This is a genomic window from Acinetobacter portensis (assembly GCF_009372215.1).
Lineage (GTDB): Bacteria > Pseudomonadota > Gammaproteobacteria > Pseudomonadales > Moraxellaceae > Acinetobacter > Acinetobacter portensis.
Map to the genome: position 1 here is coordinate 1 of NZ_LWRV01000047.1, position 57,671 is coordinate 57,671.

Below are 57,671 nucleotides of genomic sequence, written 5' to 3' on the forward strand. Positions count from 1 at the left end.
GGTTTGTGCAACAAAGCCCTGCAGATGTATTAGCTGTTGCTAAAGTCGCGGCAATCGCAAGCCCCCAATACGCTAAACTTATTTTTTTCATAACAATTATCCAGATTCACTTAACTATGCCTATAATTTAGGCAAAAATATATTGACATTATTAACACACTTTTCCATTAAGTTTATTCTTATTGCATTTTATTAAATATTTGCAAACTATTTATCATTTCTATAAAAAACAGATCAAGAACAAGCTAAATCATTATTTAAATTAACTAACATATGTATATTAAATGAGCTTTCAATATAAAAAAAGTCTAAATAATTTATACAAAATTACTCTTTTAGTAAAAAATTATTTAATCACCCACGGTGTAATTACTATATTTTTCACATATAAATTCCTCATATACAGATGGAAATCCTTTATCAAATTTTATGATCATGCATAAAAAAACCACCTATTAAAGGTGGCTTTTAAATCTGTCATTTGATTATTTTTTGAATGGAAATGCATATTTCACAATACGTTTAATTACACTACCGTACTGCTTTACTAAACTTGCATTATTATAATTTAAACCATACTTTTCACAGACTGCTTGAACTTTAGGTGCCATTTTACGGTAACGACGCGCAGGAATATCAGGGTATAAATGATGTTCGATTTGATGGCTTAAATGACCTGTCAAAATATGGAACGCTTCTGAACCTGTTAAGTTGGAAGAACCACGAATTTGACGCATATACCAATGACCACGACTTTCATTTTGTAAAACTTCTTTTGAAAACACTTCAACATCTTTAGTGAAGTGACCGCAGAAAATAATACTGAATGTCCAAATGTTACGAATACCATTAGCAACACAGTTACCAGCCAATACAGGTAAAGCAGCTGGACCTGCAATTACAGGGAAAAACACATAGTCTTTCACCAATTGTTTGGTGATTTTCTTTTTCATTGGTGCAAATCGTGATTTAAACTCTTCTTTGGTCATACGCCCTTTTAGGTATTTACCAATTTCAAGGTTTTGAATTGCGACGCCCCATTGGAAAAGTAAGCAGAATGGAATGCTATACAAAGGTTGCAATAAGTAACCTTTTTTCCAACGTTGTTCTGGGAATAAACGTAATACGCCATAACCGATATCATCATCCATACCTTTAATATTGGTATAGGTATGATGTTTATAATTATGTGTTTGACGCCAATCGTCTGCTGTACCCACAATATCCCATTCGTATTTTGTACCATTGAGTTTAGGATCATTCATCCAATCATATTGACCATGAATGACATTATGACCTAACTCCATGTTTTCCATGATTTTAGAAAAACCAAGTAAGCCTGTTCCTAATATCCAAGCTGGTGGAAACCATCCTGCAAATAACAATGCACGACCAATAATTTCTGAATACTTAACAGTGGAATACACACGATTAATATATTTTGCATCTTTTTCACCTAAGTCATCTAAAACTTCTTGGCGAATTGCGTCTAATTCACGTGCTAACTCATCTTGCTCAATTTGAGTGAGTTCACGATTTTTTGGGTTTTTAAAATATTCAAGTTTTACTGGCATATTCATATTAATAAACCTCTTATAAATCTATGACTAAATCGGTTTGTGCTGAGTTAACACAAATTTTAAGTAAGTTACCAGGTTCATTGTTTTGTGAACCATTCACTAAATTTTTAGTTGAACCTTCAGCTTTGTTGCATGCACACTTATTGCAAATACCCATACGGCAACCGTGCTTTGGTTTAATATTTTGTTGCTCTAAACCCAATAAAATCGGCTGACCTTTCGGAATCGCAACCACTTTATTTGACTGAGTTAAAGTCACATTCACAAAACCAATTTCATCATGTAAAACAGGGCTCATACTAAATGCTTCTGTTTTAATGCAATGAGCAGCAGCAAATAAAGCTTCAACATTTGCTGTAAACCCTGATGGGCCACATGCATATACTGTACTTTGCTCAATATTTTGAAGTGCTTTTACATGAAATTCATTTAAACGTGAAGCGGGATGTTCTGCATCTTGCGTATAGAAAAATTCAACTTTGAAATTTTCATATTGTGTAGCTAATTGTTCAAACTCTGCTTTAAATGCTGCATCTGCTTGAGTTTTCACCCAATACATAAGCGTTACAGGCATTTCATTAATTTTGTTTGATACAACCAAAGCTTGAATTAAGCTATGCATTGGCGTAATACCACTACCCGCAGCAAGTAGAATTAAAGGTTGCGTATTTTCTGGAAGTTGCATATCGCCATAAGGACGACCAAATTCTAAAATATCACCTACTTTCGATTGCTCTAACAACCAAGAACTTGCAACACCATTTTCAACTTTTTTAGCAACAAGCAACACTTTTTTAGCATTTACTTGAGTCAAACTATACGTACGTTCGTAACGAATTCCATTTACAACGACAAATACTGGATGATGCTGTCCTGCTTCACCCACACTGAATTTACGATTGAATTCAATCGTCAATGCAACAGTATCATTCGCAATAATTTCTTTTTTAACAATAGAACCCAAAGCCTGATTTACAGACCAAAGTGGGTTCAATTTTTGAAGCCAGAAATTTGCTGAATATGGATCAATCACCACATCCACCAATGCAGATAAAGGAGATTTCGTTTTTTCGATTGTATGCATAGTTTATACACCACGCCTTTGAACTTTTAATTATTATACACATGTATATATATTTGTATATACAGTTGTATTGTATCCAATCATTTCAAAGTGTAGACGTAATGGTTATAATGATTTAAAGCTAATTTACAACTGTACCTATGACTGAACCATCAATGAAAATAAGCAATATCACTACTTTACAGGAAGCTAAAAACATACAGGAAACTGTTCCTGCGCGTACGGTTGGTCGTAAAGCAACAATTACAAAAGAAGAACTTTTTCAAGCAGCACTCAATTTAATTGGTCCACAAAAAAGCATTGCATCATTAAGTTTGCGTGAAGTTGCACGTGAAGCAGGTATCGCTCCAAATAGTTTTTATCGCCATTTTAAAGATATTGATGAATTAGCTATTGAACTGATTGAGCGCTCTGGTGGTGTGTTACGTAAAATTTTACATCAAGCCCGTTTAAAAGCTTCAAAGCAAAGCAGTATTATTCGTACTTCTGTTGAAGTCTTTATTGAACAGCTCAATGCAGATGAAGGCAATTTAAGCCTTTTATTACGTGAAGGCTATACAGGCTCACATTCTTATAAGTTAGCTGTTGAACATCAACTTAATTACTTTCAGCAAGAACTACAAGAAGACCTAATTCGCTTAGAACAAACCAATGGCAGTAAACTCGCACACCCCGACATTGTGTCTAAAGCCATCACACAATTAGTATTTAATATGGGTGCAAAAGTCATTGAAATTCCAGTGGAACAGCGCAAAGAAACAGCCGAACAAACAATGATTATGATTCGCATGATACTAGAAGGTGCTCGCCACCTAGATGCGAACAAAATTCCTTAACACTCATTCAGACTTCTTTCATAAAATATTTTTTGAGTAATTAATAAACTCACAACGAATACTCCCTCTCTTATAAAAAATGAGAAGTTCGCTCCGCAAGGGAGAAATTTTTACGAAAGAAGTCTATATGCGATTTTAAATTATTAGCTCAACTTAGGAGTGAAGTACTGAAATACCCAATATATAAAGCAATGATTCTAAGAATCTCTGAAATAAGATTTGAAAATTAAAACCAAGTTATAACGATTAAATATAAGCTTTGTACATATTGATACTTTAGAACTATAGATAGTTGATTATTCACACTCTAAAATAGATATCTAATTGATCGTAAAGCCTCTCCCATGCGTTACCAAATTATTGATGTCTATCAAACTGAAGACTTAAAAAGATATATTGCCAAATGTTTGAAAAAACACTCTCCTCAATTTATTGTCATTGAAAGCCAAAGAACCTTCTGCTTAAACATTGATATCATTAATGTAAATTGCCAACACACATCTGCGACATCAGCAACAGGTGAAGAAATTTCACTTAAAATATTAAATAAATTCGATACATTTGATAAGACCTATATGTCTAGACTGTAACGCTCACATTAACTGATTGACCTTGAGCTTCTTATTTTCCTATTCTAATAAACAAGTTTCTTTTGGAACTTAGAATAAAAAACCAAGGAAATAGAAATGAATATTAAGGAAATGTCAGGTTTACAAATTATGCAGGCGATGTGTGATGGTGTTATTCCGCCACCATCAATGAGTTTAACTATTCCAATGACAGCAGGACAGGTCACAAAAGGTCATGTAATATTTACAGCTAAAGCAGATGAACGACATATCAATCCATTGGGTGGCGTTCATGGCGGTTTTGCCGCAACTGTTCTAGATTCTGTTACAGGTTGTGCCGTATTTTCAATGCTTGAAGCAGGTATTGGTTATGGCACCATCGACTTAAATGTAAAAATGTGTCGCCCGATTCCAATCAACCAAGAACTGACTGCTTATGGTGACATCATTAATATCAGCAGAAGTTTGGGTATTGCTGAAGGAAAAATTGTAGATAAAGATGGTAAACTTTATGCGCATGCAACCGCAACTTGCATGATTATTCGCCCATAATATTCAATAACCAAATCATTTTAGAGCGCGAAATGCATTCAATTTGCGCTCTTTATTCATTTATATTAAATAGCAGATTTTAATTGAGTTGTTTGCTGTAAATTTTGAATAGGTCGTGAAAGACCTTTGAAAACACAATAAAATTGAAAGATTGTGCCGACTGAAATATCAACCGATTTATTTTCACGAAGTGACCATGCTTTAGAAGTATCTTGCTCTGTAACTGAACTCCCATTGAGCTCATATACAAATAAATCTTGCTCCGATTGATTCAGCGTTTTATCTCTTAAAATTGTGTTGATTAGTTCGCTTTTATTCACATCTACAGTCCATTTATCTGCAAACCAAAGTTGCAATAAATCGCCTAAAAAAAGTTGATGCGAAGCCAAAGGCCAAACTTGTACTTCAGCACCTTCCACAGGCACATAGTATTGGTCAGCATTTTTGATAATTGAAAGGTAATTTTCTTTGTAAAAAGAAAAGTTTGCAAAAATTTGAGGGATAGTGAGCGTATTCATTCGCTGTCTCCTATTTAGCCATTTTAGTGCTGGCAAGTTGGGTTTAAATCCACACTGTCTAAGCTTTCGCTCAAACGCTCTGTTGTTAATATCAGACTACCAACTGATTTTTTTCTTTGCAAGCACTTCATGAGATATTTCTTCATTTTTTTCAATTTTGTTCAAATAAAAAGCATACAGATGAAAAATGTAAGAAAGATGACAGTTTTTCCTTGACCCTCTTTCAAATGTCCTTATAATCGCATGCAGATTCTCCAATAGCTCAGTCGGTAGAGCGACGGACTGTTAATCCGCAGGTCCCTGGTTCGAGCCCAGGTTGGAGAGCCAAATACTAAAAAGCCCACTCATTATGAAGTGGGCTTTTTTTATACTTATAATATTTAAAATATATAAGCTTTAAAACTCAATTTAATTCATGAATTTTTCACCCAAACTAGAAATATTGATCAATGAAATACAATCTAACGACGAATTAGATGAATCGTATATATCTGACTGTATTGATTTCCATGTCAAAACATTAAACTAATATAACTAAATTACCATCAAGCTTAGAATTCCCCCTTATTACTTCAAATGAGGAAACATCCTCTATTAACAATCAATATTTACAACAAGTAGTTCAAGAAATTAAAACCAGTTATAGACTTAAATAAGAAATCCCTCATATAGAGGGATTCTTACAATGATTAAAACGAATTAAGCCGCTTTAACAGGTACACCACTATGGAAACGGAAAAGCTCATCTGGTGTTGAAATTAATTCCGCTTCAACTTTACGTATATGCTCAATACGCTGTTGAATATCCTCTTCAGGATTTTTCAATTTCGCAGTTGTTGCAACATCTAAAGCAAGCGCCAAATAATCTTCATAATGGCGAGATTCAGACTTTAATAAGTAACGGTAATAACGCCCTAATTCTTCATCTACAAGCGGTGCAAGCGAATAAAAACGCTCACACGAGCGTGCTTCTACAAATGCACCAATCACCAATACATCAATTAATGCTTCAGGTTCATAAGTACGAATTTCCTTACGCAAACCACCTGCATAACGCCCTGCACTTAAACTTTGCCAAGCTTGTCCACGCTTATTCATTAGTGAAAGAACTTGCTCATAATGCAACATTTCTTCACGTACAAGCTGTGCCAATTTCACTTGTAAATCGACATAAAAGTTATAGCGAAACATCAAGTTCATTGCCGTACTTGCCGCTTTTTTTTCACAATTAGCATGATCTTGCATTAAAATTTCTAGATTATTTAATGCTTCATCAAGCCAAGACTGAGGAGTTTTACAACCCAAGAAACCAATAACAGGTTGCATGAGTTCATCATAATTAATTGTAGACATAATTTATAAACGCGCTGCCTTAATGACTGCTTTCATTTCTTTCACAGCATCTGCTAATCCAATAAAAACAGCATCAGCAATAAGTGAATGACCAATATTTAATTCGTAAATTTGTGGAATTTTAGCAATAGGTGTCACGTTTTCAAGATTTAAACCATGACCCGCATTAACCACCAAACCTTTTGATGCTGCATATTCAGCACCTTTTATAATACGTTCAAGCTCGTTTTGTTGCTTTTCAGGTGTTTCAGCATCAGCATAAGCACCTGTATGCAATTCAATTGTAGGTGCACCACATGCAACCGCTGCATCAATTTGTGCAAAATCAGCATCAATGAATAATGAAACATCACAACCAATTGCTGTTAATTCTTGCGTTGCTTTCTTAACATCTTCAAAATGACCAACAACATCTAAACCACCTTCCGTTGTTACTTCTTGGCGTTTTTCTGGCACAAAACAAATATGATGTGGTTTTACTTTTTTCGCAATTTCAACCATTTCATCGGTTACTGCCATTTCCAAATTCATACGTGTTTTCAAGGCTGGACGCATACGATATACATCGGCATCTTGAATATGACGACGATCTTCACGCAAATGCAAGGTAATACCTTCCGCACCCGCTTGTTCACAAATTAATGCAGCATTAACAGGATCTGGATAAGAGGTACCACGTGCTTGTCGCAAAGTTGCAACATGGTCAATATTTACACCTAATAATGCAGCCATAATACTTTCCTACTTACGATGAGTTTGAGCGTTTTGAACCCACAATTGCCTACTTTTTAAAGGGCGATCCCCTAAAAGTGAAGTAATCACTTGTCGATATAGCTTAGTGAGCAATTGTAACTGTTGTAGATTGAATTCCCCACCTTTTTCATACTGCATCATTGTTTGTATTAAAGCGCCCGATATTGCAGATCGAGAAGCTTGAGCAGTAGCAAGAAATCCATCATTTAATTGAAATTGGTAATTCATTTCATTCGATATTAATTGCTGATTTGAATCGACTGAAAAATCGATTGCATAGCCTAAATCATCCAATAATTCATGTTCAAACTGACGCAAAATTTGGCGTAAAAATAGGTTTTGATCTTCTTGTTGAGATAATTTTTGTAATTGTTCTAAAGTTTTTGAATACTGAATGAAAGTCTGTGGCATTTCTACTTCAGGTGGACAAAGTCTTAATAGAACTTCATTTAAATAAAAGCCTGAAAAAAATGCATCACCATGAAAAAAAATAGGCTGATTCACAATTTCCAATTTACTAAAATTTTTAAGCTCAGATTTTCCTGAAGCTTGTAAACATATCGGCTGATATTGCGGTGGTGGCGTTTGCCTTAAAATACCATCAACACGACCATGCTCTTGCGTAAATAAATGCACAATATGGCTACGGTCACGATATTTTCTGTGATGAATTAAATAACCATGCAAAATTTCATTGCGCATGAGGTCAGTTTTTAATCCTTAATTTATTTTTTTTGATTATCTTCATCATCTTCATTTGAATCGGCATCATCATGCCCACCTGGAATGACTGCGCCAACAACAGATGCTGTTCCTTTAACAACACCCTTTGTCGCTTTATATGCAACTTTTACGGGAACTGTAACAATTTTAGTAATACAGCCTTGAAGGAATAAAACACATATTCCTATCGCTAGAACTTTCATCATCACAATTCCCCTAAAGATCGCTTATAAACTTGAGTTAGATATCGCTATAACCCAAACTTTTTAATGCACGTTCATCATCAGACCATCCGCCTTTCACTTTAACCCAAAGCGTAAGCATGATTTTCTGCTCGAACATGCGCTCCATATCAACACGCGCATCCATACCAATTTTTTTCAATTTCGCACCACGCTCACCAATCACAATGGCTTTTTGGCTTGGGCGATCTACGAAAATTGTGGCATCAATATATGTGCAAGCTGCTTTCGGACAACCTGTTTTTTCATTTACCGTTGCTTCTTCTGTTTTAAAAGATTCAATTTGAACGGTTAAATCGTACGGAAGCTCTTCACCCAATTGACGCATGATTTTTTCACGAATTGTTTCAGATGCTAAGAAACGCTCTGAACGGTCTGTGATTTGATCCATTGAATAAAGCGGTGGCTGGAATGGTAAATACTTTTCAATTGTATCGCGCAAATGATCTAAATTTGCACCACGTAATGCAGAAACAGGAACAATTTCAGCAAAGTTCATCAACTTTGCACGTTCTTGAATTAAAGGTAATGCTTCATTCTTATTTTCAAAAGTATCAAGTTTATTAATAACAAGAATGACTGGCATTTCTGCATTTTGAAGCTTTTCCAAAACTAAATCATCGTTTGGAGTCCACTTTTGCGCATCAACCACAAATAGAACAAGGTTCACATCACGTAATGCAGAATGTGCCGCACGGTTCATCATTTTATTGATGGCACGTACTTCTTTTTTGTGCATCCCTGGTGTATCTACAAATACAGCCTGAGATTTCTCACGTGTATCAATCCCCACAATTTTGTGGCGTGTGGTTTGTGGTTTACGTGAAGTAATCGATAACTTTTGACCCAATAAATGGTTCATAAGTGTAGATTTACCTACGTTTGGGCGACCTACAATCGCAACAAAACCACTTTTATAATCCGCAGGAATGTCTGTTCCTTGCGCACTAAAAAATTGACTAATAAGGTCGTTACTGTCGCTTTCTTGCGACTCGTGATCAGCATCGATGTGATCGGAATGAGTAGTCATTAAGACTTGATCTCCAATAATTTTAAAATATCCGCTGCTACTGTTTGTTCAGCAAAGCGACGGCTAGATCCTTCTCCATACTTCACAGGCAAGCCCTCAACAATACACTCCACTTTAAAGTGTTGATTTGGGGCATCGCCTTGAATATCCACAACCTCGTAAACCGGGAGAGGTTTTTTACGTGCTTGTAAATACTCTTGTAAGCGTGACTTAGGATCTTTCAGTTGATCTGTGGGTTCAATATGATCTAGATAAGGCACATACCATTTTAAAACAATAGGTTCCAATATGGTCAGATCATTACAATCGACATAAATTGCACCAATAATTGCTTCAACAGTATCTGCCAAAATAGATTCACGGTGATGCCCGCCAGACTTTAATTCACCTGTACTTAAAATTAAATGTTGGCTTAATTTTAAGTCATTGGCAATTTTCCCTAGCGCTTCTTGACGCACTAAGGTTGCACGCATACGCGTTAAACGGCCTTCATTTTCATGCGGATAAGCATGAAAGAGATAATTAGCAATAATCATCCCTAACAGTGAATCGCCTAGATACTCTAGACGCTCATAGTTTAATTTATGGCTCACCGATCGGTGGGTCAATGCCAGTTGTAACAATTCAGGTTGTTTAAACTGATATCCGATACGACTCACTAAACGACTTTCATTTAGCTTTGACTGAGCTTTGATCAAAATTTTTCTCGAACTTTAACACTAAATCTATATTGAGTAAGAAAGGCTTTCTTACCTCATAATCCTTTTTCACAATAAGTTCACCATTTTTCGAAACTTTTGCAATATCTTCAAATTTAACATTGATAATATTGTTCATCGAAAGACGCTGACTCATTTGATTATTGAATTTTTCAGGAGAAATATCTTCAGGGCTATTTTTCAACAAAGCTGAAATTTCTCCATTAATCATTCTATCATCAAAATAAGGTCCCCAAACAGCTATTGCAAATTTTGCAATTAAAGCAAAGCAAATCACTGCCAATAAGATTGAACTATACGAAGCCCCTAACTGAGATTTACGCATACTTACTTCCCCATTATTTTTTAATCAATTGCCCCGTTACGACCAAATGATGGAATTTTAAATCCAGGCTCTTTATGCATCCATTTATAGATTGCTCGACCCGTTAAGTTTTCTTCTGGCACAAAGCCCCAGAAACGACTATCAGCACTTTGATCGCGATTATCCCCCATCGCAAAGTAATGACCTTCTGGTACTTTCACTTCCCAATATAAACCATTTGTATTTGAATATTTACCGTTTTCTAAATAGTTTATGAATGGTGCTTGGCGTGCAACATTTACACCTTCTAGCTCACGCATTGTAAATGTATGACTACCTAAAGTTTCTTTGTGATAAATAGATGTAGGTGTATCTTGTACATCTTTTTCGCGGCTAAATTGCACAGGCACTTTAGCAACTTCTTTACCATTAATAATCAATTGCCCATGATCATAAACAATATGATCACCTGGTAAACCAACAACACGTTTAATATAACTAATGGTTGGTTGCGGTGGGTAGCGGAATACGATGACATCACCACGTTCAGGCTCACCAACGTCTATTATTTTCTTATTAATGACCGGTAAACGAATGCCATAATCAAACTTATTCACCAAAATAAAATCACCTGTTTCTAAAGTTGGCACCATAGAATCTGAGGGAATATTAAATGGTTCATATAAGAATGAACGCAAAATTAAAACGACTGCTAAAACTGGCCAAAAATCATAAGCCCATGTGATAATGAAATGTTCATTTCCACGCCCTTTAGTTTGTCTTTGTTTAATGACAAACTTATCTAATAGCCACACAAAAAAGAATATAAGTGTTGCCGGTACGAGGATTAAATTAAAATCAAAATCCATGAGCTAAATGACCTCTGTTGTTTTATCTTTCTACTTTTAATACAGCAAGGAACGCTTCTTGTGGGATTTCAACACTACCCACTTGCTTCATGCGTTTCTTACCTTCTTTCTGTTTAGATAGAAGTTTCTTCTTACGTGAAACGTCACCACCATAACATTTAGCCAATACGTTTTTACGCATTGCCTTAACAGTTGAACGCGCAATAATTTGTGCGCCAATTGCGGCTTGAATGGCAACATCAAACATTTGACGTGGAATCAAATCTTTCATTTTTTCCACAAGTGCAATACCACGATGACGAGCATCTTGGCGGTGACAAATCATGGCTAAAGCATCCACTTTATCGCCATTAATTAGCACGTCAACTTTAACCAAAGATGAACTTTCAAATCGTACAAAATTGTAATCGAGTGATGCAAAACCACGCGAACAAGATTTCAATTTATCAAAGAAATCCATGACAACTTCAGCCATAGGAATTTCAAAAGTAATCGCAACTTGATTACTAACAAACTTCATATCTTTTTGGATACCACGACGCTCAACACACAATGTCATTACATTACCCAAGTATTCTTGAGGAACGAGAATATTACATTCTGCAATGGGTTCACGTAAATCTTCAACTGTTGAACCATCAGGCATTTTTGAAGGGCTATCGATATAAATGGTTTCGCCATTTTTCATCACTGCTTCATAAATTACAGTCGGAGCAGATGAAATAAGATCTAAATCGTATTCGCGCTCTAAACGTTCTTGTACGATTTCCATGTGTAGCATACCTAAGAAGCCACAACGGAAACCAAAGCCTAATGCATCTGAGCTTTCTGGTTCAAAGAATAATGCTGAGTCATTAATTTGAAGCTTATGAAGTGCTTCACGGAACGGCTCAAAATCACTTGCATCAATTGGGAATAAACCTGCATAAACCTGCGGTTTAACCTTTTTAAAACCAGGTAAAATTTCAACTTCTGGCGTATTTGCCAAAGTAATGGTATCACCCACTGGCGCACCAAAAATATCTTTAATACCAGCAATAACAAAACCAACTTCGCCAGCTTCTAATACACCTGTATCGGTATGTTTAGGATTAAAAATACCAACAGAAGTGATAATGTGCGTTTGACCTGTCGATTTCATCAACATCTTGTCGCCTTTACGCACACGACCATGCTTAATACGAACTAAAGATACAACACCTAAGTAGTTGTCGAACCAAGAGTCAATAATTAATGCCTGTAAAGGTGCATCACGATCACCCACAGGTGCTGGGATAATATTTACAAGTGTTTCTAAAACACCTTCAATACCTAAACCAGTTTTAGCAGAGCATGTTGGTGCTTCAGTTGCTTCAATACCAATAATATCTTCAATTTCTTGAATGACACGCTCAGGTTCTGCTTGAGGTAAATCAATTTTATTGAGTACAGGAAGAACTTCTAGACCTTGTTCAATTGCGGTATAGCAGTTTGCAACAGATTGAGCTTCTACACCTTGAGCAGCATCGACCACAAGCAATGCACCTTCACAGGCAGCAAGTGAACGAGATACTTCATATGAAAAGTCTACGTGTCCAGGTGTGTCAATGAAGTTAAGTTGATATTCTTCACCATTCGGATGTGTGTAATACAAAGTTACCGATGCGGCTTTAATCGTAATACCACGCTCACGTTCTAATTCCATAGAATCTAAAACTTGAGCTTGCATTTCACGGTCTTGCAAACCACCACAGGTTTGAATAAAGCGATCGGCTAGCGTCGACTTTCCGTGATCGATATGCGCAATAATCGAAAAGTTACGAATGTTTTTTATATCAACAGATTTTTTAGCTTGCGCCATGGGCTACCTTGGAAATAAATGCGCTATGCATGCAATAATGAGTGCACAGCAAAAGCAGAATAAAGTTGCGAAAGATTATAGCAGATGGTTTTTTCAAAGTATTCATTATAATAATTTTGTTTTCAGCTTATTAAGCTAACTCTCAATAGCATTCTTATTATTTATACAAAGATTTAAAATCTGTACTTAGTTAATACCAAAATTTTCAAAAACCAAACTGTGATGATTACTTACACAATATTACATACACTTCCCTTTATGCACACAATCATTTATTAAGTTCCCCTAAATTTATTTTTTATCTTTTGTTTAGTTTTTTAGGGTTATAACATGTTGTTCAAATCATTATTTATTCTCTCTTTTTCTTTAATTTCTTTTCAGGCATTTGCCCACGATTACAAGTCTTGTCAAATTAAAAAAGAAAAACTACAGCAACAAATTGCTCATGCGAAAAAACACAATAATGCACATAGAGTAAAAGGTTTAGAAAAAGCACTCGCTCGTGTAGGGCAACAGTGTGCGCAAATTAAATCGAATAAATCATCACATCCAAAGTAATTCTTTTTTAATTATTCATTTTAATAAAATTAAGCCTGTATGGAATATGAAAATACTCTTTCCATACAGGTTCACTAGAGATTAATTCTGTTTCAACACACCAAAAATTTCAATACAGATATCTAAATACTTTATTCAAAATTTTATTTCATATTATATTCAGAAAAATCGAAAGGATCTTTTTCATCAGAGATAGGCTGATATGCTTGTGTAAATGTCGGCGACATTCTTTTCGGTCTGCCCGTTTCTATTTCAATACATGCCCACTTAGTATTCCCTACAAACAACAAAGCCTTGTCCGATGGACGATAAAAAGCATATTGTCTAAATAAATATAAAGAATTAATTTCATTGAGCCACGTTCTTAAAACAATGGTTTCCCCTTCAAATGCCGCTTTGCGATATTGCACATGGTGTTCAACTGCGACCATAGCATGTTTGAGTTCGATATATTGTTTTAAGCCCAAACCTAATTCTTCGATATGTGCCGATGCAACATCTTGCATCCATTGCACATACATCACATTATTGACGTGACCTAATATATCAATATGTTCTGGCATTACCTTCAATGTTAAATCAAAAATAGTACTCATTATCTTCCTTCAATTTTTATTGCCATAACATATCCCTAAGTCTAACCAAATATCATCACAGATTAAAAACAAAAAACCGCTCTGATCGAACGGTTTTTATTAAGTGACAATTTTATTGAATACGAACACCCACAATTGCACGTTGTCCATCACGAATAATAGTCATACGTACAACATTATTTTTTTTGAACTGAGCAATAGTTTCTACAAATTCAGCTGCATTTTTTACATCACGACTATTCACCTGAACAATTACATCACCTGGAAGTAAGCGTGCTTGTGCTGCTGCACCACCACGTAATACATCTTGAAGTAAAACACCACCTTTAGTGGCTAAACGGCTTTGCTCTTGTGGCGTTAAATCACGAATACTTACACCTAATACAGGACCTTTATTTTGTGCATTTCCTGCTTTATTTTTAGCAGGTGTGTCATCAGGTGCTGTTGATAATTGTGCTGAAATATTTTGACGTTTGTCATCACGTAATACTTCAAACTGAACCGATTGACCCGGAACAAGTCGGTTTAAATAACTAAACAATTCAACTGTTCTTAAAATTGGCGTGCCATTAATTTTTAAAATCACATCACCCGATTTTAAACCTGCTTTTTCCGCAGGAGAGTTCGGTGAAATTTGTGTAATAAGCGAACCTTCAGGTTTTGGTAGTTTATAAGATTCTGCCAAATCACGGTCAATATCCTGCAAACTTAAACCTAAATAAGCACGTGTCACCTTACCGTTTTTCTTTAATTGATCTGCTACATCCATCGCAACATCAATTGGAATGGAAAATGAAAGCCCCATATAACCACCCGTACCACTAAAGATACGTGAGTTCACACCAACTACTTCACCTTTTTGGTTAAATAAAGGACCACCCGAATTCCCTGGGTTTAAAGCCACATCGGTTTGAATAAATGGAACAGAGGTTTCCCCTGTCATATTACGCATTTTTGCACTCACAATACCCGCCGATGCTGAATACTCAAATCCAAATGGCGAACCAATGGCAAGTACAGGCTCACCTACTCTTAAGGTATCAACATTTCCTGTTTTAAGTTCAGGGAAATTATTCCCAGATACTTTCAGTAAAGCGACATCTGTACGTTCATCACTTCCTACCACAGTCGCATCGAGTTCACGGCGGTCATTCAAAACTACAGTCACTTTAGATGCATTTTCTACAACGTGATGATTCGTCAGTAGATAACCATCTTTACCTATAAAAAATGCGCTACCAAAACCTGTTTTTTCTTGTGGTGCTTTTTGCTGAGGAATAATAATTTGATTACCAAAGAATCGACGTAAAATTTCAGGAACTTGTTGTTGCATGAGCTCTTCTTGAGTCATTTTTTTTACAACATTTACGCTAACAACCGCTGGGCTAACATTTTCCACCAAATTAGAAAAATCGACTGGTGCTCCTGCATTTGTTTGTACTGCTACCATCGTAAAAACAGCAGCATAGATTCCTTTTTTTAATTCATTCGTCTTCATATTAAATGGTCACTCGACTGGTTATTTAGATGTTATAGACAATTATTATCACAAAGAAATATATTCTTACGTAATAAAATGTTTCTTTATATGTTTTATAAACAATAACTTAAATATTCCTTAAATTTTCAAAACACATCATTTTATTTCATAATTTAAAACTAAATTGCACTTGTATTTTTGTATAAAAAGCGTTCTGATGTTCGGACTTTTCTCAAAATTAGCTAATGGATATGCCTAATTTAGATACGTTACATCAATTTGATGTGATTATTGTGGGGAGTGGCGGTGCTGGCTTAACGCTTGCTTTATCTTTGCCACAACATTTTAAAATTGCGGTTTTAGCAAAATCATCTTTGACAGATGCAAGCACCTATTATGCTCAAGGTGGTGTTGCAGCAGTATTAGATCAAACAGATTCTATTGAACAACATATCAATGACACCATGATTGCAGGTTCATTTTTATGTGAAAAAGAAGCAGTTCAACAAACTGTTGAAGGTGGTCAAGCCTCTGTCGATTTTCTATTAAAACAAGGTGTTCAATTTACCTTGGATGATCAAGAGCAACTGCATTTAACTCGTGAAGGCGGTCATTCTCAACGTCGGATTATTCATGCTGCCGATGCCACAGGAAAGGCGATTTCAACCACACTGGTTGAACGTACTAAAGAAAAACAAAACATCCAAATATTTGAAAACTTTGTGGCGATTGATTTAATCACATCACAAAAATTAGGTTCAAACGAAGCAAATAAAGCTTTGGGTTTATATGCCTTAGATGAAAATACAGATCTTGTTCATACCTTTTTAGCACCATTTACCGCACTCGCTTGTGGCGGTGCAATGCGCGCTTATTTACATACATCTAACCCAGACATTGCCACGGGCGATGGTATTGCAATAGCATATCGTGCAGGCTGTCGTGTCGCAAATATGGAGTTTAATCAATTCCATCCAACCTGTTTATACCATCCTCAAGCACGTTCATTTTTAATTACAGAAGCAATGCGTGGTGAAGGTGCATATTTACGCCTGCCAGATGGTGAGCGCTTCATGTTACGTTTTGATGATCGTGCTGAACTTGCACCACGAGACATTGTCGCAAGAACCATTGATTATGAAATTAAGCGTTTAGGTATTCGTCATGTTTGGCTCGATATTACGCATAAACCCAAAGCGTTTATTCAAGAACATTTCCCGACTTTATACGAACGTCTTTTAGAACTTGGCATTGATATCACCAAAGATATGATCCCTGTTGTTCCCGCTGCACATTATACCTGTGGTGGTGTAATGGTTGATGAACACAGCCAAACCGATATTTCAGGCTTATATGCAATAGGTGAAACATCATATACAGGTTTACATGGTGCTAACCGAATGGCAAGTAACTCACTTTTAGAATGCTTTGTTTATGGCATGAGTGCAGCCAAACACATTCAAGCTAATTTCAAAGCTGACGACCAATCGCCTGCTGTTCCTGCTTGGGATGATTCACAAGTCACCCATCCAGATGAAGATGTGGTTATTTTGCAAAACTGGGATGAACTTCGCCAAACCATGTGGAATTACGTGGGCATTGTTCGTACCAACAAGCGTTTAGAACGTGCTTTACACCGTATTGAAATGCTGAAACATGAAATTTCAGAGTATTACCAAGATTATAAAGTCAGTAAAAACTTAATTGAACTGCGTAATTTGGTACTTGTTTCAGAAATGATTGTTCGATGCGCCATGCAACGCAAAGAATCTAGAGGTTTACATTACACCTTAGATTATCCTGATCAAATGGATGATTTACAGCGCACGGTTCTTAGCCCACCTAATTTTAATACGCAGCAAGAAAACATTCTTTCTTAAAACAAAAGGAGCAATAAATATATTGCTCCTTTTTTTATTTCTATCATTATTTATCTCTATCGTTTAATAGTAAATCATATACGCCATTTCAAAGGTTTTAAGATGCAACGGTACTAAATCGGGTAAGGCTTGATATCCACCTGCTAAAACAAAGAACAATGGAATTTTATGTTTTTTTGCCAAACTAAAAACCAGTTCATCTCGTTTTTCAATCGATTCTGTTGTTAACCACGGCGAACCAAAAGGGTCATTTTGATGACAATCCATACCCGCTTGATAAATCATTAAATCTGCATTCCAATCTAAAGCTTTTTGAAAGGCTTCATAAATTGCCATGGTGTATTGAGCAAAGTTACCTTTATTTTTATGAATCACACGCGATTCTGAGCGCGAATTTCCTGTTATTCCTAAAGGATCACCATGAATCGAAAAGTTAAATAAGTTATCAAATTGTGCCGCAAAATCTGTTGTTCCATCCCCTACATGCTGATCACAATCGAGCACAAAAATATTTTTATTCGGATATTTTTTTGCAACCAATGCCAAACCATTAAACGTACAAAATGAACCACCATATGCATAAGTTGCATGATGAAAACCTTGTGCAATATTTGCCGATATTCCATGCTCGAATGCTAACTCAGCCGCTAATATTTGCCCCGAATTAATATGTAAAACTGCATCTCTGAATTGCTCATTCCACGGTTTAAAACCTGCCATGGTCGCTAGTTTTACAGGCTCACCTGTTAAAACGGCATTTACATATTTTTCATCATGTAATTCATAAAATACGGATTGATCGATTAACTTGGTTTCATGGAGTTTCACATATTCAAACTTAGAAAGTTCTTCTGCAACCGCAGATAATTTTTCCATGCTATTGGTATGTGTTTTCGCAACATATAATGGTGAATAACAAACATGTAACATGGTTACTCCTCCTTATATTTGCGCCTGCGCAACATTTAATAATTGAGTCAGTTCGGTCGTGCCTGGACTATACAAACCATTGGCAACTTGTTGCTTATAATGTGTTGAAAATGCCCTTTTTCGGTTCTCGGGTGAAATTGCCAATGTGGTTAATCTTAAAAACCAAAAACCATTCAACGCTGTATAGGGAATAACATAACCTTTGAATTGTTTATTTGGTCTTTTATTTGCAATTTGCGAAATATCATAATCAAGAGAAAACAAAGAACCTGCGGGAACACGTACACCATTCATCAGCAAGGTTTGTAAACTGATACAGGAATGATTATCCCCCATATTCATTTTTTCAATGAGAAGTGGCTGCTCTTTTTCATCGACAATAATATTAATTTCACCCTGTCTAAGCACCGAACCATGTGCAATTTTTAAGAAAAAGTTTTCAGCCATTGGGCAAGAACCTACTTTAGGTTTTTCCGCCAATGTTTTTAATTCAACCATATGATTTTGTTCAGCTGTTTGAGGTAAAACAACATCAATGATCATTTGGCAAAGAATCTGACTTTCTTCAAGCTGGACTTTATCCGTAATTGCTCTTAGCGCAGTTTGAAAGTCTATTTCTTCTTTTAAACTTCGAACAAAATCATCATCACTTTTATGATTTGTTAAAAAATGATTGATACTTGGGTTTATATCTAAATTTCGCCAACTTGAAATTTCTACAGGATAAAGTGATTTTCGATCTAAAATTTTCTTTATATTTTTCCATGAATATTCATGAAATAGTTTTAAGTCAATAAACTCATTTTCCAGTCGTGGTTGATTGATATATTCTGCAAGTAAACGTGTCGATTGCGTATAGCCACAGCCTCGTCTTTCGGTTTGATGACTATAATGTTCATTCAGCATTTCCTTTAACTTTTCAGATAATGGATACACCTGATTTTGAAAAGCTTTCACTAACTCATGATCGTTTGCTTGCATCGTTATTCCATTTCTATATTTAATTTTATTTATTAAAGAAATTTTTATTTATAAACAACTTAGCACTCTTTTTTAATTTGAACAATTTTTATTCTATTTTTTAGGGGTGGAATAGGTTGCTGTTACATGTGCAACAGGATCATCCATACCTACAGAATAAATCCAAACCTCCCCGACAATTAAACTTCGCCCCACTTTAATTAAACGACACTCACCTTTTAGGTCTTTATCACCAACAGGCTTACGTAAAAAATTGATATTTAAATTGGTTGTTACCGCTAAGGCAACAATACCTATTTCACCTAAAATTGCGACATAAAGTGCTAAATCTGCAAGTGTCATCATGGTTGGGCCTGAAATCGTTCCACCCGGTCTGAGCTGTTGATGATCGATCTTATAAATTAATTTTGAGCCTTGGGCAAAAACATCTTCAATTTCACAATGTTCTAAGCTTTGTGGAAAATCGCGTTTTAAAAATTCAATAATTTCCGTTTTATTACTTTTCATCTTTATAAAAAAATCCCTTATAGAGCATTTACTATAAGGGATTTAATGAAACATATTGATATTAAAATTTGACTATGCAGATTTTAAATATGCCAAAGCTTGTTCAAATACTTGATCGGGTGTTTGCGTTGCATCTAAACGTTTAATTCGTTCAGGATGTCGTTCTGCTAATGTTGCATATCCTGCTCTTACTTTCTCAAAGAAAGTAACTTTCTCTTGTTCAAAACGATCTAATGCACCACGTTCACGAGCACGTGCCATTCCTATTTCAATGGGTGCATCTAACCAAAATGTAAAGTCAGGCATACGCGTCACGAAATTTTCATTCAAAAGCGCAAGTTTTTCTTGGCTTAAACCACGACCTGCACATTGATAAGCAAAACTTGCATCGGTAAAGCGATCACACAGTACCGTTTTTCCTGCATTTAACGCAGGCATAACCACTAAATCTAAATGCTGTGCACGAGCTGCATACATCAACAAAAGCTCAGTGTCATTACACATTTTTTCTTCGTGATTCACAGACAATAATAGCGAACGAATTTGTTCTGCCATTGGTGTTCCACCTGGTTCACGTGTAAGAATCACATCTTTATTTTGCTGTTCTAAATATTCATAAATACGACGAATTAAGGTCGTTTTACCGACACCTTCTGTCCCTTCAAAACTAATAAACATCTTTACTCCTTATTTTTTAGATCTGATGACAGCCAGATATTCTTGAACCGCACGATTATGGTCGTCTAAATTACTTGTGAATTTGTGACCACCATTTCCTGTCGCCACAAAATAAATATTGTTTGAATTATCAGGATGCAACACCGCTTCAATGGCTTTCTTACTTGGTAAAGCAATTGGCGTTGGTGGCAAACCATTAATTCGATAAGTATTGTAAGGTGTCATGGTTCTTAAATCATCACGGGTAATTTTCCCTTGATAACGTTCACCCATACCATAAATAACAGTCGGATCTGTTTGTAAACGCATGCCTAATTTTAAGCGACGCTCAAAGACACCTGAAACCTGTTCAAGTTCGCTATCTACATTGGTTTCTTTTTCAATAATTGAAGCCATAATTAAGACTTCATATTTATCTTTATAAGGTAAATCGTTATCTCGTTGTTCCCAAGCCTCATCCAAAGCTTTCATTTGACGCTTATACAAATCCAATAAAATAGTCTTATCAGACTCGCCTTTATCATAGAAATACGTATCTGGCGCAAACAAACCTTCAGGATGATCAAACGGAATATCTAAGGCTTTTAAAATTTCAGCATTCGATAAATGACTGACATCTTTTTTCACCAAAGGATTTTTTCTTAAAGATTTAATTAAATCTTTAAATGTTGTGCCTTCAATAACTTGAACTCGATTCATGTCAGCATTATCAATATTGGAAATCATATCCAATACTTGGCGCACACTCATGCCTTGGCGAATTTCATAAACACCTGCTTTTAACGTGTCATGAATCATCAATTTCTGATAAAGCTTCAGCACAATTGGAAAGCTCACTTTGCCTTCTTGAGCCAAACGATCAATATAACCTGAATAGGTATCACCTGAACTAATCACAAGTCGTTGTTTAGGCGCATCTACAGGATAATTTTTGAATAAACTACTCCACAGCACACCCACCACAACAACGGCACAAATCACCAATGTCGTTAAAATGGTTTTAGATGAAAAAGTAGATGACTGCTTTTTCGTTTTCTTTTTAGCTTTTGGCTTAGGACTAGACATATTAGCGAATCTGATTCAGTTTAAGATGGTGAAATAAATCAATACAGTCCTGAGTATTTAAGCATTCAGAATTAATTTCTGTCGCTATTTTCATTGGACTTAATGCATTGCAAAAAAACAGACTTTGAATGTTTTTAATTTCATTCTGATCTATAAGACGTTGCTCGCAAGCAATTCCATGTTGTTGCATGCGCTGAAGAATTTCCGTGCGCATAATACCATGAACGCCATTATAGCGAAGTTCGGGTGTTAGCCACGTGTTGTTTATTCGCACAAAGCAATTACTACTAACCCCCTCAACCACAGATCCTTGAATATCGACAACTAAGGCTTCTACCCAGTTTTTTTCATCAGCTTCTTTTTTTAATAATACTTGTTCTAAACGGTTTAAGCTTTTAAGCCCGACCAAATTTGGCATGCTTAAACCAATAGCTTGACTTAAAACACCAACCTCAATCATTCCATATTGAAAATCGGCAATTGTTTTAGGATAAAAATAAAACCATAAATCTGCATCATGCTCAGGCAAACTGTAACCACGCTGCCCCTCACCACGACTAATAATGATTTTTATTGTGCCATTTAAATTGCCATGTTCTTGCTTCAGTACATCTATCGTTTTTTGAATAAGCCTTAAATCGATACTTAAATTTAACTTTTCACAAGCATGTTTTAAACGTTCTACATGTAAATGTTCTAGTTCTATACGATTATTTCGAATACGCCCCGTACTAAAACAACCATCCCCATAATGAAATGCGCGATCTAGCAATGAGATATCCAAAATTTCTTCAGCATTTTTAAAACATTGCATATAGCGTATATCCTATGGATTTCTAAACGGTTTAGAAATGAATAACTCATTTCTTATTCATATTAATTCACATCAAATTCTTTTTTTATTATTTTTTTTGCAAAAAAACTAAAGCTATTCTTGCTCAACCTTTACAAAATATTCAAATAAATTTGAGGAAAACATGAGCATTACAAATAAATTTAAACTAGGCGTTCTTGCTGCACTTGTATCAGCAACAGCTTTTAGTGCATCTGCAAAAGACTTCCTAAATGTATCTTATGACCCAACACGTGAGTTATACGATAATTTTAACAAAGAATTTAGCGCATATTGGAAAAAACAAACAGGTCAAGATATCAATTTTAAACAATCGCATGGTGGTTCAGGCAAACAAGCTCGTGCCGTAATTGATGGTTTAGACGCAGATGTTGTGACTTTAGCTTTAGCAGCAGATATTGATGAAATTGCTGAACGTGGTTTAGTTGCAAAAGATTGGCAGAAAAAGTTTCCACAAAACTCAACACCATATACATCGACCATTGTATTCCTTGTACGCAAAGGCAACCCAAAAGGCATTAAAGATTGGGGCGATTTAGTTAAGCCTGATGTTGCTATTATTACACCAAACCCGAAAACTTCAGGTGGTGCGCGTTGGAACTATTTAGCGGCTTGGGCTTGGGCAAAACATCAAAAAGGTGGTAACGACAAAACAGCTCAAGAATTTGTTCGTAAAATTTATCAAAATACAAAAGTGTTAGATTCTGGTGCACGCGGTGCAACAACAACATTTGCTGAACGTGGCATTGGTGATGTATTACTTGCATGGGAAAATGAAGCGCATTTAGCAACACGCGAACAACCAGGTAAATTCGAGATCATTACCCCATCACTTTCAATTTTAGCTGAACCACCTGTTGCCATTGTCGACAAAAATGCGAAAAAAGATGGTAATGAGAATTTAGCAAAAGCATATTTGAACTATTTATATTCACCTGCTGGGCAAACAGTTGCTGCGAAAAACTTCTATCGTCCGCGTAATGCAGCTGTTTTGGCTAAATACACAAATGTGTTTAAGCCACTCAAACTTGTGACCATTGATAAAGAGTTTGGCGGTTGGACAAAAGTACAAAAAGCACACTTCGATAATGGCGGTGTATTCGATCAAATCGTAAAAGAAAACAGCTCGAAATAACGCTATAAATTATTTTAACAACAATTCAAATGCATTGGTTTTGTTCGTAAAGCCAGTGCATTTTTTTTGACAACCATCTTAGCTTTTTTATTCATATAAAATTCATTTTTTATTATTTTTTTTGCATAAAGAAAATCGCTATTCTGCACACATGTTTCAAAACATTAATAATATTGAGGTTGGCATGAGTGTTTCATCTAAATTAAAGCTTGGGCTTCTTGCTGCAGTAATTTCTGCAACATCATTTTCAGTTGTAGCCAAAGATTTCTTAAACGTATCTTATGATCCAACCCGTGAATTATATGAAGACGTAAATAAACAATTTGGAAAATATTGGGAAAGCCGTACAGGTCAAAAAATCAATTTCAAACAATCTCACGGTGGTTCGGGTAAACAAGCTCGTGCTGTTATTGATGGTTTAGATGCTGATGTTGTTACGCTTGCTCTTGCTGCTGACATTGACGTTATTGCTGAAAAAACAAAATTATTACCATTAGATTGGCAAAAGAAACTTCCACAAAATTCAACACCATATACATCAACAATTGTTTTCTTAGTGCGTAAAGGCAACCCTAAAGGCATTAAAGATTGGGGAGATTTAGTAAAACCAAACGTTGGCATTATTACACCTAACCCTAAAACTTCAGGTGGCGCACGTTGGAACTATTTAGCTGCTTGGGCTTGGGCAAAACATCAAACAGGTGGTAATGACAAAACCGCGCAAGAATTCGTGGCTAAAGTTTATAAAAATACAAAAGTGTTAGATTCTGGCGCTCGTGGTTCAACAACAACATTTGCTGAACGTGGTATTGGTGACGTATTACTTGCTTGGGAAAATGAAGCGCATTTAGCGATTCGTGAACAACCAGGTAAGTTTGAAATTGTAACGCCATCACTTTCAATTTTGGCTGAACCACCTGTTGCCATTGTAGATAAAAATGCTGCGAAAAAAGGCAACTTAAACTTAGCTAAAGGTTACTTAAACTACTTGTACTCACCTGCAGGTCAAGACATTGCCGCACGTAATTTTTATCGTCCACGTAATGCGACCACTTTAGCAAAATACAAAAACACCTTTAAACCGCTCAAACTTGTGACCATTGATCAAGAATTTGGTGGTTGGGACAAAGTACAAAAAGCACACTTCGAAAATGGTGGTGTGTTTGACCAAATCGTAAAAGCAAATAGCGCTAAATAGTGCGCTGAATAAGGGAGCAAGATCATGACACATACCGTAATTGTTCCGGGTGTTGGTGGTAGTGAATACAATCATTGGCAATCTATATTACAAAGACAAATCATGTCATCTTGTTCTCGCGTTCAACAAAAAAATTGGAACTTACCCATCTTAAAAGATTGGGTTGCTGAATTTGTTAAAACTGTGACACCTATTCAAGGTGATATTCAGATTGTTGCTCATAGTTTTGGTTGTTTAACGACAGTTGCCGCTTTAGCGCAGCATCCTGAGCTAAATAGCAAAGTGAAAAATTTAGTGTTAGTTGCACCTGCAAACCCTGCTCGTTTTGGAGATGCAGGATTTGCTCGAGATAGCCAAAATGACTATCTCGCTTATTTTCACCAACTAGAAATACATGCGCCAACACATTTAATAATTAGCGAAAATGATCCGTGGTTAGATTTTCAAGATGCATTGCAATTGGCTGAATCTTGGAAATTAGATCCAATCAACTTAGGTCAAGTTGGACATATTAATGTTGCATCAGGTTTTGGTTCTTTTCCTGAGTTATCGAACTATTTAATTTCAGATAAGCCATCGAAACATATCAATATTTCTGATGTAAGCAAGTATTTTTTTAAATTTGCTATTTGACGTCTGCAAACTATGCTTGTTTTCAATTTATTTATTTCACTGACTTATTTTGGTCAGTGCTCTCTTTTTGAGGAGTAATCATGTCGCAGCGATCCCGAGTGCTGCCAGGATTTGGTCTTTCCCTAGGCTTTACCCTAGCGTATTTGTCATTAATTGTGCTTATTCCACTTTCAGCTGTTTTTATTAAATCGCTTGGTATTGGATGGGATGGTTTATGGGAAATTTTAACTTCTGAACGTATTTTAAAGTCATTACAACTCAGTTTTAGTGCAGCCGTTATTGCCGCTGTTATTAACGTTGTTTTTGGTTTATTACTCGCTTGGTGTTTAGTCCGTTACAACTTCCCAGGCAAACGCATTGTAGATGCTTTAGTCGATTTACCTTTTGCTTTACCTACAGCGGTTGCAGGTATTGCATTAACTTCGCTTTATGCACCTACAGGTTGGATTGGTCAGTACCTTGAACCATTGGGTATTAAAGTAGCTTATAGCCCTATTGGTATTACCCTTGCCCTAATTTTTATTGGTATTCCTTTTGTGGTTCGTACAGTTCAACCTGTACTGAGTGATTTAGAAACTGAACTTGAAGAAGCAGCATCTGCTTTAGGGGCAAGTCGTTTCCAAATTATCACTAAAATAATTTTACCTATTCTATTCCCTGCACTTATTACAGGCTTTGCTTTAGCGTTTGCACGTGGTGTTGGTGAATATGGATCGGTTATTTTTATTGCAGGCAATATGCCGTTCAAAACTGAAATCGCTCCGCTCATGATTATTTCTCGCTTAGAAGAATATGATTATGCAGGTGCGACAACAATCGCAGTGGTGATGCTTGTGCTTTCATTTGTAATTCTGTTTTTAATTAACTTATTACAAGCATGGGCGAGTCGTCGTACTGGGAGAACTGCTCGATGAATACGAACAGCTTTGCTTTAGCAGAAAAATTACAATCTCGTGATGCTACACGTGAACCTACTTGGGTTCGTTATACGCTACTGACCATTGCGCTTATTTTCTTTTTAAGTTGCTTAATATTGCCTTTGATTTTGGTTTTCGTAGAAGCATTTAAACAAGGCGTAGGCGTTTATTTCCAAGCATTGGTTCATCCAGATACTTTATCTGCAGTGAAATTAACACTTCTTACAGCTGTTATCGCTGTACCTATGAACGTGGTATTTGGTGTTGCAGCGGCATGGTGTGTTGCGAAATTTAACTTCCGTGGTAAATCTATCTTAACCACCATTATTGATATGCCATTTTCAGTATCACCTGTTATTGCAGGCTTAATGCTTGTGCTAATTTTTGGTACACAAGGTTGGATGGGAAGTTGGTTAATGGATAACGACATTAAAATTTTATATGCCGTTCCTGCCATTGTTCTAGCAACTGTATTTATTACTGTACCTTTTGTTGCGCGTGAATTAATTCCTCTTATGGAAGCACAAGGAACAGAAGAAGAAGAAGCCGCTATTGTTCTTGGCGCTTCGGGTTGGCAGACTTTTTGGAAAGTAACCTTACCCAATATTAAATGGGGTTTAATCTACGGTGTCATTCTTTGTAATGCACGTGCAATGGGTGAATTCGGTGCGGTTTCTGTCGTTTCAGGACATATTCGCGGTGAAACCAATACATTGCCATTACACGTAGAAATTCTATATAACGAATATACATTCAGTGCTGCATTTGCTGTGTCTTCACTTTTGGCTTTACTCGCAATTGTGACCCTAATCTTAAAAACATGGGTTGAGATTCGCCAAGAAAAACAAGACAAACGCAATGAAGATGCACAAGCTTAAGGAATGACCTCATGAGTATTCAAGTTAAAAATATTGAAAAACATTTTGGTGCATTCCATGCACTTAACAATATCTCTTTAGATTTTCCAGATGGTCAATTGGTTGCCCTACTTGGTCCATCTGGCTGTGGTAAAACAACGCTACTTCGCATTATTGCAGGCTTAGAGTCTGCAGATGGCGGTCAAGTTATTTTAGAAGGCGAAGATGCAACCAATGTTCATGTACGTGAACGTGAAGTTGGTTTTGTATTTCAACATTATGCTTTGTTCCGTCACATGACTGTATTTGACAACATTGCATTTGGTTTACGTGTGCGTCCTCGCTCAACTCGCCCATCTGAAGCTGAAATTAAAAAACGTGTGACGCGTCTTTTAGACTTAGTTCAACTTGGTTTCTTGGCAGACCGATATCCTGCTCAACTTTCGGGTGGTCAACGTCAACGTATTGCACTTGCTCGTGCACTAGCAGTTGAACCTCGCGTACTTTTACTTGACGAACCATTTGGTGCACTCGATGCCAAAGTTCGTAAAGAATTACGTCGTTGGTTGCGTACTTTGCATGATGAATTACACATCACCTCTATTTTCGTAACGCATGACCAAGAAGAAGCACTTGAAGTTGCAGACCAAATTATTGTTATGAACAAAGGTAATGTAGAGCAAATTGGTTCGCCACGTGAAGTGTATGAAAAACCTGCAACACCATTTGTATTTGACTTTTTAGGTCAAGCAAACCGTTTTGAAGGTCATAATCAAAATGGCGTCATTCAAATTGGTGAAGACCGTATTCAGCTCGAAAGTTTAAAGAAATCGCCTGAAGGTAGTGTCATCGCTTTTGCTCGTCCAGATGAGTTACGCCTTCATGCACAGCCTCAAGACAATGCCATTCAAGCCACCTTCTTACGTGAAGTCTGGATTGCAGGTAAAGTAGTAGCAGAATTACAAGATCGTCAAGGCAACTTAATTGAAATTACATTAACGCCTGATGAAGCAAAATTACATCAATTCCGTCCAAGCCAAACTGTTTGGTTAAGCGTGACTGAATTACACTTATTTGAAAATCAAGTCGCTTAAGACGTTGGAATGGGGCTAAAGCCCCTTTCACAAAAAGGGAACAAGAATCATGAATTTCCAACAACTACGTATCATACGAGAAACCGTAAGACAAAATTATAATCTTACTGAGGCTTCTGCTGCGTTATACACATCACAATCTGGTGTAAGTAAACACATCAAAGATTTAGAAGATGAATTAGGCGTACAACTTTTTATTCGTAAAGGTAAACGCTTACTTGGCTTAACAGAACCCGGTCAATCTTTACTTGGTATCGTAGAACGAATGTTGGTAGATGCAGACAATATTAAACGTCTTGCAGATGATTTTAATAGAGTCGATGAAGGTACGCTTACAATTGCGACTACGCATACGCAAGCGCGTTATGTATTACCGCCTATTGTGAACAAATTCAAAAAAGAATTTCCTAAAGTTCATTTGATTTTGCAACAAGCAAGCCCTGTTGAAATTACAGAAATGTTACTTCAAGGCGAAGCAGATATTGGTATTGCAACAGAATCGTTAACAGCGGAAAGTAATCTTGCAAGTGTTCCTTTTTATGAGTGGCAACACAGTATTATTACGCCACAAGGTCATCCACTGGCAAGCAAAAGCAATATTACAATTCCAGATTTAGCCGAATACCCAATTATCACCTATCACGGTGGTTTTACAGGTCGTTCTAAAATTGATAAAGCATTTGAAGAGTCAGGCGCAGATTTTGATATTGTGATGTCTGCTCTAGATGCCGATGTTATTAAGACTTATGTTGAACTTGGCATGGGCGTTGGTATTGTCAACGATGTCGCTTATGACCCAGAGCGCGACCATCGTTTAAAACAAATTCCAACCGATATTTTTGGCGTAAATACAACATGGATTGCCGTTCGTAAAGGTCATTTACTTCGTGGTTATGGCTATGAATTCATTTCATTATGTTCTGCCGATGCAGACATCAAAGCCCTGAAAAAAATGGCATATCCTGAAGATTAATAACAAATCTTTAAATATAAAAAAGAGGCGAATTCGCCTCTTTTTTATTATGTTTCAATGATCAAACTTCTAAATTACCAATAGAAATTCACACCAACTTTACCCACTGGCATCCAAGCATATTTATCATCATTGGCAATTTTTTGTTGCTCTGCTTTTAAGTCAGCAGCTGCACTGCCACCATTGGCATTAATAAATGTACCGTCTGCATCTAAATTCACAGTTGGATTACCTGTGTAATACGCACCAACTTCACCAAATACACCCCAGTTTTTACTAAACTTAGGCGCAATACCCACACCTACATAAGGTGCAATATTGTTTTTATAGTTCATTTGTCCGCGAAGTTCGCCATTGTAACTATAATTCGTACCATTGAGTTTCACATTACCATCTTTAGAACGTTGCGATAAATCATAATCGTTATCTAAATAAGCTACACCTGCAGCAAAATATGTTCCTTGAGCCCAACGATTATCGCTTGTACCCCACGGATGAATTTCTGCATTCAAATAGACATTATTATTGTCCATATCAACATCATATTTAGTGCCGTTTACAGATAAATCATCGCGCCAAGAAATATTGCCACCGTTATAACCAAGTGACAAACCAACATAAGGACTTGCTGTCCATTGTATTGCACCACCGTAACCCGTTGTACCGACTTCAGCACGAACACCTGTTGGTATTAATTTATTATGTTCAAAAATATAACCATCTTTAATGACTGCACCGTCTGCCATTGCAGTACCTGCTGCCGTTGTTAGAACTGATGCAAATAAAGCTGTTTTTAAATATTTCATTTAATACTCCATTCAGTGTAATTAAACCTTGAATCGTAATTTTGATTGATAACCAACGAATTTAATATAGATTGAAAATCGCTATTTTTTAAAGCACATTTTGCTTATTTTTTGTTTTGTTTTACGTGATTTCTATAACGTTTAGTACAATTATGGAGAAATTTAGAATATTAGATCACATTCGGTTATATAAGATTAAAAAAATCAAAATATTTTAGAATAAATTCACTGCTAATTCGGTTTTAAGTCATTTTCTTGGTCAATATAGTGTAAAATCTGTGAAAATTTTTTTCTGGAAGGAAGATCATGTCTCAGCTTTCAACAATCATTGAACAAGCGTTTGAAGACCGTGCTAATTTCACAGCAGCGGACTGCTCTACTGAAATCCGTCAAGCAGTTGAAGAAGTTATTGCTGGCTTAGATAACGGCACTTTACGTGTTGCTGAAAAAATTGATGGCGAATGGATTGTTCATCAATGGGTTAAAAAAGCTGTATTGTTATCATTCAAATTAAATGACAACAAACCAATGGAAGCTGGTGATCTTCGTTTCTATGACAAAGTTGATACTAAGTTTGGCGATTGGACTGAAGAACAATTTAAAGCTGCTGGCGTACGTGTAGTACCACCTGCTGTTGCTCGTAAAGGTTCTTTCCAAGCGAAAAACGTTGTATTAATGCCATCTTACGTAAACATTGGTGCTTACGTTGATGAAGGTACAATGGTAGATACATGGGCAACTGTTGGTTCATGTGCTCAAATTGGTAAAAACGTTCATTTATCTGGTGGTGTTGGTATTGGTGGTGTTCTTGAACCACTTCAAGCAAACCCTACTATTATTGAAGATAACTGCTTCATCGGTGCGCGCTCTGAAATTGTTGAAGGCGTAATTGTTGAAGAAGGTTCTGTAATTTCAATGGGCGTGTTCATTGGTCAATCGACTAAGATTTATGACCGTGCAACTGGCGAAATCCATTACGGCCGTGTACCTGCTGGTTCTGTTGTTGTATCTGGTAGCCTTCCATCTAAATGCGGTACTTACAGCCTTTATGCTGCAATTATTGTGAAAAAAGTAGATGCGAAAACTCGTGCTAAAACGAGCCTAAACGATTTATTACGTGAAGACTAATATTCTTCATTAAAATGATTGCGGAACTTTAAATGTTCCTCGTCTCTACGGTCAGTCATGGTCGTAGAGATTTTTGTTTTTATAGTGTTCCATCTTCCTTGGTTAATTTTGTTATGAGTACTCTCCGATCTTCTGCTATTCCTGTTTCTGATCCGTCTGCGGGTTTACGCATCACGGAGATTTTTTATTCATTGCAAGGTGAAGCAAATGCAGCAGGCTTACCGACTGTATTTATTCGTCTTACAGGTTGTCCGCTACGTTGTACATATTGCGATACAACATATTCATTTGAAGGTGGCGAACGTCAATCTTTAGATGACATTATTCAAACAACATTAGATTTTAAAACACCCTATATTTGCGTAACAGGCGGTGAGCCACTTGCTCAACCCAATGCATTACCACTCATGCAGCGTTTAGCAGATTTAGGTTGTGAAGTTTCTTTAGAAACCAGTGGTGCTTTAGATGTTTCTAAAGTCGATTCACGTGTATCTAAAGTTTTAGATTTAAAAACGCCAACTTCTGGTGAAGTTGCACGAAATTTGCTTTCTAATTTCGATCATTTAACATCTCATGATCAAATCAAATTTGTGATTTGTAACCGTGAAGATTATGAATGGTCTAAACAACAAGTTGAACAGTACAAATTAAATGAAAAAGTAAGCACGGTTTGGTTCTCTCCTGCGTTTGCAGTGGAAAAAGGTGCGGTTCGTTTACCTCAACTTGCGCGTGATTTAGCACAATGGATTTTAGACGATCATCTCCCTGTTCGTTTCCAATTGCAGTTGCACAAACTTCTTTGGAACGATGAAACTGGTCGCTAAAGGGTTAATCCACATCTATTTAATGATTTTTTTGGAGATTTAATATGCGTTCTCGTGCCATTGTTTTGTTGTCTGGTGGCCTAGACTCAACAACGTGTTTAGCATGGGCTCAAGCTCGTTATGATTGTATTGCACTCAGCTTTATGTATGGTCAACGCTCAACGACAGAGTTAGATGCTGCAAAAGCTTTGGCAGAACGCGCAGGTGTTGAGCATCGCACTATTAATATCGACTTAGGGAATTTAGGTGGTTCTGCCCTTACAGATCACAGCATTTCTGTTCCAGAACAAGAACAAGAAGGCATTCCTGTAACTTATGTACCTGCTCGTAACACCATCTTCCTATCTTATGCTTTAGCTGCTGCGGAAGTATTTGGTGCAGAAGCCATTGTTATTGGTATTAACGCTGTCGATTATTCGGGTTACCCAGATTGTCGCCCAGAATTTATTGATGCTTTTGAAAAGATGGCTCGCCTTGCAACCAAAGTGGGTGTTGAAGGAAAACCGCTTAAATTTGAAACACCGCTTTTGAATTTATCTAAAGCAAATATTATTCGCTTAGGTGTAGAGCATGGCGTAGACTATAGTCAAACCGTCTCTTGCTACCAAGCAGATGACCAAGGGCGAGCATGTGGTTTATGTGATAGCTGCCGTTTACGCAAACAAGGTTTTGTGGAAGCAGGTATTCAAGACCCTACTCGTTATATTCCAGTTTAAGAGGAATTCTGACTTTATGAAATCAAAAATTATTCTTTCAAGTGTTCTTGCTATTTCTACACTTTTTTCAGCAGCGAGCTTTGCTAATACAGCTGATGCGCAAGCAAAAATGGCAGCAGCTTATAAAAGCAGCAATGTTAAACAAGGTTTGATTGGTGTTTGTGTAGATGAGCAAACTAAAGCTGGTGCTTTAAAAGCTTTAACAAAAGATGAAGTGAATAAACTTTGTAAATGTAATGTTGAATCTCAAGGCCGCATGACAAATTCTCTTCAATGGGAATTACAAAGCGCACGCAATGCAAAAGATGAGAAAAAATACGCAACTGCATTACAAAGCTTTGGTAAGTCTGAACAACCTAAAGTTAAAGCTTGCTTAGGTACAGCATTAGAAACAAAACTTGCTAAATTTCAAAAATAAGTTTGTTTAATTTAAAAAGCCACGTTATGTGGCTTTTTTTATAGCTTTTATAAATCACCTTAAGCTAAAAAATTATCTGAAAAGTCTTATCAATTCTGCGCTACATTCAGTATGATCTTAGTCATAATTCAGAATTTTAGAGTATTCATATGTCAGCTCAATTAAGTTTGCTTAATCAAGTTTTTCCTACAACGACGGGCGAGATCAATTTAAGTGAAGTTCCAACTGAATGGTTAATTGTTTATTTTTACCCTAAAGATTCTACACCTGGTTGTACTACTCAAGCCGTTGGTTTTTCTTGCTTAAAAGATCAGTTTGATGCTTTAAATACCACTATTTTAGGTATTTCACGTGATTCTGTTAAAGCGCATCAAAACTTTACTGAAAAGCAAAACCTAACGATTGATCTAATTAGTGATAAAGAAGAAGTGCTTTGTCAGCATTTTGATGTGATTAAAGAAAAGAATATGTATGGCAAAAAAGTAATGGGCATTGAGCGTTCTACTTTCATTTTCCATAACGGTCAATTGGTTAAAGAATACCGTAAGGTAAAAGCGGCAGGTCATGCTGAACAAGTTTTAGAAGACTTAAAAGCACTTCAGGGTTAATTCCTACCCAAATAAAATGATTCGATAATACTTCCAAAGAGTATTATCGAATTTGTACAGAATAGTTGTTGTTATTTTTCCAAGAAATGACTTTAAAACTTCTATCAATTTTACCTATTTCACGATAATAAAGCACTAGCTCTTCTGGACTCCAATCCCTTCCAACAGAAAACAATGCTTCTAAATCAATCAGAGTATTAATAATATCAATACAATGACTTTCATCAATTATTTCTAGACTAAAATTCTCATACTCATCTACTTTAAAACCAATTCGTTCTAATTGAATAATCAACTCTAAATCAAATGTAGTTACAGAAGCTCTATTTCCAGCCAATTCTCTTACAACTATAGATCTATAAAATGGACTATTCACTTTAGTTTTTATACTCTCATTTCTTAATAAACTAGCTTATTAAGAAATCAGGCTATAAGCAATTCCCCACATCAAGAAACCAGCACCTACATCTAAAACTTTCCACGCTCTATAATCTTTAAATAATGGCTGTAAATATTTCGCACCATAACCCAAGCTGAAAAAGAAAATGAACGAAGCTAAACTTGCACCCACGGCAAAATGAATTTTATCACCCGTAATTTGTGTAGAAATAGCACCAATTAAAACCACCGTATCTAAATACACATGCGGATTTAACCAAGTAAAAGCCAAACAAATCAGCAAGACTTTAACTAAACTCGTTTCATCTTTGCCATTCGCTTCTAAGCTTTGTTTCTTTGTCCAAGCTTGATAAAAATGCTGTAAACCATACAAAAATAAAAACATCGCACCTAAATATTTGGCAATATCAATCCAAGCTGTATGACTTTGCACAACATGCCCAAAACCAAAAACACCTGCAAAAATCAAAATTGCATCTGACATTGCACAAATTAAGCAAATCCAAAAAATATGTTCTTGTTTTAAGCCCTGTTTCAAGACAAAAGCATTTTGTGCACCAATTGCAATAATCAGCCCAATACTCACTAAAAAGCCTTGAAGTACTGTATGTAGCATTTCAAATCACCGTCATTTTAATATGTGGCGAATTATCTCGTAATTTTTTTAAAAATAAGTAATATTAAGAAAATATCAATATAACTAAAAAATACTTAGGTTAATTTATGCTTCCACATAAAGCTTGCGAAGCTTTTCTCGCAGTCGCAGAAACGGGTAGTTTTGAACAAGCGGCTATTCGCTTACATATCACCGCATCTGCGGTCACATTACGTGTACAAAGCTTAGAAAAAGATTTAGGCAATACATTGATTGTTCGTGAGCGTCCCTGTCGAGTTACATCTACAGGTCAATTACTACTTGAACACCTACAACATCAACGTTTGATGGAACAAAATTTATTACAGCAGTTGAAAGGAAAATCGGATACATCTTCATTTTTCAAACTTAATATTGCCACCAATGCCGACTCATTAGATACATGGCTACTTCCTACACTACAACCCACACTCATTCGTGAGCGAATTTCACTTCAATTAAGTATCGATGATCAATCTCAAACACATCAACTTATGGAAACAGGGATCGTAAATGCCTGTATTAGTTCAGAACAAGTGCATTTAAAAGGCTGTGTCACTCATCACTTAGGAGCAATGCGTTATTTAATGGTTGCTACGCCTGAGTTTAAAAATACATGGTTTCAATACGGTGTAAATCGGGAAAGTTTAAGACGCGCTCCTGCCGTTATTTTTGGCGATAAAGATCAGCTTCACTCAAATTGTATATTGGAATTATTTGGCTTAAATATGCAAAGCTATCCCTATCATTTTATTCCTGCTGCTGCATCATTCGCTCAGGCAATTATTCAAGGCTTAGGCTATGGTATGGCGCCAGAAATGCAAATTCGTAAAGAGCTTGAAAGCGGTCAACTCATTCCTCTCATTCCTGAAGCTCAAACCGATATCCAACTGTATTGGCACCATTGGAAACAGCAGTCCGAACCATTAAAAATATTAACTTCGGTCATTTTAGACCAAACAAAACAGTTATTTATTCAAGACACAAAAAAGCCATCAAAATGATGGCTTCGTTTAAATAATTAATCTTTAAAATTCGATATTACTTTTGTCTTGATCTTTAAATTTTTGCTTTAATTTTTCATAAATTTCAGTTTCTTGAAAATGTTCTAAAAACTTAATTGAACCTTCGGGAAATGCTTCTCGCAAAATTTCACCCCGATAATAAGCTTCACGCATTGGTGTTGCAGACATTGCACCTTCTAAACTCTCAAGCTCAACCATCTCCCATTCAGGGAAAAATTTTAAATAGTAAGATGAATCATCTTTAAAGTGACCAATTAAACCAACTTTATCTGAATCATTAATGACATCTGCAACTAATGATTTCACTAGTTTTTGCCATTTTTCATCATTATAAACATCAATTACATGAACAAATTTAATGCGATTTTGATCTTCTTTGGAAAAGTTAGATAAAATCATGTGTTCACGTTCAGTTGCTAAAAATGGATTTTTAATATTCCGTTCATTTTGCGCAGAACCTAATGCCAAAATAATATTTTGACTATGCTCCAAAGCAATTTGAATGGTTTTCATATGTGCCAAATGAAAAGGCTGAAACCGACCAATAAAAACGAGATAATCAAATTTATAATTCATAGCAGATCTGACTTTTTATGACTCATGAGTTATGGCGTTGAAATAAATATACGACATAATGGGGCATAAAATTAAATTAAGTTTAAAGCAAGGATAGTACGATGACACTTAGTTGTATTCAACAGCCTCATCAACATTTAAATGCCACTTTAGAAAATGGCGTACTGACTTTAGCCATTAACCGCCCAGAAGCAAAGAATGCTGTTTATGGCGAATTATATTTAAAAATTGCTGAAGCTTTAGATCAAGCAGATTTAGACAATACGGTTCGTGTTGTGGTTTTACGTGGTCAAGATGCCGACTTTAGCGCAGGCAATGACATGCAAGACTTTATGAAATTTATTCAATCGCCCTTACAAGGTAAAGCAGGCGACGCACCTCCATTTGTGGTGTTAAAATCTGCGGCACGTTTTTCAAAACCTTTAATTGCAGCAGTTCGTGGTGTAGCGATTGGCATTGGCGTGACTATTCTTTTACATGCAGACCTTGTTTATAGCGACAATACTGCCCTATTCCAAATTCCATTTGTAAGCTTAGGTCTGTCACCTGAAGGTGCTTCCAGTAAATTACTCATTCAACAAGCGGGCTATCATAAAGCCACTGAATTATTGTTTACGGCGCAAAAATTTAATAGTGAAAAAGCGTTAAGTGCAGGCATTATCAATAGTATTGAAGATGATGTTTATGCAACAGCTCAGAAACAAGCTCAAACTTTAGCAGCCTTACCACTTGCATCTTTGCGTCAAACTAAAGCATTAATGAAACATAACCTAGAAGAAATTGTCGATTGTATTGACCATGAAGCAGAAATTTTCATGCAACGTGTTTCATCACCAGAAATGAAAGAAGCGGTTGCTGCATTTATGCAAAAACGTAAGCCTGATTTTTCACAATTTAATTAATCTTTTAATGCACCAAAGGTTTATGCTTGAGGTGCATTTTCATTTCTGAGATTTTAAAATCTTATGTCAAATACTGAAAAGAAACGCTATTACGAAGCTGCACCACAAGATATTGATATCGATAACTTTCGTAAAGTGGTAGAAAGCCGTCGTTCTGTGCGTAAATTTACCGACAAAGCTATTCCTGAAGATGTGCTTGATGCTTGTTTAGATTTAGCTTTACTTGCGCCCAATTCATCGAATTTACAACCTTGGACATTTTACGTTGTTCAAAATCCTGCAAAGAAAAAGCGATTGGTTAAAGCATGTTTAGGTCAACTTGCGGCAAAAACAGCATCTGAACTTATAGTTTGTGTTGCACGTACAGACCGTATTGATGAAATGGCGAAACGTAATATTAATGAGTTCCCATTCCCAGAAGTTCCTGCAATGGTGAAAAAATATTACAAGTTCATTCCATACAACTATAAGACAGGTTACTTTAATTCACTAGGTAACTTTAAGAAAGTAGCTTTCAAAGTTGCACGTACCCTAGACAAGCAATTGCCTGTGACAGCATTTAGTACAGATGATGCAAAACTTTGGGCAAGTAAAACCACTGCTCTTGCATGTGAAAACTTAGTTTTAGCTTTACGTGCTTATGGTTTTGACAGTTGCATGATGGAAGGTTTCGATGAGCCTTTAGTGGCTAAAATATTAAACCTGAACAATCAGCAATATCCAGTGATGGTGATTGCCGCAGGTGAACGTGCAGAAGATGGTGTATTCTTCCCACAATACCGTTTTGACCGAAGTTTATTTATCCAAAAAATATAAAAAAACGACCTATATTCAATATTGGATATAGGTCGATCTTTTTCAAATAGCTAATTCAAACTTATTTAAATGCCTTTGCCTCTGTTGAACCAAAAGCAATACTTTTTGTAGATGGTACAAATAAGCCTGTATTGGCATCTCGACCTTGTAATAAATATTTCGGGTTTTGCGTGCCATAACTTTCAGAAGCAACTTTTGAAAACTGACCAATATCTGTTGTTGGTTTTCTCCAACGGTTCACAATCAAGACTTTTTGCGTATCTGCAAAATCCTGCATCATGTTTTGGTCGCCTTCGCTATCTCCTGCTATAAAGCTCGGACCATAACCATATTTACTCACCAAAAACTTTTCGATGGTTTGTGATTTTCCTTTGCCTTGCGTTTGGAAATAATCCTCATTAAATTTAGCGATAATTTTATTGTTTTTATCATGTTGTAATTGCATTGCATACACACGATCGGCCGGAACATTAAATCCAATATTTGGATCTGTTGCAATTCCCTTAATCACATCTATAAATGATGCTGAACATACATAAACATCAAAGCCATTTTGCATCAAAGCCCGATATAAATTTTGAACATCCTTATACGGTCTTAAGCCATTATCCCAAGTCACAGAAACGACACCTGCTTTACCAGTCAATGCTTGAGGAGATGTCCAAGTTACAGGTGCAATTTTTTGCTGTTGTTGCCAAGCGTACGTTGCTTTAGCAAGTTGGCTCACTTCATTTGGTGCATAACCTGCAAATAAATAAGTCACCCAAGGATAAGAAACCGAATGATCAAAAGTGTCGCCTATGGCTGCGTATAAATATCGCATTTTGGTAATGAAGTTTTCATAATGAGGATTTTGTTTCACCTCATCTAAAGACTTCTTCCCTTTTAAGCCAACATAATTTTTATAAAGCCACGTATAACTTTCAATAATATCAGGCGAAATGGTGTTGATATTTACAGGCTGACCATCTTGATTATTAAAATCTGAACTAAAGTTTGTATCTTCAATATTGGTACGAATCACTTTATTGAGTTCTTTAGGACTAACCTTGAACAGTAAATTTTCAAGTTGATAAATCAGTGTCGCTTCTTCAATATCTAAGAAAATAGATGTGTTATCAAAATCAAAAATGACATATGGCGGTTTTTGAGCATTATATTTTGCACTTTTATTGCCATTTTCTAAGATAAATTGATTGAGCTGTGCATGATTAAATTGATCCCAATTACCTTTTTCTAAGACATTTATTTGTTCCTGAATTTTTATTGTAGGAGCTTTAATTGTTTCAGCATGGGTAAGTTGTATTGTAAATAAACTTAATGTCGCCGCTGTTATCAACTGAGCTATTTTTTTCTTGCGCATTATTATTCCTTAACATCCATTTAAAAAATAGACTAACTAATTCTAGGTTGGAAAATAGTTGGTTTAAAAAAATTCATTTAACAGACATATTTATAGTCTTTATCAAGTTTTTAACATTTATATATTTCAAAAATATGATCATTCTGATCTATATTTTAAAAGTTACTTATAATTCCCCATTTCACTTTGGTTGAAATAAACCCAATTTATTTTTTCTCTCTTTCACTTCAAAATTTGCCTAAAACTCAATAAACATCTACGTTTTCAACAAGCATAAAATTAACAAAACCTTTTATATTAACAATTTATAATAATTTTATAAGTGCATCTTAAAAAAAAATAGTGTACTGATATCATCATTGTGTGAATGTTAGGTTCTAAACTTTTTACCAGAATGGTTTAATAATTAGTGGAAAATTACAATAAATGGAGCATCAACAAATGATGATTAAATCATTACTCATCACAGGATCAATACTTACTATTGGACTGCAATAAAAAAGGGATATCGGGTGAACCGAATAACCCAGAATGTATTGTTCCAGCTAAACCTGGTGGTGGTTTTGATTTGACCTGCAAACTAGCTCAAGATGCTTTAACAACGACAGACACTTTAAAAGCACCCATGCAAGTCACTTATATGCCAGGTGGTGTAGGTGCCGTCGCATATAACAAAATTATTGCCAATGACCCAGCGAACAATAATGCGATTATTGCTTTCTCTACAGGTTCTTTACTCAATATTGCACAAGGCAAATTTGGAAAATATAACGAAAAAGATGTTCGTTGGTTATCTGTCATTGGTACTGATTATGGCATGGTTGCAGTAAAAGCAGACTCTCCATTTAAAAACTTAAACGATTTGGTTAATGCCTTAAAAAAGAATCCTCAAGGAATCAGTTTTGCAGCTGGTGGTAGTATTGGTGGTCAAGACTGGATGCAAACTGCAATGCTTGCAAAAGTTGCAGGAATTGATCCTAAAAAAATGACCTATATTGCCTTAGAAGGTGGCGGTGAAGCTGTAACTGCAGTATTAGATAATCATATTCAAGTGGTTAGTGCTGGCGTTGCTGAAATTGTTCCACACATGAAATCTGGGGAAATGCGTGTATTGGCTGTATTTTCTAAAGAGCGTTTATCTGGCAATTTAACCTCTATTCCTACCGCAAAAGAGCAAGGTTTTGATATTGAATGGCCTATTATTCGTGGTTATTACATGGGTCCAAATGTCAGTAATGAAGCTTATAACTGGTGGAAAAAATCATTTGATAGCATGGCGAAAGATGGTAAGTTTCAGCAAATTCGTCAGCAATACGACTTATTACCACTCACAATGACAGGTGATGAACTCACTCAATACGTTTATAAGCAAACCAACCAACTCCGTGAACTTTCAAAAGAATACGATTTAATTGTTAGATAGAAATACAGGTTCTTTAATTGATGTAGATATTTTCTTTATATCAAATGGATGTTGATACTCCTCTTTAAACTGCGTATAAAAACAGCATGCTTTATTTTAAATATCTTTATAGTTTTTGCTTTGCCCTTTGTGGTGCTTTCATTGCGCAGCAACTTAATTTGCCTATACCTTGGTTATTAGGTCCTCTTTTTGTTACTGCACTTTTAAAAATCAACAATGCACCTATCGACTGCCATAAATCTGCACGTCAAATTGGCTTACTCATTATTGGTTTATCACTTGGTTTATATTTCACTCCAGACATGATTCATGTGGTGTTAAGCCATTGGGCGGTCTTAATTACGGGTTTAGTCTTTGCTTTATGTTTAGGTGCACTCACCGCTTTTATTATTTATAAATGGGGCAATGTCGACTTTAAAACAGCTTGGTTTGCATCTGCGGTTGGTGGTGCAAATGAAATGTCTAATTTAGCTGAACAATATTCAGCCCGTGTCGATAAAGTGGCTTCTGCACATGCTTTACGTGTGCTTTTAGTGGCTGTGTTTATTCCATTCTTTTATAAATTCATGGGATGGCACGGTGCAGACACTTCCGCAATTTTAAGTATTCCTGTTAATTGGTCTAATTTTCTTGTTTTATTTGCCTTATGTTTATTAGGCTGCTTTATTTTTAAAAAATTTAAGCTTCCAAACCCTTGGACTTTTGGACCTTTATTGGTTGCTATTCTTTTAACTGCAAACAGCATTCATCTATCTTCTATTCCACCCTCAATTTTGCATTTAGGGCAGGTTCTTTTAGGATGGTCTTTAGGTAATAAATTTAGCCCGACATTTTTTAAAACAGCACCAAGATATATGTCTGTTGTGGCTTTGGCTAATGTTTTAAGTATTTTATTCGCCTTTGTCAGTGCTTATATTTTACTGTTTTTTGTAGATATTCCATTACCTACTTTAATTTTAGGTTTAGCGCCAGGTGGTGTTGCAGAAATGACGCTTACTGCCAAAATTTTACATTTGGGTGTGCCTATGGTGACAGCCTTTCATGTAGTTCGTATGATTGGTGTGATGAGTACCGTTGGACCTTTATACGGCTATATTCAAAAGAAATTTAAACTAAAAGTAGATACTGAATAAAACTAATTTATTTCTATAATTTTTAAAAACTCAAAAGCAGGTTCTTCGTATGGATGGCTTGCTTGTAGTGCTTTTGCTACAGCAGATGCTTTTTCTTCAGGCACAATCGTTTCTACTCGCCATTCAGGTATTTTTTCTAAGGTGTCGAGTTCACCAATAAATGGATTTGCGCCTTTTACGGGTTTGAATTGTCCTGTACCCAATACTTGCCAAGCGCAGTGTTCGTAATTGCCTATGCCTCCTGCCCCTGCTTCAAAAATAGCAAGTTTGGTTAATTCAAGATGAGATTCAGGAACGTAATAGATAAGTTTAAGCATGTTTATTTTCTAAATTATCTAATTTAACTTTGATAGCATATAATTCAGCATACCTTTCAAAATCATTAAAAAGTGCTTTTTTAGCTTCCTTATATTCACTAATTGAATTTTTCGCTCCATAACTTTTAATAACCTGATCATTAGTCATTACATATAAATTTTGAGGTGCATCATTTTTTGAAAATATATAACTCTTATTTATTGCATTATTATGTACTAATTTTAACTGATTATATTCATCTACCATTATTACATTTAAGGCTTCTTTAATTTCACTATCTACTTTTTCTAGACAATTAAATTTCTCCATATTTTCAAATAACTGAATAAAATAGTTTGTCCGCTTAATACTATTACTCTTTTGATAATAACCACCATCAGTTCCTGTACTTTTCTGAACTAAAAATCTAAATATCTCAATTTTAGCTTGTTCTAGCTCTTCAATTGTTTTTTCTGCTTCTGATCTTAATTCTTTTAATTTTACACCATTACCTGCAATTGAAAATTCTTGAATTTCAGCTGCAAAAGCAATAATCAAACCGATTACAGAGAAACCAAGACTCAACGCAACAAACTCAGCACCTGAAATTGCTTCACGATCAATTAAAAGCCATAAAGCACCAATGATTCCGACGATAGCAACACAGAACCCTCCAATTATATTAGCTTTGAATTTATTATCTTTTTTATTCAATTTCACACTCATTTAAATATTTCATTAATCACATGATAACAAAAGAAAAAGTAAAGTTTTAACCTAAATCAACTTGTATGACTTGCGACATAGATGTCGCACGTTAGACTGTGGGACAAGGACGTCCCATCAGTCTAACAGAAGGGTTTTGTTACTTTTGCCCTCTCAAAAGTAAGACAAATATCTCATATAACAAAAAACCACCTTACGGTGGTTTTTTTCACATAATTAATCAAATGCTATAAAGCAAATAACCTGCACCTAAAACCAAAGCTTGCAAGGCAAAAACTGCTCCAAATAACATCCAACCTTTTTGCTTAAACTCAGCCTTATTATCCATAATTTTAAAAGTTTTCGTCATGACATCACCTCATACCTGAGTGTTGATACTGAAATTGTTTAGTTATCCATCTTTCTTTTATATTGCGATTAAAATGTGCATAAAACACACAAAACCTTATTCACTACCATATAAAAGCAAAATCTAAACCAAGTCCAGTGGGAGAATTAAAAAAAGAAATCTAAATTGAAACAAAATAAAAAAGCCACCCGAAGGTGGCTTTTAAAAAACTTAATCAAGATTAGCCAATAAACTTACGCGCATTACGGAACATACGTAACCAAGCACCATCTTGATCCCAATCTTCAGGCTTCCAAGAATGCTGAACTGCACGGAAGTTACGTTCAGGGTGAGGCATCATAATCGTTGCACGACCATCTGTAGATGTCACACCTGAAATCGCTTCAGGTGAACCGTTCGGGTTCAATGGATAGTGCTGAGTTGGGTTACCTTGGCTATCTACATAACGCAAGATCACTTGATTACCCGCATTCAATGCTGCAATGCTAGATTCAGGTGCAACCACACGACCTTCACCATGCGCAATTGCGATTGGTAAAATCGAACCTTCCATACCTTGTAACAATACTGAATTCGACTTTTCAACACGAACGTTTACCGCACGTGCTTCGAACATTTCAGACTCATTGCGGTGGAAACGTGGCCAGTTGTCCGCACCCGGAATAAGCGGTGCAAGTTGAGATAACATTTGGCAACCATTACAAACACCTAAAGAGAATGTTTCGTCACGGTTAAAGAATTTCTCAAATTGATCACGAAGTTTCAGATTGAACAATACAGATTTAGCCCAACCACCGCCTGCGCCCAATACGTCACCGTAAGAGAAACCACCACAAGCCACTAAGCCTTCAAAATCATCAAGGCTGATACGACCTGCAAGTAAGTCACTCATGTGAACGTCAACAGTATTGAATCCCACTTTATCGAATGCAGCAGCCATTTCTACATGACCATTTACGCCTTGTTCACGTAAAATCACCATGTTAGGACGGCGACCATTGATATATGGCGCTTCAATTGGCTCGTTCAAATCGAATGTAGGTTTTGCAATAATACCTGTATGAGATTTATCTGTGATTAAAGCAAACTCTTCATCCGCTGTTTTTACGTTGTCACGTAAACGTTGAATTTGATGAGAAACTTCAGTCCAAGCCACTTGTAAATCTGCACGATCAAGCGCTAAACCATTTACGGTTAACGTATCTGTGTTGTTTACCGTACCAATCACTGCAATCGCATCTTTAAGGCTTGATGCTGTTACTTCAGCTTCTAATACTGCCCAATCTGCTTTGCTCATTTGAAGCACGGCACCAATTTCTTCGGCAAATAAACTTGCAGTAGATTGATCTTCAAGTGCTACACCTAAGCGTGAAGCAAACATCATTTCCGCAACAGTCGCAACCAAGCCACCATCACCAATGTCGTGATACGCTTTAATTAAACCACGGTTGTTCCAGTCTTGAACCAACGCAAAGAATGCTTTGAAATCGTCAAAGCTATCTACGTCAGGTGTAACCGAACCAATCGCTTTATACACTTGCGCTAAAATCGAACCGCCTAAACGGAACTGACCTTTAGACAAGTCAATGCGTACAAGTACAGATTCAATGTCTTTTAGTTCAGGTGTTAATGTCTTACGAACATCTGTTACAGGTGCAAATGCTGTAATTACGCCTGTCATAGGAGATGTTACAGATTTATCTTCGCCTTCGTCATTCCACGTGGTACGCATAGATAAAGAATCTTTACCTACAGGAATTGCGATACCTAAAGCAGGACACATTTCCATACCAATGGCTTTTACACCTTCGAATAATGCTTGATCTTCACCTTGTTGACCTGCCGCAGCCATCCAGTTCGCAGATAATTTAATATCGCTAATTTGGTCAATTTTTGCAGACATGATGTTGGTGATCGATTCAGCAACCGATAAACGAGCCGATGCAGCAGGATTTAACAATGCAACAGGTGGACGTTCGCCCATTGCCATTGCTTCACCTGTGTAACCTACTAAGCTTGTTGTTGTAACCGCAGCATCCGCCACAGGAACTTGCCAACGACCTACAAACTGATCACGTGCAACCATACCTGTAATCGAACGGTCACCAATGGTGATTAAGAACGACTTAGAAGCAACAGTTGGATTCTTAATAACACGGTAAATTGCATCTTTAAGATCAGTTACTTTTTCTGCTGTGAAGTCATCGCCTTTGCGCTCAATTGTTTCGTATGAACGGCTCATGCGTGGCGTACCACCAAGCATCACTTGCATTGGCATATCCACAGCTTTGTTTTCAAACAATGGATCTTCAACAGTTAAGTGACGTGCTTCAGTTGCTTCACCCAATACAGCAAACGGACAACGCTCACGTTCACAAATTGACTCAAACAATTCAAGTGATGATGGACGAATTGCAAGGACATAACGCTCTTGTGCTTCGTTCGACCAAATCTCCATTGGAGACATGCCCGGCTCTAAAGATGGAATCTTACGAAGATCAAGTACAGCACCAAGTTCGTGATCGTTCACAAGCTCAGGCATTGCATTTGATACACCGCCCGCGCCCACATCATGTACAGATACGATTGGGTTGTAATCTTCCATGCGCCAGCAAGTATCAATCACTTCTTGGCAACGGCGTTCCATTTCTGGGTTTTCACGTTGTACAGAAGCAAAATCTAGGTTTTCGCCCAATTTACCGCTATCTACAGAAGATGCTGCACCACCGCCTAAACCAATCAGCATTGCAGGACCACCAAGAACAATTAATAAATCGCCCGGTTGAATTGCATCTTTTTCTACATGATCAGGACGGATGTTACCGTAACCACCAGCAATCATAATTGGCTTATGGAAGCCTTTTACATCGCCATTTACATTTTGTTCGAAAGTACGGAAGTAACCATTTAAAGCAGGACGACCAAATTCGTTGTTAAATGCCGCACCACCTAAAGGACCATCAATCATGATCTGAAGTGGAGAAGCCATACGAGATGGTTTACCGTAATTTTCTTCCCAAGGTTGTTCAAAACCTGGAATATTTAAGTTAGAAACGGTAAAGCCTGTTAAACCTGCTTTAGGCTTACCACCACGACCTGTTGCGCCTTCATCACGGATTTCACCGCCTGAACCTGTCGCAGCACCCGCAAATGGTGCAATTGCCGTTGGATGGTTATGTGTTTCTACTTTCATAAGAATATGAGCAGCTTGGCTCTTATACTTATAAACATGTTGACCTGTTTCAGCATCTTGTTTTGGATAAAAACGCTGAGTATCGAAGCCCACAATCACAGAAGCGTTATCTTTATATGCAGATAACACATCTGTTGGAGATTCTTTATAGGTATTTTTAATCATTTGGAACAAAGACAATGGTTGTTTTTCACCATCAATTGTCCATTCAGAACCAAAGATTTTATGACGACAATGCTCAGAGTTCGCTTGTGCAAACATCATCAATTCGATGTCATGCGGGTTGCGACCCATTTTAATGAAAGCGTCAGTTAAATAATCAATTTCTTCATCAGAAAGTGCAAAACCAAATTCAGAGTTCGCTTTAACTAAAGCGTCTTTGCCTTCACCCAAAATATCAATTGAGTTTAAAGGTTTTGGTTCAGTTTCAGAGAATAATGCTGCAGCATCTTCAATTTGATTGAACACGCTTTCTGTCATGCGGTCATGCAATGCCAAAATTACTTCTTTAGATAAGTCTTTTAGACCTTTCAAAGTAAACAAAACACCGCGTTCAAGGCGGTGTATCGGGGTATTACAATTGGCAAAAATATCAGTCGCTTTAGAAGACCACGGAGAAATAGTACCTACACGTGGTGTAACTAATATTTGAACTTCATCACTTGTAGCTTGGCGTAGTTCAAAAGATTGACCATCGTTTAGTAGCTGTAAAGCAGATTGTTGCTGTTGCTCATTCAGCGCTTGGTCAAATAGATAAACCCATTGGCTTTCTATAGATTGAACAGAACTAATTGAAGATAGACGTGTTAATAGTTGCGTTTTCTTGAAAGAAGAGTGTGCTGATGCACCGGCCACGATAAACATGCTGATTTTGGCTCCACGGGCTGGTCTTAAGAACCATGCCACAATGTGACTTGAAGAGAGCGCATATTCTACTGTGTATTGGCTAAATCGGCTAGATGAAAATACAGATTTATCACGTCAAATTTTGCAATAATTTCAAAGAAATTCTTTATTTTCAGATAAAAAAATTGAATGCCCTTTGATTTTACTCAACAAAAAGCTTGTATCTAAATAATTCTAAAGGAAGTTCTACTTGTCATTAAATTTATTGTGAAAATTTGTTTTCTATGCAATAAAAACAACAACAAATAAAACTTACCCTTAAAAAATGAATTTATTGGATGTTATTCAATAAATAAACAACTGCATCGCCTGCAAGTTGTAAAGATTTTGGATCGACTTGCTCAATGGTGTCACACGCTTTGTGATAACACGGTGCAAACTCTAATTCATCACCATTCATTTTTTCATTGAACATAATAATAGAGGTCACAGGTACTTTACCTAAAAATGGTGCAGTATCACTTGCTGTTAAAGTCGATACATCCTTTTTCAAGGTCACTTTTTTATCTTTGAAAAATTCTGTCAGTAAGTTTTCTAAAGCAATATCACCTGTATGTGTTGGAATGCTACGCAAACCATCTAATAACGGTTTGTAATCACTTTCTGCCATGCCACGCTCTTTCAGCATTTTTTCCATATCATCTACAGAAGACTTACTTGCATCGGCAATCATCACATCCGGATTTTTAGTGCCTACCATATCGACATTAATATAAGCCTTAATACCTTTAAGCTGTTCAGGACTTAGTTTCTTTGCATAATCTTGCGAACCTGCAATACCTGTTTCTTCTGAATCCCAAAAGGCTAATACAATGGTATTTTTAGGTTTGGTTTTAGTTGCAGTATATTGATGCATTAAATCTAAAAGTAATGCCACGCCTGAAGCATTATCATTAATACCTGGTCCCATTTTTACAGAGTCGTAATGCGCACCAATCAGTACAGCCGATTCATTGGTTTGACCTGCAATTTCAACAAATATATTTTGTCCAACCACTTTTTCACGGTTTTCAAAAGGAAGCATTTGTGCAGTTAAACCTGCTTTTTTCGCTTCATCTAAAATATATTGAGCCGATGCCAAACCGCCTTTTGTACCTACGGCACGATTTCCGCCATTGTCTTTCGCAATTTTTTCAAAAGTCTGTAAATGCTTCATCATTTCAGCGGAATTTAATTGAATTGTTTTTGATGATGAAACTGCTGTCGTTTCTAATTTATTCGATTGAATTGTTTCACATCCACCCAATACAAACATTGAAGATAAAACACAGGCAGTTAAAATTTTAGGTACAAACATCGTTACAAACTCTTTGCTTTATTTATGCTTATCTTAATTTCAATTGGCACATTTCGTTGTTTGGTTTTGTAATTCTCTTACAATACATATTATAAATATAGGACAAGCTATGTCGTTCCCTACTAGAGCTTTACCCACTTTTTTGGCATGATGAGTTTAAGAAATTAGCGAATAACGATAAATGACTCAAATGAGATGGTTAGAATTACTATCAACAGTTCGTTTAGGTAGTAAAAAACAAAGTACAGAACAAGCAAGAAGTCCGTTCCATAAAGATTATGACCGCATTATATTTTCACAAAGTTTTAGACAACTGAACCGCAAAACCCAAGTTCACCCATTAACGCAACATGATGGCATCCATACGCGCCTAACCCATTCTTTAGAAGTGTCTTGTATTGGACGCTCTTTGGGCATGCTTGCAGCTGAAAAAATTAAAGATGAATTACCACCGTGGATTACTCCTGCCGATGTCGGTGCTATTATTCAAGCCGCATGTTTAGCGCATGATATTGGCAATCCCCCTTTTGGACATGCGGGTGAATATGCCATTCGTGAATGGTTTGACGATGCCTCACATACAGACTTTTTAAAAGACTTAACCCCAGAACAAGAAGCCGATGTACGCCAATTTGAAGGCAATGCACAAGGTTTACGCTTACTGACTAAAATCGATTATCACCCCAATAATGGCGGTATGCGTTTAACTTACGCCACTTTAGGCGCTTATTTAAAATATCCTTGGTTGTCTAAAACCATTAGCTCACAAGGCAATATTCCTGCAAGTAAACGAGCAAAATTTGGTTGCTATCAATCTGAAAAAGACATTTTGGCGCAAATTGCAGAACAGCTTGGTTTAATTCAACTGGGCGAATATCACTATTGCCGTCATCCACTGACCTATTTATTAGAAGCTGCCGATGACATTTGCTATGCCTTAATTGACCTTGAAGATGGCATTATTTTAAACATGCTAAGCTATGAGGAAGTTGAACCCATTTTCTTAGACTTAATTGGTGAATATGGTGTTCCTGAAGAACTCGCAATGACCACAACCACCTGGCAACAAAAAATTGCAGCTTTACGTGGTCGTGTTATGAAACGCCTTGTCGATGAAGTGACTACAGCATTTGCAAGAAAACATGGCGAGATTTTATCGGGTCAACTTACAGGAAGCTTATTACAATATTGCTCACCCGATATTGAGCTTGGCATTAACCGAGCAAAAGATTTAGCACGTAATAAAATCTTTGAACATCCACAAAAAGCAGGTTTAGAGATTATTGCACATCAAAGTTTACAAACAATTTTAGATGCTTTTATTCCATTAACTACGCCAAATAAAACCCTGAATTTTAAAGAACAGCGATTATTTACAATCTTGACACGTGCAGGTGCTCATTTTTCAAATGATCACTATGACAATATTATGCAAGTTCTCGATTTGATTTCTAAATTCTCAGATCATCAGGCATATAACTTGGCGCAAGAATTACAGGGCAATAAAGCAGGTTTAATGTAATTATTAAGTTAACTAAACCTTAACGTGTTTGGATAGAATATCTGCAAATAACAAGTAGGAACTTTTGCCTTTAAAAGCAATCACCTCTACTATTGAGCTATTAACAAATAAGTGAAAATAAAAGATGATCGGATGTTTAATTGGTGAAGTTTTAGCATTGGAAGCACCAACAGTTTTACTCAATGTAAATAGCGTTGGTTATGAAATTGACACGCCACTTTCTACATTTTGCCAATTACAGAAAGGTCAAAAAGCCACAATTTGGACGCATTTAGCAGTTCGTGAAGATGCACAACTTCTTTATGGTTTTTTAGATGCACGTGAAAAAACTATTTTCCGTACATTACTTAAAGTAAACGGTGTTGGACCTAAAATGGCACTCGCTATTTTATCTACATTAAGCACTGAAATGCTGATTCACACTGTTGAAAATGAAGATGTAAACACACTTGTTAAAGTTCCGGGCGTGGGTAAAAAAACCGCTGAACGTTTGATGATTGAATTACGTGATCGCTTTAAAGCCATGTCTACACACACACAACCAACAAATTCAACAGTTGAACAAATTCAATTTACAGGAAATTCTGCTGTTGCCGAAGCAGAAGCCGCTTTACAATCTTTAGGTTATAAACCGCTTGAAGCACAAAAGCTGATTAATGCAGTTAAAGGCGATTACACAGAAGCAGGCGAAATTATCCGTGCTGCATTAAAGTCAATGAATAGATAATTAGCCGATTAGAGAAGACTCAGAATATATGCAAGACCGTTTAATTAGTGGCTCTGAAAAACCTGAAGATCATTTTGATCGTGCCATTCGACCAACTTCGCTTGATGACTACATTGGTCAGCCTGTTGTGCGTGAACAAATGGAAATCTTCATTGGCGCAGCACGTGGACGTGGCGAAGCACTCGATCACACCCTTATTTTTGGCCCACCAGGGTTAGGTAAAACCACACTTGCAAATATTATTGCCCGTGAAATGGGTGGTAATTTAAAATCGACTTCGGGGCCTGTTTTAGAACGTGCAGGCGATTTGGCAGCAATGCTGACCAACTTAGAAGAAGGCGATGTTTTATTTATTGATGAAATTCACCGTCTTTCGCCTGTAATTGAAGAAATTCTTTATCCTGCAATGGAAGATTACCAACTCGATATTATGATTGGTGAAGGTCCTGCAGCACGTTCAATTAAACTCGATTTACCACCATTTACCTTAGTTGCAGCAACCACTCGCGCGGGCTTACTCACCTCTCCGCTTCGTGACCGTTTTGGTATTGTTCAGCGTTTAGAGTTTTATTCTGTTGAAGATTTAACACACATTGTTTCGCGTTCTGCAAAATTAATGGATGTTCCTATGACAGACGATGGTGCAAAAGAAATTGCACGTCGTGCGCGTGGTACTCCGCGTATTGCAAACCGTTTATTACGTCGTGTTCGTGATTATGCTCAAGTGAAAGGCACAGGTGAAGTAACGCAAGAAATGGCACAACTTGCTTTGGACATGTTGAAAGTCGATAAAGATGGCTTAGATACTTTAGACCGTCGTTATTTAAGTATGTTACTTGAACGTTTTGATGGTGGCCCTGGAGGTGTTGAAGCTTTGGCTGCGGCTATGGCAGAAGATTCAGGTACACTTGAAGATGTGATTGAGCCTTATTTAATTCAGCAAGGTTATGTGATGCGTACTGCTCGTGGTCGTATTGCAACCAATATGGCATATTTACAATTTGGTTTAACACCGCCTGAACCGAAAGAGAAGTGATTTAAAAAAAGCAGCTTAGGCTGCTTTTTTTAATATCGGATACAACTTTATTTTTCTTTCTTCATTCACTTTTTTTACAATCCTCTACTTCATTAAGTAGATTTTCACGTTCATAAACTAATTTACTCTGAACTAACATTACGGCCTATGGCTTCATAAATGATCTGATTAATTTCTTCATATATTTTTAAATCAATCTTTTAAACCTAAGTGCATTAAACCCATGACAACTCGGTTTTTGATTTTGGTAAAACCTAAATCTAGCGGTTTTAAAATATTTGCATAGCTAGTCGTCATGTGAAATTCCTTTTAATTTTGGCTTTGCAACTTGTTGCATAATACTTTAGCTGATTTTATCTTTTTGTTTATGACATTTTTATGCAAATCTGTGAATGTACGGTCAATGTTAATTTTTAGAAATAGCAAGAAGAATTAAAATTTAAAAAGTGTTAATTTAAAAAGTATAAAAGAATCTCAACTAAGATATAAGTATGAAAATAATAGATCTATATAGAATCCTCTATCCAATGGTATCTTATTATCCAACCAGTGATTCTTTCATTAGCTACGGACTTTCTGCTGATCTAATTTTATTGTTATCAAAATCAAATAGTAATCAGGATTGGTGTTTATATCTCATAGAAAGAGGGACTGAGCATAAGAATGTTTTATACTTTAAAGATGAATATATTGCCTGCTTAGAGTTCTTAAAAGAAACAGATAAAATTATTTCTAAAATTCCGAATAAAATAAAAGTTTTAGATTGTAGCCGAGGTTTATGGTATTTATTAGAGCAACAGCAAGAATTCTACTTAGACGTACATTGCACCTTAGGTCACGGCGATTATTCTTGGACAATTAAATTAAATTCAGAAGAATTTGCTGACTATAGAACTATAGGAAAAAAAAGTCTCGATAACCTCGCTAATGCAATTAATTCATCTCGACCACTTTATAGTGAGTCTATTTTTCATTCTAGACAAATAAATGAAAATATTTTAGCTGAAATAAATGTAGCAATTATTAGCTTCAATCAATACAAAGAAGAACACATAAAAAAATACTATAAAACTTTTAAGGAACCGAAAACACCTACACAACCACCTAAACTTAATATTCTCAAGACATCTATATTTATTCTCAGCTTCCTACTTCTACTAGCAATAATTCTTCAATGGAGTAGATAGTCTAATAAAAAAAGACGTAGCTTTCACTACGCCTGAGATAGGGCTTCACCACTTTATCGTTATTTTAACTTTTACTCTTACTTCCAATTTTTCAATTTAGACGTATGACCAATCCCCACATTAAAACTATTAGTTGGATCAAGTTTTTGGTAATGATTTTTCAAAGATGGTTTCGCCATATATAAATGCCCAACATTATGTTCAGCAGGATATTCCGCCCCACGATCATCCAACAACTTCCACATTTCATGTTCCATCGCTAAAGGATCAACACCCTTTTTTACAATATAATCTTGATGGAAAACATGACATAAGAAATGACCGTAATACAATTTATGAATGATTTTTTCATCCATCTGTTGCGGTAAAGTTTCAACCCATTCACGATCATTACGTCTAAGCGCAATATCAAGCGCAACAATATCTTCAACTTCGCTTAAATGCGTATCTCGATAACGAATTGCCGCACCTGCCACCGCAAAACGATGTAAAAATGCTTTCCGACCTTCATCATCTGTACATTTAAAATAATGACCTGTTTCATGCTTCGCAAAGTAATCTTTAAAGAATGTATTTACTTGCTCGACATCTTGATGATCTATACGCAATACTAAATGATGCTCATATAAATCACGAAATTCATTCATGCGTTTGGGTAAGTGTGACGGTAAAAATCTAGTCACCAATTGCAGAACTTTATCGCTTAAACCTCGTAAGCCAAATTTCTGCAAATAGCCATCGACTTTATCTTTCATTGCAAATGCAGCAGGTACTTTTGCCGTACCAAATTTTTCAATGAACATAAAAGTATCTTTACCGTATTTTGCACCAATATCGTAGGCAACACGGTGGATGTATTCCCCTGCAATTGGCACATTTGGTAAATCTTTCAATAAGAAACGACGAATTTCAGTCAAATCATCATGTGAATTTGTACCTACATAAAACACCTGACTTGGGATTTTTTCAAAGGTATCTAAGCGAACCGCAAATACACAAACTTTCCCAGCCGAACCCGATGCTTCAAATAAACGTGTCGGGTCTGCATTAAAACGTGCAGGTGTGTTTTCATCAACTTGACGAACATCATGTGAATAATGTTGATCAGATGCACAGCGATGCTCTTCTTTTAGAACATCTGAAGATGCATATTTTTTATTTTGTAGATTTTCTAGAATTTCCTCAGGCGTATTTCCTAAGTGAATACCCAAATGGTTCACTAATTCTAATTTACCTTGCTCATTTACACGGGCATATAAAGCAAGTTCAGTATAAGCAGGTCCACGACGTACCAAAGCACCACCTGAATTATTACATACACCACCTAAAACAGAAGCACCAATACACGATGAACCAATCACTGAATGGGGTTCTCTGTTATACGTTGCAAGTTCTTTTTCTAGGGCATCAAGCGTTGCACCCGGTAAACAAACCACTTGCTTACCATCTTGAATGACTTGAATACCTGCTAAACGACGTGTACTTAAAAGCAATACAGGACGATCATATTCACCAAATGGCGTAGAACCACCTGTTAAACCTGTATTTGCCGCCTGCATGATGACAATAAAATCAGCTTCAACAGCAATTTGCAAAACCTTCCATTGTTCAACCAATGAACCTGGTGCAACAACTGCAAAAACTTCTCCTGAACCATAACGTCTACCCTGACGATATAAACGTGTATCGCTATCATCAGTCATTACATGTTGTTTACCCACAACATCTATCAGTTTTTGAACGGTCTGTGATGATGAAATAGTTTGCATGGTCGTCAAGTCATCCATTTGTGAATGTGTTCCCTCTCCTCTAAGGAGAGGGTTAGGAAGAGGTGCTTTTAAAGAATTTGGGGGAAATACCCTTCATCCTAACCTTCTCTCTGAGCCATATATGGTACAAGAGAAGGGATTTTCAATAGAATTTCAATGATGTAAGTGACGCATCAGATATCAAATAAATGATGCAGATTACTTAACTAATTCTTTTTCCAATCGCACCAAACAATCAGATGTAATATCTGCAATTGTTTTCGCACCCGTTAAAGTCATCGCAACGCGCATTTCTTGATCAATTAAATCGAGTAAGTTGCTTACACCTTCACCGCCTGCAGCACCTAAAGCGTAAACAAATGCACGACCCAACATACAAGTATCTGCACCTAGCGCTAGCATACGAACAACATCTAAACCGTTACGAATGCCTGAATCTGCAAGAATTTTAATATCGCCTTTTACAGCATCTGCAATGGGTGGCAAGGCACGAGCTGAAGATAAAACACCATCTAACTGACGACCACCATGGTTTGAAACCACAATACCATCTGCACCAAAACGTACAGCATCCTTGGCATCTTCAGGGTCTAAAATCCCTTTAATGACCATTGGACCATCCCAAAATTCACGAATCCACTCTAAGTCTTTCCATGAAATAGAGGGATCGAAGTTATTGCCTAACCAGCCAATATAATCTTCCAAACCTGTTGGTTTACCTAAGTATTTTGAAATATTTCCTAAGTCATGCGGACGCCCCATCATGCCCACATTCCAAGCCCAATGCGGATGGAAGCAAGATTGCATATAACGACGCATTGCTGCATTTGGACCACTCATACCTGAATGTGCATCACGATAACGTGCGCCCGGAACAGGCATATCCACGGTAAATACCAATGTAGAACAACCAGCTGCTTTTGCACGTTCCAATGCATCCTTCATGAAACCACGGTCACGCAGTACATAAAGTTGAAACCACATTGGACGTTTAATTGCAGGCGCAACTTCTTCAATTGGACATACAGAAACTGTAGATAGCGTAAATGGAATGCCTTTTTTATCTGCTGCGACAGCCGCTTGAACTTCTCCACGACGCGCATACATCCCTGTTAAACCTACAGGTGATAATGCAACAGGCATCGATAAAGTTTCATCAAACAATTTTGTTTCAAGGCTTAGTTCAGACATATCGTTTAAGACACGTTGTCTAAGTGCAATTTTTGATAAATCTTCTACATTACGTTTAAGCGTATATTCCGCATAAGCTCCACCATCAATATAGTGGAATAAAAATGGCGGAAGACGTCGCTTTGCGGCTTCACGGTAATCGTTCGCAGAAGAGATAATCATAATTTAGATCCTGTTTAATCGACTTGCACGCTGTTGACGAGCTTCTTCCTCATCAATCGAGCGTACTTGTTGAATGACAAACTCAATATGTCCACAAACTGCCTGACGTGCAGCTTCTGGATCTTGACGTTCAATTGCAGACATGACATTAAAATGTTGATCTTGCAATTGATCAAAACGATGTGATTCTGAGTAAACTTTGCGTCGACCCAAAACCACGTTAAATTGAAGTAAATCGAATAAGCTACGCATCAGCTGAATAAGAACAACGTTGTGAGATGCTTCGGCAATAGCAAGATGAAATTTTGCATCTGCTCGAGCTGCATCATCATCATCACCAAGACCTTGGTAATGCGCAATTTCGTCATAACATTCGCGAATTTTTACAATATCTTCGGCTGTTGCTCGTTGCGCTGCATACCAAGCTGTACCACCTTCAAGAATTAAACGAGACTCTTGAACATCAAAACGATACTCAGGATCTACATCAATTAAATTACTTAAAGGTTGCACAATACTTTGTTGCGACCAATGAATTGGCAATTGTTGTAAGTAATTTCCAGCACCAACTTTGCTTAATAACAAACCTTGGCTGATCAATTGCTGTATCGCTTCACGTAAAGATGAACGTGATACACCCAATTGCTCACATAGCTTTCTTTCAGCAGGCAAACGGTCTCCGACTTGCATATTGTTCTGTTCAATTAATATGCGTAGACTTTGTACAATTTTGTCGGAGACTTTCATTCAATCCTGTCCTTTATTGCGTGTTATGGAATCATCCACGGGAACACATAAGCTTGTAGCGTAATAATAATACCGATCATTACTGTGAACGTTATACTGTGTTTAACCGTAAAACGGAATAAGTCGGATTCTTTACCCACAAGACCTACTGCCGCACATGCAATTGCAATAGATTGAGGTGAAATCATTTTACCTGTTACACCACCACTGGTATTGGCAGCAACAAGTAGAACTTCAGGCACACCAATTTGCTGTGCTGTAGTCGCTTGAAGTGCAGAGAACAACGCATTTGCAGATGTATCTGAACCTGTTAAGAACACACCAATCCAACCTAAAAATGGCGAGAAGAATGTAAATGCACCGCCCGTATGTGCAAGTGCTAAAGCAAGCGTTGCAGACATACCCGAATAGTTCGCAATAAAGGCAAAAGACAACACCATACCAATTGAATAAATTGGTGTTTTTAACTCACCTACAGTTTCAC

At 36.5% G+C, this 57,671-nt stretch carries 60 protein-coding genes and 1 tRNA gene (1 of these 61 running past the window's edge); 27 read left to right on the forward strand and 34 right to left on the reverse strand.

The genetic code is table 11. The features are described 5' to 3' along the window. Positions 1-485: 485 nt before the first annotated feature. Positions 486-1,580, reverse strand: a complete 1,095-nt coding sequence (locus A6M14_RS04635) for a fatty acid desaturase family protein (protein WP_152873847.1) — start codon at positions 1,578-1,580, stop codon at positions 486-488. A 13-nt stretch (positions 1,581-1,593) separates the two neighbouring features. Then, positions 1,594-2,664 (reverse strand): flavin reductase family protein, encoded by a 1,071-nt coding sequence (locus tag A6M14_RS04640; RefSeq protein ID WP_152873848.1) that lies wholly within the window; start codon positions 2,662-2,664, stop codon positions 1,594-1,596. Between the two features lie 155 nt (positions 2,665-2,819). Here A6M14_RS04640 and fabR point away from each other — a divergent pair, with 155 nt between their 5' ends. The 3 genes from fabR to A6M14_RS04655 all read left to right on the forward strand — a co-directional run bounded on the left by fabR (position 2,820) and on the right by A6M14_RS04655 (position 4,621). Continuing rightward, entirely contained in the window at positions 2,820-3,500 is a 681-nt protein-coding gene (fabR, locus tag A6M14_RS04645) for an HTH-type transcriptional repressor FabR (RefSeq protein WP_171500239.1), read from the forward strand. Between the two features lie 344 nt (positions 3,501-3,844). Next, a complete protein-coding gene (locus tag A6M14_RS04650; RefSeq protein ID WP_152873850.1) occupies positions 3,845-4,090 on the forward strand; it encodes a hypothetical protein in 246 nt (81 codons plus the stop codon). 96 nt (positions 4,091-4,186) lie between these two features. Further along, entirely contained in the window at positions 4,187-4,621 is a 435-nt protein-coding gene (locus tag A6M14_RS04655) for a PaaI family thioesterase (protein WP_152873851.1), read from the forward strand. A gap of 65 nt (positions 4,622-4,686) precedes the next feature. On the opposite strand, the gene A6M14_RS04660 is transcribed toward A6M14_RS04655, so the two are convergent. After that, the gene (locus A6M14_RS04660; protein ID WP_152873852.1) at positions 4,687-5,139 is read right to left on the reverse strand and encodes a hypothetical protein; all 453 of its coding nucleotides are present in this window, start codon (positions 5,137-5,139) and stop codon (positions 4,687-4,689) included. 251 nt (positions 5,140-5,390) lie between these two features. On the opposite strand from A6M14_RS04660, the gene A6M14_RS04665 reads away from it, so the two are divergent. After that, positions 5,391-5,466 (forward strand) — tRNA-Asn (locus tag A6M14_RS04665). Between the two features lie 372 nt (positions 5,467-5,838). Here the strand turns inward: A6M14_RS04665 and A6M14_RS04670 are convergent. Genes A6M14_RS04670 through lepA form a run of 9 tightly spaced genes read right to left on the reverse strand, consistent with a single transcriptional unit; the run spans position 5,839 to position 12,972 of the window. Further along, positions 5,839-6,492 carry a MiaE family protein gene (locus A6M14_RS04670; RefSeq protein WP_152873853.1) on the reverse strand — a complete coding sequence of 218 codons (654 nt, stop codon included), beginning with the start codon at positions 6,490-6,492 and terminating at the stop codon, positions 5,839-5,841. Between the two features lie 3 nt (positions 6,493-6,495). After that, on the reverse strand, positions 6,496-7,224 hold the full coding sequence (pdxJ, locus tag A6M14_RS04675; RefSeq protein ID WP_152873854.1) for a pyridoxine 5'-phosphate synthase: 729 nt from the start codon (positions 7,222-7,224) through the stop codon (positions 6,496-6,498). Positions 7,225-7,233: 9 nt separating this feature from the next. Continuing rightward, the gene (gene recO / locus A6M14_RS04680; protein WP_152873855.1) at positions 7,234-7,947 is read right to left on the reverse strand and encodes a DNA repair protein RecO; all 714 of its coding nucleotides are present in this window, start codon (positions 7,945-7,947) and stop codon (positions 7,234-7,236) included. A 23-nt stretch (positions 7,948-7,970) separates the two neighbouring features. Then, on the reverse strand, positions 7,971-8,174 hold the full coding sequence (locus A6M14_RS04685; RefSeq protein WP_152873856.1) for an NF038104 family lipoprotein: 204 nt from the start codon (positions 8,172-8,174) through the stop codon (positions 7,971-7,973). A 34-nt stretch (positions 8,175-8,208) separates the two neighbouring features. Then, complete coding sequence (era, locus tag A6M14_RS04690; protein ID WP_152873857.1) at positions 8,209-9,240, reverse strand: GTPase Era; 1,032 nt, start codon at positions 9,238-9,240, stop codon at positions 8,209-8,211. Then, the gene (gene rnc / locus A6M14_RS04695; RefSeq protein ID WP_152873858.1) at positions 9,240-9,938 is read right to left on the reverse strand and encodes a ribonuclease III; all 699 of its coding nucleotides are present in this window, start codon (positions 9,936-9,938) and stop codon (positions 9,240-9,242) included. Before rnc ends, era begins: the two co-directional genes overlap by 1 nt. After that, a complete protein-coding gene (locus tag A6M14_RS04700) occupies positions 9,910-10,284 on the reverse strand; it encodes a DUF4845 domain-containing protein (protein ID WP_152873859.1) in 375 nt (124 codons plus the stop codon). Before A6M14_RS04700 ends, rnc begins: the two co-directional genes overlap by 29 nt. 20 nt (positions 10,285-10,304) lie before the next feature. Continuing rightward, on the reverse strand, positions 10,305-11,132 hold the full coding sequence (gene lepB / locus A6M14_RS04705) for a signal peptidase I (RefSeq protein WP_152873860.1): 828 nt from the start codon (positions 11,130-11,132) through the stop codon (positions 10,305-10,307). 22 nt (positions 11,133-11,154) lie between these two features. After that, on the reverse strand, positions 11,155-12,972 hold the full coding sequence (lepA, locus tag A6M14_RS04710) for a translation elongation factor 4 (RefSeq protein ID WP_152873861.1): 1,818 nt from the start codon (positions 12,970-12,972) through the stop codon (positions 11,155-11,157). Positions 12,973-13,302: 330 nt separating this feature from the next. On the opposite strand from lepA, the gene A6M14_RS04715 reads away from it, so the two are divergent. Beyond that, positions 13,303-13,530: a DUF1090 family protein gene (locus tag A6M14_RS04715; protein ID WP_152873862.1), complete on the forward strand. Its 228-nt coding sequence runs from the start codon at positions 13,303-13,305 to the stop codon at positions 13,528-13,530. 143 nt (positions 13,531-13,673) lie between these two features. On the opposite strand, the gene A6M14_RS04720 is transcribed toward A6M14_RS04715, so the two are convergent. Continuing rightward, on the reverse strand, positions 13,674-14,126 hold the full coding sequence (locus A6M14_RS04720; RefSeq protein ID WP_152873863.1) for an acyl-CoA thioesterase: 453 nt from the start codon (positions 14,124-14,126) through the stop codon (positions 13,674-13,676). A gap of 112 nt (positions 14,127-14,238) precedes the next feature. After that, positions 14,239-15,624: a Do family serine endopeptidase gene (locus A6M14_RS04725; RefSeq protein ID WP_152873864.1), complete on the reverse strand. Its 1,386-nt coding sequence runs from the start codon at positions 15,622-15,624 to the stop codon at positions 14,239-14,241. Between the two features lie 227 nt (positions 15,625-15,851). On the opposite strand from A6M14_RS04725, the gene nadB reads away from it, so the two are divergent. Further along, positions 15,852-17,486 (forward strand): L-aspartate oxidase, encoded by a 1,635-nt coding sequence (gene nadB, locus A6M14_RS04730; protein ID WP_152873865.1) that lies wholly within the window; start codon positions 15,852-15,854, stop codon positions 17,484-17,486. A gap of 63 nt (positions 17,487-17,549) precedes the next feature. Here nadB and A6M14_RS04735 read toward each other — a convergent pair whose 3' ends face one another. From A6M14_RS04735 to pabC, 6 genes are all read right to left on the reverse strand, one after another. After that, positions 17,550-18,416, reverse strand: coding sequence for an arginase family protein (locus A6M14_RS04735; protein WP_152873866.1), 867 nt, complete (start codon positions 18,414-18,416; stop codon positions 17,550-17,552). A 12-nt stretch (positions 18,417-18,428) separates the two neighbouring features. Beyond that, entirely contained in the window at positions 18,429-19,397 is a 969-nt protein-coding gene (locus tag A6M14_RS04740; RefSeq protein WP_152873867.1) for a hypothetical protein, read from the reverse strand. A 93-nt stretch (positions 19,398-19,490) separates the two neighbouring features. Next, positions 19,491-19,904, reverse strand: a complete 414-nt coding sequence (locus A6M14_RS04745; RefSeq protein WP_152873868.1) for a PaaI family thioesterase — start codon at positions 19,902-19,904, stop codon at positions 19,491-19,493. Between the two features lie 72 nt (positions 19,905-19,976). Beyond that, positions 19,977-20,582: a dTMP kinase gene (gene tmk, locus A6M14_RS04750; RefSeq protein WP_152873869.1), complete on the reverse strand. Its 606-nt coding sequence runs from the start codon at positions 20,580-20,582 to the stop codon at positions 19,977-19,979. A 9-nt stretch (positions 20,583-20,591) separates the two neighbouring features. Further along, positions 20,592-21,647 carry an endolytic transglycosylase MltG gene (gene mltG, locus A6M14_RS04755; protein WP_152873870.1) on the reverse strand — a complete coding sequence of 352 codons (1,056 nt, stop codon included), beginning with the start codon at positions 21,645-21,647 and terminating at the stop codon, positions 20,592-20,594. A 1-nt stretch (position 21,648) separates the two neighbouring features. Then, positions 21,649-22,461 carry an aminodeoxychorismate lyase gene (gene pabC / locus A6M14_RS04760; protein ID WP_152873871.1) on the reverse strand — a complete coding sequence of 271 codons (813 nt, stop codon included), beginning with the start codon at positions 22,459-22,461 and terminating at the stop codon, positions 21,649-21,651. Positions 22,462-22,624: 163 nt separating this feature from the next. Here pabC and A6M14_RS04765 point away from each other — a divergent pair, with 163 nt between their 5' ends. From A6M14_RS04765 to A6M14_RS04795, 7 genes are all read left to right on the forward strand, one after another. Further along, positions 22,625-23,635, forward strand: coding sequence for a sulfate ABC transporter substrate-binding protein (locus A6M14_RS04765; RefSeq protein ID WP_152873872.1), 1,011 nt, complete (start codon positions 22,625-22,627; stop codon positions 23,633-23,635). Between the two features lie 184 nt (positions 23,636-23,819). After that, complete coding sequence (locus A6M14_RS04770; RefSeq protein WP_152873873.1) at positions 23,820-24,833, forward strand: sulfate ABC transporter substrate-binding protein; 1,014 nt, start codon at positions 23,820-23,822, stop codon at positions 24,831-24,833. A 24-nt stretch (positions 24,834-24,857) separates the two neighbouring features. Further along, complete coding sequence (locus A6M14_RS04775; protein WP_152873874.1) at positions 24,858-25,466, forward strand: alpha/beta hydrolase; 609 nt, start codon at positions 24,858-24,860, stop codon at positions 25,464-25,466. An 80-nt stretch (positions 25,467-25,546) separates the two neighbouring features. Then, a complete protein-coding gene (cysT, locus tag A6M14_RS04780) occupies positions 25,547-26,380 on the forward strand; it encodes a sulfate ABC transporter permease subunit CysT (RefSeq protein ID WP_152873875.1) in 834 nt (277 codons plus the stop codon). Beyond that, positions 26,377-27,261, forward strand: coding sequence for a sulfate ABC transporter permease subunit CysW (cysW, locus tag A6M14_RS04785; RefSeq protein ID WP_152873876.1), 885 nt, complete (start codon positions 26,377-26,379; stop codon positions 27,259-27,261). Before cysT ends, cysW begins: the two co-directional genes overlap by 4 nt. A gap of 11 nt (positions 27,262-27,272) precedes the next feature. Beyond that, positions 27,273-28,334: a sulfate/molybdate ABC transporter ATP-binding protein gene (locus A6M14_RS04790; RefSeq protein ID WP_152873877.1), complete on the forward strand. Its 1,062-nt coding sequence runs from the start codon at positions 27,273-27,275 to the stop codon at positions 28,332-28,334. A 49-nt stretch (positions 28,335-28,383) separates the two neighbouring features. Next, positions 28,384-29,307, forward strand: a complete 924-nt coding sequence (locus tag A6M14_RS04795; protein WP_152873878.1) for a CysB family HTH-type transcriptional regulator — start codon at positions 28,384-28,386, stop codon at positions 29,305-29,307. Positions 29,308-29,381: 74 nt separating this feature from the next. Here the strand turns inward: A6M14_RS04795 and carO are convergent, their stop codons facing one another. Then, entirely contained in the window at positions 29,382-30,113 is a 732-nt protein-coding gene (gene carO / locus A6M14_RS04800; RefSeq protein WP_152873879.1) for an ornithine uptake porin CarO, read from the reverse strand. A gap of 306 nt (positions 30,114-30,419) precedes the next feature. Between carO and dapD the strand changes: the two genes are divergently transcribed. From dapD to A6M14_RS04825, 5 genes are all read left to right on the forward strand, one after another. Beyond that, positions 30,420-31,241 carry a 2,3,4,5-tetrahydropyridine-2,6-dicarboxylate N-succinyltransferase gene (gene dapD, locus A6M14_RS04805; RefSeq protein ID WP_152873880.1) on the forward strand — a complete coding sequence of 274 codons (822 nt, stop codon included), beginning with the start codon at positions 30,420-30,422 and terminating at the stop codon, positions 31,239-31,241. Between the two features lie 113 nt (positions 31,242-31,354). Then, positions 31,355-32,065, forward strand: a complete 711-nt coding sequence (gene queE, locus A6M14_RS04810; RefSeq protein WP_152873881.1) for a 7-carboxy-7-deazaguanine synthase QueE — start codon at positions 31,355-31,357, stop codon at positions 32,063-32,065. Positions 32,066-32,109: 44 nt separating this feature from the next. Then, positions 32,110-32,781, forward strand: a complete 672-nt coding sequence (gene queC / locus A6M14_RS04815; protein ID WP_152873882.1) for a 7-cyano-7-deazaguanine synthase QueC — start codon at positions 32,110-32,112, stop codon at positions 32,779-32,781. A 16-nt stretch (positions 32,782-32,797) separates the two neighbouring features. Beyond that, entirely contained in the window at positions 32,798-33,199 is a 402-nt protein-coding gene (locus tag A6M14_RS04820) for a hypothetical protein (protein ID WP_152873883.1), read from the forward strand. Positions 33,200-33,348: 149 nt separating this feature from the next. After that, positions 33,349-33,807: a peroxiredoxin gene (locus A6M14_RS04825; protein ID WP_152873884.1), complete on the forward strand. Its 459-nt coding sequence runs from the start codon at positions 33,349-33,351 to the stop codon at positions 33,805-33,807. A 43-nt stretch (positions 33,808-33,850) separates the two neighbouring features. Here A6M14_RS04825 and A6M14_RS04830 read toward each other — a convergent pair whose 3' ends face one another. Together A6M14_RS04830 and A6M14_RS04835 are read right to left on the reverse strand one after the other, a co-directional pair. Further along, entirely contained in the window at positions 33,851-34,183 is a 333-nt protein-coding gene (locus A6M14_RS04830; protein WP_152873885.1) for a hypothetical protein, read from the reverse strand. Between the two features lie 39 nt (positions 34,184-34,222). Further along, positions 34,223-34,822, reverse strand: a complete 600-nt coding sequence (locus tag A6M14_RS04835) for a LysE/ArgO family amino acid transporter (protein ID WP_152873886.1) — start codon at positions 34,820-34,822, stop codon at positions 34,223-34,225. Between the two features lie 107 nt (positions 34,823-34,929). Between A6M14_RS04835 and A6M14_RS04840 the strand changes: the two genes are divergently transcribed. Continuing rightward, on the forward strand, positions 34,930-35,844 hold the full coding sequence (locus tag A6M14_RS04840; RefSeq protein ID WP_152873887.1) for a LysR family transcriptional regulator ArgP: 915 nt from the start codon (positions 34,930-34,932) through the stop codon (positions 35,842-35,844). Between the two features lie 24 nt (positions 35,845-35,868). Here A6M14_RS04840 and A6M14_RS04845 read toward each other — a convergent pair whose 3' ends face one another. Further along, entirely contained in the window at positions 35,869-36,441 is a 573-nt protein-coding gene (locus A6M14_RS04845) for a nicotinate-nicotinamide nucleotide adenylyltransferase (RefSeq protein ID WP_152873888.1), read from the reverse strand. 101 nt (positions 36,442-36,542) lie between these two features. Between A6M14_RS04845 and A6M14_RS04850 the strand changes: the two genes are divergently transcribed. Then, entirely contained in the window at positions 36,543-37,343 is an 801-nt protein-coding gene (locus A6M14_RS04850) for an enoyl-CoA hydratase (protein WP_152873889.1), read from the forward strand. Between the two features lie 63 nt (positions 37,344-37,406). After that, a complete protein-coding gene (locus tag A6M14_RS04855; protein ID WP_152873890.1) occupies positions 37,407-38,159 on the forward strand; it encodes a nitroreductase family protein in 753 nt (250 codons plus the stop codon). 61 nt (positions 38,160-38,220) lie between these two features. Here the strand turns inward: A6M14_RS04855 and A6M14_RS04860 are convergent, their stop codons facing one another. After that, a complete protein-coding gene (locus tag A6M14_RS04860; protein WP_152873891.1) occupies positions 38,221-39,522 on the reverse strand; it encodes an HAD family hydrolase in 1,302 nt (433 codons plus the stop codon). Positions 39,523-40,006: 484 nt separating this feature from the next. On the opposite strand from A6M14_RS04860, the gene A6M14_RS04865 reads away from it, so the two are divergent. Beyond that, positions 40,007-40,945, forward strand: coding sequence for a tripartite tricarboxylate transporter substrate binding protein (locus A6M14_RS04865; RefSeq protein ID WP_152873892.1), 939 nt, complete (start codon positions 40,007-40,009; stop codon positions 40,943-40,945). Positions 40,946-41,031: 86 nt separating this feature from the next. Further along, a complete protein-coding gene (locus A6M14_RS04870) occupies positions 41,032-42,078 on the forward strand; it encodes an AbrB family transcriptional regulator (protein WP_152873893.1) in 1,047 nt (348 codons plus the stop codon). A 2-nt stretch (positions 42,079-42,080) separates the two neighbouring features. Here the strand turns inward: A6M14_RS04870 and A6M14_RS04875 are convergent, their stop codons facing one another. From A6M14_RS04875 to A6M14_RS04890, 5 genes are all read right to left on the reverse strand, one after another. Further along, positions 42,081-42,395, reverse strand: coding sequence for a YqfO family protein (locus A6M14_RS04875; RefSeq protein WP_152873894.1), 315 nt, complete (start codon positions 42,393-42,395; stop codon positions 42,081-42,083). Beyond that, positions 42,388-43,089: a hypothetical protein gene (locus A6M14_RS04880; protein ID WP_152873895.1), complete on the reverse strand. Its 702-nt coding sequence runs from the start codon at positions 43,087-43,089 to the stop codon at positions 42,388-42,390. The genes A6M14_RS04875 and A6M14_RS04880 overlap by 8 nt, the downstream gene beginning before the upstream one ends. A 232-nt stretch (positions 43,090-43,321) precedes the next feature. Further along, positions 43,322-43,450 carry a KGW motif small protein gene (locus A6M14_RS14315; RefSeq protein ID WP_267313479.1) on the reverse strand — a complete coding sequence of 43 codons (129 nt, stop codon included), beginning with the start codon at positions 43,448-43,450 and terminating at the stop codon, positions 43,322-43,324. Positions 43,451-43,670: 220 nt separating this feature from the next. Then, entirely contained in the window at positions 43,671-47,507 is a 3,837-nt protein-coding gene (gene purL / locus A6M14_RS04885) for a phosphoribosylformylglycinamidine synthase (protein WP_152873896.1), read from the reverse strand. 313 nt (positions 47,508-47,820) lie between these two features. After that, entirely contained in the window at positions 47,821-48,846 is a 1,026-nt protein-coding gene (locus A6M14_RS04890; protein ID WP_152873897.1) for a M20/M25/M40 family metallo-hydrolase, read from the reverse strand. Between the two features lie 181 nt (positions 48,847-49,027). On the opposite strand from A6M14_RS04890, the gene A6M14_RS04895 reads away from it, so the two are divergent. The 4 genes from A6M14_RS04895 to A6M14_RS04910 all read left to right on the forward strand — a co-directional run bounded on the left by A6M14_RS04895 (position 49,028) and on the right by A6M14_RS04910 (position 53,318). Then, the gene (locus A6M14_RS04895) at positions 49,028-50,368 is read left to right on the forward strand and encodes a deoxyguanosinetriphosphate triphosphohydrolase (protein WP_152873898.1); all 1,341 of its coding nucleotides are present in this window, start codon (positions 49,028-49,030) and stop codon (positions 50,366-50,368) included. Between the two features lie 124 nt (positions 50,369-50,492). Then, positions 50,493-51,095: a Holliday junction branch migration protein RuvA gene (ruvA, locus tag A6M14_RS04900; protein WP_152873899.1), complete on the forward strand. Its 603-nt coding sequence runs from the start codon at positions 50,493-50,495 to the stop codon at positions 51,093-51,095. A 28-nt stretch (positions 51,096-51,123) separates the two neighbouring features. Next, a complete protein-coding gene (ruvB, locus tag A6M14_RS04905) occupies positions 51,124-52,131 on the forward strand; it encodes a Holliday junction branch migration DNA helicase RuvB (protein ID WP_152873900.1) in 1,008 nt (335 codons plus the stop codon). A 491-nt stretch (positions 52,132-52,622) separates the two neighbouring features. Further along, positions 52,623-53,318, forward strand: coding sequence for a hypothetical protein (locus tag A6M14_RS04910; protein WP_152873901.1), 696 nt, complete (start codon positions 52,623-52,625; stop codon positions 53,316-53,318). Between the two features lie 77 nt (positions 53,319-53,395). On the opposite strand, the gene dld is transcribed toward A6M14_RS04910, so the two are convergent. The 4 genes from dld to lldP all read right to left on the reverse strand — a co-directional run. Beyond that, positions 53,396-55,087 (reverse strand): D-lactate dehydrogenase, encoded by a 1,692-nt coding sequence (gene dld / locus A6M14_RS04915; RefSeq protein WP_152873929.1) that lies wholly within the window; start codon positions 55,085-55,087, stop codon positions 53,396-53,398. 198 nt (positions 55,088-55,285) lie between these two features. Next, positions 55,286-56,440: an FMN-dependent L-lactate dehydrogenase LldD gene (gene lldD / locus A6M14_RS04920; RefSeq protein WP_152873902.1), complete on the reverse strand. Its 1,155-nt coding sequence runs from the start codon at positions 56,438-56,440 to the stop codon at positions 55,286-55,288. Between the two features lie 3 nt (positions 56,441-56,443). Then, complete coding sequence (lldR, locus tag A6M14_RS04925) at positions 56,444-57,187, reverse strand: transcriptional regulator LldR (protein WP_152873903.1); 744 nt, start codon at positions 57,185-57,187, stop codon at positions 56,444-56,446. Positions 57,188-57,210: 23 nt separating this feature from the next. After that, positions 57,211-57,671, reverse strand: the final stretch of a protein-coding gene (gene lldP, locus A6M14_RS04930; RefSeq protein WP_152873904.1) for an L-lactate permease. Its footprint extends 1,204 nt past the window's final position; only the last 461 of its 1,665 coding nucleotides appear in the window; its start codon lies off the right edge, out of view; its stop codon occupies positions 57,211-57,213.

Coding starts and splice junctions, on each gene's coding strand:
- A6M14_RS04635 (WP_152873847.1), bottom strand. CDS start 1,580: ATGAATATGCCAGTAAAACTTGAATATTTTAAAAACCCAAAAAATCGT.
- A6M14_RS04640 (WP_152873848.1), bottom strand. CDS start 2,664: ATGCATACAATCGAAAAAACGAAATCTCCTTTATCTGCATTGGTGGAT.
- fabR (WP_171500239.1), top strand. CDS start 2,820: ATGAAAATAAGCAATATCACTACTTTACAGGAAGCTAAAAACATACAG.
- A6M14_RS04650 (WP_152873850.1), top strand. CDS start 3,845: ATGCGTTACCAAATTATTGATGTCTATCAAACTGAAGACTTAAAAAGA.
- A6M14_RS04655 (WP_152873851.1), top strand. CDS start 4,187: ATGAATATTAAGGAAATGTCAGGTTTACAAATTATGCAGGCGATGTGT.
- A6M14_RS04660 (WP_152873852.1), bottom strand. CDS start 5,139: ATGAATACGCTCACTATCCCTCAAATTTTTGCAAACTTTTCTTTTTAC.
- A6M14_RS04670 (WP_152873853.1), bottom strand. CDS start 6,492: ATGTCTACAATTAATTATGATGAACTCATGCAACCTGTTATTGGTTTC.
- pdxJ (WP_152873854.1), bottom strand. CDS start 7,224: ATGGCTGCATTATTAGGTGTAAATATTGACCATGTTGCAACTTTGCGA.
- recO (WP_152873855.1), bottom strand. CDS start 7,947: ATGCGCAATGAAATTTTGCATGGTTATTTAATTCATCACAGAAAATAT.
- A6M14_RS04685 (WP_152873856.1), bottom strand. CDS start 8,174: ATGATGAAAGTTCTAGCGATAGGAATATGTGTTTTATTCCTTCAAGGC.
- era (WP_152873857.1), bottom strand. CDS start 9,240: ATGACTACTCATTCCGATCACATCGATGCTGATCACGAGTCGCAAGAA.
- A6M14_RS04700 (WP_152873859.1), bottom strand. CDS start 10,284: ATGCGTAAATCTCAGTTAGGGGCTTCGTATAGTTCAATCTTATTGGCA.
- lepB (WP_152873860.1), bottom strand. CDS start 11,132: ATGGATTTTGATTTTAATTTAATCCTCGTACCGGCAACACTTATATTC.
- lepA (WP_152873861.1), bottom strand. CDS start 12,972: ATGGCGCAAGCTAAAAAATCTGTTGATATAAAAAACATTCGTAACTTT.
- A6M14_RS04715 (WP_152873862.1), top strand. CDS start 13,303: ATGTTGTTCAAATCATTATTTATTCTCTCTTTTTCTTTAATTTCTTTT.
- A6M14_RS04720 (WP_152873863.1), bottom strand. CDS start 14,126: ATGAGTACTATTTTTGATTTAACATTGAAGGTAATGCCAGAACATATT.
- A6M14_RS04725 (WP_152873864.1), bottom strand. CDS start 15,624: ATGAAGACGAATGAATTAAAAAAAGGAATCTATGCTGCTGTTTTTACG.
- nadB (WP_152873865.1), top strand. CDS start 15,852: ATGGATATGCCTAATTTAGATACGTTACATCAATTTGATGTGATTATT.
- A6M14_RS04735 (WP_152873866.1), bottom strand. CDS start 18,416: ATGTTACATGTTTGTTATTCACCATTATATGTTGCGAAAACACATACC.
- A6M14_RS04740 (WP_152873867.1), bottom strand. CDS start 19,397: ATGCAAGCAAACGATCATGAGTTAGTGAAAGCTTTTCAAAATCAGGTG.
- A6M14_RS04745 (WP_152873868.1), bottom strand. CDS start 19,904: ATGAAAAGTAATAAAACGGAAATTATTGAATTTTTAAAACGCGATTTT.
- tmk (WP_152873869.1), bottom strand. CDS start 20,582: ATGTTTATTAGTTTTGAAGGGACAGAAGGTGTCGGTAAAACGACCTTA.
- mltG (WP_152873870.1), bottom strand. CDS start 21,647: ATGTCTAGTCCTAAGCCAAAAGCTAAAAAGAAAACGAAAAAGCAGTCA.
- pabC (WP_152873871.1), bottom strand. CDS start 22,461: ATGCAATGTTTTAAAAATGCTGAAGAAATTTTGGATATCTCATTGCTA.
- A6M14_RS04765 (WP_152873872.1), top strand. CDS start 22,625: ATGAGCATTACAAATAAATTTAAACTAGGCGTTCTTGCTGCACTTGTA.
- A6M14_RS04770 (WP_152873873.1), top strand. CDS start 23,820: ATGAGTGTTTCATCTAAATTAAAGCTTGGGCTTCTTGCTGCAGTAATT.
- A6M14_RS04775 (WP_152873874.1), top strand. CDS start 24,858: ATGACACATACCGTAATTGTTCCGGGTGTTGGTGGTAGTGAATACAAT.
- cysT (WP_152873875.1), top strand. CDS start 25,547: ATGTCGCAGCGATCCCGAGTGCTGCCAGGATTTGGTCTTTCCCTAGGC.
- cysW (WP_152873876.1), top strand. CDS start 26,377: ATGAATACGAACAGCTTTGCTTTAGCAGAAAAATTACAATCTCGTGAT.
- A6M14_RS04790 (WP_152873877.1), top strand. CDS start 27,273: ATGAGTATTCAAGTTAAAAATATTGAAAAACATTTTGGTGCATTCCAT.
- A6M14_RS04795 (WP_152873878.1), top strand. CDS start 28,384: ATGAATTTCCAACAACTACGTATCATACGAGAAACCGTAAGACAAAAT.
- carO (WP_152873879.1), bottom strand. CDS start 30,113: ATGAAATATTTAAAAACAGCTTTATTTGCATCAGTTCTAACAACGGCA.
- dapD (WP_152873880.1), top strand. CDS start 30,420: ATGTCTCAGCTTTCAACAATCATTGAACAAGCGTTTGAAGACCGTGCT.
- queE (WP_152873881.1), top strand. CDS start 31,355: ATGAGTACTCTCCGATCTTCTGCTATTCCTGTTTCTGATCCGTCTGCG.
- queC (WP_152873882.1), top strand. CDS start 32,110: ATGCGTTCTCGTGCCATTGTTTTGTTGTCTGGTGGCCTAGACTCAACA.
- A6M14_RS04820 (WP_152873883.1), top strand. CDS start 32,798: ATGAAATCAAAAATTATTCTTTCAAGTGTTCTTGCTATTTCTACACTT.
- A6M14_RS04825 (WP_152873884.1), top strand. CDS start 33,349: ATGTCAGCTCAATTAAGTTTGCTTAATCAAGTTTTTCCTACAACGACG.
- A6M14_RS04835 (WP_152873886.1), bottom strand. CDS start 34,822: ATGCTACATACAGTACTTCAAGGCTTTTTAGTGAGTATTGGGCTGATT.
- A6M14_RS04840 (WP_152873887.1), top strand. CDS start 34,930: ATGCTTCCACATAAAGCTTGCGAAGCTTTTCTCGCAGTCGCAGAAACG.
- A6M14_RS04845 (WP_152873888.1), bottom strand. CDS start 36,441: ATGAATTATAAATTTGATTATCTCGTTTTTATTGGTCGGTTTCAGCCT.
- A6M14_RS04850 (WP_152873889.1), top strand. CDS start 36,543: ATGACACTTAGTTGTATTCAACAGCCTCATCAACATTTAAATGCCACT.
- A6M14_RS04855 (WP_152873890.1), top strand. CDS start 37,407: ATGTCAAATACTGAAAAGAAACGCTATTACGAAGCTGCACCACAAGAT.
- A6M14_RS04860 (WP_152873891.1), bottom strand. CDS start 39,522: ATGCGCAAGAAAAAAATAGCTCAGTTGATAACAGCGGCGACATTAAGT.
- A6M14_RS04870 (WP_152873893.1), top strand. CDS start 41,032: ATGCTTTATTTTAAATATCTTTATAGTTTTTGCTTTGCCCTTTGTGGT.
- A6M14_RS04875 (WP_152873894.1), bottom strand. CDS start 42,395: ATGCTTAAACTTATCTATTACGTTCCTGAATCTCATCTTGAATTAACC.
- A6M14_RS14315 (WP_267313479.1), bottom strand. CDS start 43,450: ATGACGAAAACTTTTAAAATTATGGATAATAAGGCTGAGTTTAAGCAA.
- purL (WP_152873896.1), bottom strand. CDS start 47,507: ATGTTTATCGTGGCCGGTGCATCAGCACACTCTTCTTTCAAGAAAACG.
- A6M14_RS04890 (WP_152873897.1), bottom strand. CDS start 48,846: ATGTTTGTACCTAAAATTTTAACTGCCTGTGTTTTATCTTCAATGTTT.
- A6M14_RS04895 (WP_152873898.1), top strand. CDS start 49,028: ATGACTCAAATGAGATGGTTAGAATTACTATCAACAGTTCGTTTAGGT.
- ruvA (WP_152873899.1), top strand. CDS start 50,493: ATGATCGGATGTTTAATTGGTGAAGTTTTAGCATTGGAAGCACCAACA.
- ruvB (WP_152873900.1), top strand. CDS start 51,124: ATGCAAGACCGTTTAATTAGTGGCTCTGAAAAACCTGAAGATCATTTT.
- A6M14_RS04910 (WP_152873901.1), top strand. CDS start 52,623: ATGAAAATAATAGATCTATATAGAATCCTCTATCCAATGGTATCTTAT.
- dld (WP_152873929.1), bottom strand. CDS start 55,087: ATGCAAACTATTTCATCATCACAGACCGTTCAAAAACTGATAGATGTT.
- lldD (WP_152873902.1), bottom strand. CDS start 56,440: ATGATTATCTCTTCTGCGAACGATTACCGTGAAGCCGCAAAGCGACGT.
- lldR (WP_152873903.1), bottom strand. CDS start 57,187: ATGAAAGTCTCCGACAAAATTGTACAAAGTCTACGCATATTAATTGAA.